At 67.8% G+C, this 57,671-nt stretch carries 53 protein-coding genes, 1 tRNA gene and 1 pseudogene; 28 read left to right on the top strand and 27 right to left on the bottom strand.

Going from position 1 to position 57,671, the window contains the following annotated elements; all coding sequences use genetic code 11:
- The first annotated feature begins 78 nt into the window (after nt 1–78).
- Nucleotides 79–750 (top strand): MspA family porin, encoded by a 672-nt coding sequence (locus T333_RS12980; RefSeq protein ID WP_357250125.1) that lies wholly within the window; start codon nt 79–81, stop codon nt 748–750.
- 895 nt (nt 751–1,645) lie between these two features.
- On the opposite strand, the gene T333_RS12975 is transcribed toward T333_RS12980, so the two are convergent.
- The 3 genes from T333_RS12975 to T333_RS12965 all read right to left on the bottom strand — a co-directional run bounded on the left by T333_RS12975 (nt 1,646) and on the right by T333_RS12965 (nt 3,370).
- Nucleotides 1,646–2,314, bottom strand: coding sequence for an SAF domain-containing protein (locus tag T333_RS12975; protein WP_496424570.1), 669 nt, complete (start codon nt 2,312–2,314; stop codon nt 1,646–1,648).
- An 88-nt stretch (nt 2,315–2,402) separates the two neighbouring features.
- The gene (locus T333_RS12970) at nt 2,403–2,696 is read right to left on the bottom strand and encodes an FmdB family zinc ribbon protein (RefSeq protein WP_355002102.1); all 294 of its coding nucleotides are present in this window, start codon (nt 2,694–2,696) and stop codon (nt 2,403–2,405) included.
- Between the two features lie 68 nt (nt 2,697–2,764).
- Complete coding sequence (locus T333_RS12965; RefSeq protein ID WP_355002101.1) at nt 2,765–3,370, bottom strand: 5-formyltetrahydrofolate cyclo-ligase; 606 nt, start codon at nt 3,368–3,370, stop codon at nt 2,765–2,767.
- Between the two features lie 79 nt (nt 3,371–3,449).
- Here T333_RS12965 and T333_RS12960 point away from each other — a divergent pair, with 79 nt between their 5' ends.
- From T333_RS12960 to T333_RS12940, 5 genes are all read left to right on the top strand, one after another.
- The gene (locus T333_RS12960) at nt 3,450–4,406 is read left to right on the top strand and encodes a UTP--glucose-1-phosphate uridylyltransferase (RefSeq protein ID WP_496424569.1); all 957 of its coding nucleotides are present in this window, start codon (nt 3,450–3,452) and stop codon (nt 4,404–4,406) included.
- Nucleotides 4,407–4,531: 125 nt separating this feature from the next.
- On the top strand, nt 4,532–5,788 hold the full coding sequence (gene glp / locus T333_RS12955; protein ID WP_355002100.1) for a molybdotransferase-like divisome protein Glp: 1,257 nt from the start codon (nt 4,532–4,534) through the stop codon (nt 5,786–5,788).
- Between the two features lie 12 nt (nt 5,789–5,800).
- On the top strand, nt 5,801–6,451 hold the full coding sequence (locus T333_RS12950) for a GNAT family N-acetyltransferase (protein WP_355002099.1): 651 nt from the start codon (nt 5,801–5,803) through the stop codon (nt 6,449–6,451).
- Between the two features lie 366 nt (nt 6,452–6,817).
- Complete coding sequence (sepX, locus tag T333_RS12945) at nt 6,818–7,996, top strand: divisome protein SepX/GlpR (protein ID WP_496424568.1); 1,179 nt, start codon at nt 6,818–6,820, stop codon at nt 7,994–7,996.
- A gap of 80 nt (nt 7,997–8,076) precedes the next feature.
- Nucleotides 8,077–8,149: transfer RNA gene (locus tag T333_RS12940), tRNA-Ala, on the top strand.
- Nucleotides 8,150–8,226: 77 nt separating this feature from the next.
- Here T333_RS12940 and T333_RS12935 read toward each other — a convergent pair.
- From T333_RS12935 to T333_RS12910, 6 genes are all read right to left on the bottom strand, one after another.
- Complete coding sequence (locus T333_RS12935) at nt 8,227–9,507, bottom strand: site-specific integrase (RefSeq protein WP_496424567.1); 1,281 nt, start codon at nt 9,505–9,507, stop codon at nt 8,227–8,229.
- Nucleotides 9,508–9,577: 70 nt separating this feature from the next.
- Entirely contained in the window at nt 9,578–9,793 is a 216-nt protein-coding gene (locus T333_RS12930; RefSeq protein ID WP_357250142.1) for a hypothetical protein, read from the bottom strand.
- Entirely contained in the window at nt 9,783–11,540 is a 1,758-nt protein-coding gene (locus tag T333_RS12925) for a replication initiator (RefSeq protein WP_496424566.1), read from the bottom strand. The genes T333_RS12930 and T333_RS12925 overlap by 11 nt, the downstream gene beginning before the upstream one ends.
- 298 nt (nt 11,541–11,838) lie before the next feature.
- A complete protein-coding gene (locus tag T333_RS12920) occupies nt 11,839–13,194 on the bottom strand; it encodes an FtsK/SpoIIIE domain-containing protein (protein ID WP_496424565.1) in 1,356 nt (451 codons plus the stop codon).
- A 202-nt stretch (nt 13,195–13,396) separates the two neighbouring features.
- Nucleotides 13,397–13,930 (bottom strand): hypothetical protein, encoded by a 534-nt coding sequence (locus tag T333_RS12915; protein WP_496424564.1) that lies wholly within the window; start codon nt 13,928–13,930, stop codon nt 13,397–13,399.
- 831 nt (nt 13,931–14,761) lie between these two features.
- Nucleotides 14,762–15,925, bottom strand: a complete 1,164-nt coding sequence (locus tag T333_RS12910) for a helix-turn-helix domain-containing protein (protein WP_496424563.1) — start codon at nt 15,923–15,925, stop codon at nt 14,762–14,764.
- 260 nt (nt 15,926–16,185) lie between these two features.
- Between T333_RS12910 and T333_RS12905 the strand changes: the two genes are divergently transcribed.
- The 5 genes from T333_RS12905 (at nt 16,186) to T333_RS12885 (ending at nt 20,079) form a co-directional block, all read left to right on the top strand.
- Nucleotides 16,186–16,644 (top strand): DNA-directed RNA polymerase subunit beta, encoded by a 459-nt coding sequence (locus T333_RS12905; protein WP_496424562.1) that lies wholly within the window; start codon nt 16,186–16,188, stop codon nt 16,642–16,644.
- Nucleotides 16,641–16,871 carry a hypothetical protein gene (locus tag T333_RS12900; protein ID WP_496424561.1) on the top strand — a complete coding sequence of 77 codons (231 nt, stop codon included), beginning with the start codon at nt 16,641–16,643 and terminating at the stop codon, nt 16,869–16,871. The genes T333_RS12905 and T333_RS12900 overlap by 4 nt, the downstream gene beginning before the upstream one ends.
- Before the next feature lie 374 nt (nt 16,872–17,245).
- Nucleotides 17,246–17,554, top strand: a complete 309-nt coding sequence (locus T333_RS12895) for a hypothetical protein (RefSeq protein ID WP_496424560.1) — start codon at nt 17,246–17,248, stop codon at nt 17,552–17,554.
- Between the two features lie 143 nt (nt 17,555–17,697).
- On the top strand, nt 17,698–18,813 hold the full coding sequence (locus T333_RS12890; RefSeq protein WP_496424559.1) for a hypothetical protein: 1,116 nt from the start codon (nt 17,698–17,700) through the stop codon (nt 18,811–18,813).
- A gap of 54 nt (nt 18,814–18,867) precedes the next feature.
- The gene (locus T333_RS12885) at nt 18,868–20,079 is read left to right on the top strand and encodes a hypothetical protein (protein ID WP_496424558.1); all 1,212 of its coding nucleotides are present in this window, start codon (nt 18,868–18,870) and stop codon (nt 20,077–20,079) included.
- A gap of 525 nt (nt 20,080–20,604) precedes the next feature.
- On the opposite strand, the gene T333_RS12880 is transcribed toward T333_RS12885, so the two are convergent.
- Both T333_RS12880 and T333_RS12875 read right to left on the bottom strand, forming a co-directional pair.
- Nucleotides 20,605–21,249 carry a hypothetical protein gene (locus T333_RS12880; protein WP_496424557.1) on the bottom strand — a complete coding sequence of 215 codons (645 nt, stop codon included), beginning with the start codon at nt 21,247–21,249 and terminating at the stop codon, nt 20,605–20,607.
- Between the two features lie 672 nt (nt 21,250–21,921).
- Nucleotides 21,922–22,161 (bottom strand): hypothetical protein, encoded by a 240-nt coding sequence (locus tag T333_RS12875; protein ID WP_496424556.1) that lies wholly within the window; start codon nt 22,159–22,161, stop codon nt 21,922–21,924.
- A gap of 346 nt (nt 22,162–22,507) precedes the next feature.
- Here T333_RS12875 and T333_RS12870 point away from each other — a divergent pair, with 346 nt between their 5' ends.
- Together T333_RS12870 and T333_RS12865 are read left to right on the top strand one after the other, a co-directional pair.
- Nucleotides 22,508–23,257: an alpha/beta fold hydrolase gene (locus T333_RS12870; RefSeq protein ID WP_496424555.1), complete on the top strand. Its 750-nt coding sequence runs from the start codon at nt 22,508–22,510 to the stop codon at nt 23,255–23,257.
- 122 nt (nt 23,258–23,379) lie between these two features.
- Entirely contained in the window at nt 23,380–23,814 is a 435-nt protein-coding gene (locus T333_RS12865) for a hypothetical protein (RefSeq protein WP_496424554.1), read from the top strand.
- 201 nt (nt 23,815–24,015) lie between these two features.
- Here T333_RS12865 and T333_RS12860 read toward each other — a convergent pair whose 3' ends face one another.
- The 4 genes from T333_RS12860 to T333_RS12845 form a co-directional block, all read right to left on the bottom strand.
- Nucleotides 24,016–24,729 carry a DUF8020 domain-containing protein gene (locus T333_RS12860; RefSeq protein WP_496424785.1) on the bottom strand — a complete coding sequence of 238 codons (714 nt, stop codon included), beginning with the start codon at nt 24,727–24,729 and terminating at the stop codon, nt 24,016–24,018.
- A gap of 43 nt (nt 24,730–24,772) precedes the next feature.
- A complete protein-coding gene (locus T333_RS12855) occupies nt 24,773–25,189 on the bottom strand; it encodes a hypothetical protein (protein ID WP_496424553.1) in 417 nt (138 codons plus the stop codon).
- Nucleotides 25,190–25,423: 234 nt separating this feature from the next.
- Complete coding sequence (locus T333_RS12850) at nt 25,424–26,068, bottom strand: HAD family hydrolase (protein ID WP_496424552.1); 645 nt, start codon at nt 26,066–26,068, stop codon at nt 25,424–25,426.
- Nucleotides 26,062–27,177, bottom strand: a complete 1,116-nt coding sequence (locus tag T333_RS12845; protein WP_496424551.1) for an MFS transporter — start codon at nt 27,175–27,177, stop codon at nt 26,062–26,064. Before T333_RS12845 ends, T333_RS12850 begins: the two co-directional genes overlap by 7 nt.
- Nucleotides 27,178–27,808: 631 nt before the next feature.
- On the opposite strand from T333_RS12845, the gene T333_RS12840 reads away from it, so the two are divergent.
- The 3 genes and pseudogenes from T333_RS12840 to T333_RS12830 all read left to right on the top strand — a co-directional run bounded on the left by T333_RS12840 (nt 27,809) and on the right by T333_RS12830 (nt 31,720).
- Nucleotides 27,809–28,123: a WXG100 family type VII secretion target gene (locus T333_RS12840; RefSeq protein WP_496424550.1), complete on the top strand. Its 315-nt coding sequence runs from the start codon at nt 27,809–27,811 to the stop codon at nt 28,121–28,123.
- 3 nt (nt 28,124–28,126) lie between these two features.
- Nucleotides 28,127–28,558: pseudogene (locus tag T333_RS12835) on the top strand (WXG100-like domain-containing protein); the annotation flags it as partial.
- 2,031 nt (nt 28,559–30,589) lie between these two features.
- Complete coding sequence (locus tag T333_RS12830; RefSeq protein WP_496424804.1) at nt 30,590–31,720, top strand: hypothetical protein; 1,131 nt, start codon at nt 30,590–30,592, stop codon at nt 31,718–31,720.
- A gap of 250 nt (nt 31,721–31,970) precedes the next feature.
- Here the strand turns inward: T333_RS12830 and T333_RS12825 are convergent, their stop codons facing one another.
- The 5 genes from T333_RS12825 to T333_RS12805 all read right to left on the bottom strand — a co-directional run bounded on the left by T333_RS12825 (nt 31,971) and on the right by T333_RS12805 (nt 35,220).
- Nucleotides 31,971–32,297, bottom strand: coding sequence for a ScnB (locus T333_RS12825; RefSeq protein ID WP_496424549.1), 327 nt, complete (start codon nt 32,295–32,297; stop codon nt 31,971–31,973).
- Nucleotides 32,294–33,004, bottom strand: a complete 711-nt coding sequence (gene scnC, locus T333_RS12820; protein ID WP_355002082.1) for a thiocyanate hydrolase subunit gamma — start codon at nt 33,002–33,004, stop codon at nt 32,294–32,296. Before scnC ends, T333_RS12825 begins: the two co-directional genes overlap by 4 nt.
- Complete coding sequence (locus T333_RS12815; RefSeq protein WP_067784346.1) at nt 33,001–33,303, bottom strand: SH3-like domain-containing protein; 303 nt, start codon at nt 33,301–33,303, stop codon at nt 33,001–33,003. Before T333_RS12815 ends, scnC begins: the two co-directional genes overlap by 4 nt.
- Entirely contained in the window at nt 33,300–33,725 is a 426-nt protein-coding gene (locus T333_RS12810) for a hypothetical protein (protein WP_496424548.1), read from the bottom strand. The genes T333_RS12815 and T333_RS12810 overlap by 4 nt, the downstream gene beginning before the upstream one ends.
- Before the next feature lie 184 nt (nt 33,726–33,909).
- Nucleotides 33,910–35,220, bottom strand: coding sequence for a Dyp-type peroxidase (locus T333_RS12805; protein WP_496424547.1), 1,311 nt, complete (start codon nt 35,218–35,220; stop codon nt 33,910–33,912).
- Between the two features lie 105 nt (nt 35,221–35,325).
- Here T333_RS12805 and T333_RS12800 point away from each other — a divergent pair, with 105 nt between their 5' ends.
- From T333_RS12800 to T333_RS12790, 3 genes are all read left to right on the top strand, one after another.
- Nucleotides 35,326–35,787, top strand: coding sequence for a MarR family winged helix-turn-helix transcriptional regulator (locus T333_RS12800; protein ID WP_355002079.1), 462 nt, complete (start codon nt 35,326–35,328; stop codon nt 35,785–35,787).
- A gap of 76 nt (nt 35,788–35,863) precedes the next feature.
- The gene (locus T333_RS12795; RefSeq protein WP_355002078.1) at nt 35,864–36,310 is read left to right on the top strand and encodes a hypothetical protein; all 447 of its coding nucleotides are present in this window, start codon (nt 35,864–35,866) and stop codon (nt 36,308–36,310) included.
- Nucleotides 36,311–36,466: 156 nt separating this feature from the next.
- Complete coding sequence (locus T333_RS12790; protein ID WP_496424546.1) at nt 36,467–36,769, top strand: hypothetical protein; 303 nt, start codon at nt 36,467–36,469, stop codon at nt 36,767–36,769.
- Nucleotides 36,770–37,069: 300 nt separating this feature from the next.
- Here the strand turns inward: T333_RS12790 and T333_RS12785 are convergent, their stop codons facing one another.
- Nucleotides 37,070–37,834, bottom strand: a complete 765-nt coding sequence (locus tag T333_RS12785; protein WP_496424545.1) for a hypothetical protein — start codon at nt 37,832–37,834, stop codon at nt 37,070–37,072.
- Nucleotides 37,835–37,955: 121 nt separating this feature from the next.
- Nucleotides 37,956–40,193 (bottom strand): hypothetical protein, encoded by a 2,238-nt coding sequence (locus T333_RS12780; protein ID WP_355002075.1) that lies wholly within the window; start codon nt 40,191–40,193, stop codon nt 37,956–37,958.
- Between the two features lie 324 nt (nt 40,194–40,517).
- On the opposite strand from T333_RS12780, the gene T333_RS12775 reads away from it, so the two are divergent.
- Nucleotides 40,518–42,581 carry an acyltransferase family protein gene (locus T333_RS12775; RefSeq protein WP_496424784.1) on the top strand — a complete coding sequence of 688 codons (2,064 nt, stop codon included), beginning with the start codon at nt 40,518–40,520 and terminating at the stop codon, nt 42,579–42,581.
- A 24-nt stretch (nt 42,582–42,605) separates the two neighbouring features.
- Here the strand turns inward: T333_RS12775 and T333_RS12770 are convergent, their stop codons facing one another.
- The 4 genes from T333_RS12770 to T333_RS12755 all read right to left on the bottom strand — a co-directional run bounded on the left by T333_RS12770 (nt 42,606) and on the right by T333_RS12755 (nt 47,194).
- Nucleotides 42,606–43,016 (bottom strand): RNHCP domain-containing protein, encoded by a 411-nt coding sequence (locus T333_RS12770; RefSeq protein WP_357250213.1) that lies wholly within the window; start codon nt 43,014–43,016, stop codon nt 42,606–42,608.
- Between the two features lie 12 nt (nt 43,017–43,028).
- Complete coding sequence (locus tag T333_RS12765; RefSeq protein ID WP_355002073.1) at nt 43,029–43,412, bottom strand: RNHCP domain-containing protein; 384 nt, start codon at nt 43,410–43,412, stop codon at nt 43,029–43,031.
- A gap of 368 nt (nt 43,413–43,780) precedes the next feature.
- Nucleotides 43,781–45,175 carry a serine hydrolase domain-containing protein gene (locus T333_RS12760; protein ID WP_496424544.1) on the bottom strand — a complete coding sequence of 465 codons (1,395 nt, stop codon included), beginning with the start codon at nt 45,173–45,175 and terminating at the stop codon, nt 43,781–43,783.
- Between the two features lie 345 nt (nt 45,176–45,520).
- Nucleotides 45,521–47,194, bottom strand: coding sequence for a BCCT family transporter (locus T333_RS12755; protein WP_496424543.1), 1,674 nt, complete (start codon nt 47,192–47,194; stop codon nt 45,521–45,523).
- 118 nt (nt 47,195–47,312) lie between these two features.
- Here T333_RS12755 and T333_RS12750 point away from each other — a divergent pair, with 118 nt between their 5' ends.
- From T333_RS12750 to T333_RS12715, 8 genes are all read left to right on the top strand, one after another.
- Entirely contained in the window at nt 47,313–47,687 is a 375-nt protein-coding gene (locus T333_RS12750; protein WP_496424542.1) for a DoxX family protein, read from the top strand.
- 156 nt (nt 47,688–47,843) lie between these two features.
- The gene (locus T333_RS12745; protein WP_496424541.1) at nt 47,844–48,857 is read left to right on the top strand and encodes a GAF domain-containing protein; all 1,014 of its coding nucleotides are present in this window, start codon (nt 47,844–47,846) and stop codon (nt 48,855–48,857) included.
- A gap of 339 nt (nt 48,858–49,196) precedes the next feature.
- On the top strand, nt 49,197–49,640 hold the full coding sequence (locus tag T333_RS12740; protein ID WP_355002067.1) for a GyrI-like domain-containing protein: 444 nt from the start codon (nt 49,197–49,199) through the stop codon (nt 49,638–49,640).
- Nucleotides 49,637–50,071, top strand: a complete 435-nt coding sequence (locus T333_RS12735; RefSeq protein WP_355002066.1) for a GyrI-like domain-containing protein — start codon at nt 49,637–49,639, stop codon at nt 50,069–50,071. Before T333_RS12740 ends, T333_RS12735 begins: the two co-directional genes overlap by 4 nt.
- 254 nt (nt 50,072–50,325) lie before the next feature.
- Nucleotides 50,326–51,096, top strand: coding sequence for a hypothetical protein (locus tag T333_RS12730; protein WP_355002065.1), 771 nt, complete (start codon nt 50,326–50,328; stop codon nt 51,094–51,096).
- A complete protein-coding gene (locus T333_RS12725; protein WP_496424540.1) occupies nt 51,093–53,228 on the top strand; it encodes an Rv1355c family protein in 2,136 nt (711 codons plus the stop codon). Before T333_RS12730 ends, T333_RS12725 begins: the two co-directional genes overlap by 4 nt.
- 67 nt (nt 53,229–53,295) lie before the next feature.
- Nucleotides 53,296–55,113: a putative bifunctional diguanylate cyclase/phosphodiesterase gene (locus tag T333_RS12720; protein WP_355002224.1), complete on the top strand. Its 1,818-nt coding sequence runs from the start codon at nt 53,296–53,298 to the stop codon at nt 55,111–55,113.
- A 90-nt stretch (nt 55,114–55,203) separates the two neighbouring features.
- Nucleotides 55,204–56,331 (top strand): glycosyltransferase, encoded by a 1,128-nt coding sequence (locus tag T333_RS12715; protein WP_496424539.1) that lies wholly within the window; start codon nt 55,204–55,206, stop codon nt 56,329–56,331.
- A gap of 264 nt (nt 56,332–56,595) precedes the next feature.
- Here the strand turns inward: T333_RS12715 and rsmI are convergent, their stop codons facing one another.
- Complete coding sequence (gene rsmI, locus T333_RS12710) at nt 56,596–57,453, bottom strand: 16S rRNA (cytidine(1402)-2'-O)-methyltransferase (protein WP_355002062.1); 858 nt, start codon at nt 57,451–57,453, stop codon at nt 56,596–56,598.
- Between the last annotated feature and the right edge of the window lie 218 nt (nt 57,454–57,671).

The raw sequence follows: 57,671 nt of genomic DNA, 5'->3' as shown, positions 1-57,671 counted from the left end.
CGTGCCTGGGGCCGCCGTCGATCGAACACGAAAAATCTTCTCGCTCAAGCGAATTCAACCCTCGAGGGGTACAACGAAATGATCAACCGTAAGAACGTGGCGCGGATGGCCGGTGTCGGTGCCGCCGCCACCATCGCCATGGGCCTGTTCTCCACCGGCGCCGCCAACGCCGATACCTTCGTTCCGCTGCCGGGCGGCGAGATCGTCAAGCACCTGTCCGACGGCACCGTGGTGACCGTCCGCCTGGTCGGCGAATCCGCGCTCATCAGCCCGTCCATGGGTTCCACCCCGGTGCACCGCAACGCGTGGGTCTCCGGCTCCGCTCAGGTCGAGCTGTCCGGCACCGGTTCGGAAGCCGGCGGCAAGATCTTCCCGGGCTACACCGTCGGCTGCCAGGTGAACATCGCGGGCGGCGGCGCCGAGGGCGGCGTCGAGGCCGGTAGCGACTGGCAGGGTGAGAGCCCGAGCATCGGCGCGAGCAGCGGCGGCAACCTGTCGCTCGGCCCCGGCCAGGCGACCTCGTTCTACATCCTCGACATCGAGGAGGCCGACGACTTCGGCAACGAGGCGCACAAGAAGCGCAACAAGTTCAAGGGCAGCAACGGCTCGGTCACCTGGTCCGACTCCACCATCGGCCTCGCGGGCTGCGGTGGCTACGCGCAGGCCCGCGCCTTCGTCAGCGTGGAGGTCGAGACCGACAACGTCGTCACCTGGGTGACGCTGTGGGGTCAGCCCTTCAGCCTCGGCTGATGCACCCTCCGCCGCGGCCACGTGTTGGTCGTCGGCGGAATTCGTCCGGCTGCGCCGATCTCTCGAGTACGCCTGACGTCTCGAATGAACGGGCCCGTCGTTTCGGCGACGGGCCCGTTTTCGTCCCTGTGGGCGGCCTCCGAGGGCCGAACATGATCATCGGTGGAACGCCGAGTGACATGCTGGTTAATGCCGAGTGTTCGCTCGCGTTAGGCTGGATCTGTCGTTCGGAGGGGACAAACCGGACGGCCGGCGGAAGCGGGCTTCCCGGGGCCGCAGCTCCGGAGCCCGCTTCCCGTTCGTTTCGGCGCGCGCCGCCCGCGCTCATGCGGCCCTCGGCTAGCGGGTCGCGGATCTGTGCCAGAATCGCGGCATCGCAGTAGCTCTTCCCTGTGGCCGCCGAAACGCTTTCATCTTCGCGGCGGCCAGTTCCAGCATGGAATTCAGCGCCGTTTCGGTAATAGCGAAACTCCATGGGCGTGGTGGCGACATATCGATCTGAACGCATATGGCTTGTCGGCAATCAAGTAGAAACCGCGCCGGGTTCCTGACTACCGTCGAGAACGGCGAATAGCGAATCGTTGATTCCGTTGGTGGCCTCGGTGGCGAGCGCGACGAAAGCGGTGCCGATTGCTGTCGAAATAGCCAGGTAGACGATGTTTGTGCAGAGAACAAATCCCTCGACCCCTCGAGCATTACCGGTTTCTCCTCTTCGGCGGAGCTGGGGGGCGCCCTCGGAGAAGCTTGCCGTGCCGGGTATCAGGCGATGCTTTTCGACCTAGTTGGTTAATGTTCGGCGAACCAAGGCGATATCGCCGACCTGACCACCGAGCAGTGGTTCCGGCGCTTCGGCAACCCGCCGAAGCCCGTGTCACGAAATACGGGGAGCCGGGCGTCAATGGAAGACGACCGTGAGTGCGGTGTGCAGCGAAGCGGCGGCGACCACCGTGGCGTGTTCCGAATCCATGGCGACCAGCACCACCCGGTCCGCCGCGCCCCGCCGCTCGCCGGGCTGGGAGACCAAGACCACGGCGGCGTTGCTGACCAGCGTGCGAGCCGGTCGGGCGCCGAGTCCTTGTTGCTCGTCGCCGCCGATCACGTCGACGCGGTCACCCGGCCTAAGGATCTCCGCCACCGCCGTGTCCGCCAGCCGGATCGGGACTATTCGCGCGTCACGCGCGCCCGCTGCCACCTCGGCCAAGCGCGGACCGATCACCCGCAGATCGGTGAACACCTCACCGGCTCGCATCGCGCCGGTCGATGTGGCGCCGAGCAGCGTCGCGGGGTCGCGCACCGCACCGACGGGGAGCGTGCCGGATTCGCGCGGCACGGATCTCAGATCCCCCGATTCGAGCACCTTGCCGGGCGGTAGATCACGCCCGGCGACGACGACCTCCGCCCGCTCCGCGCTCGGATTCCCGCGCGCGAAGAGAAACACGGCCAGGAGCGTCAGAGTCGCCGCGAAGACACGGCGGGCGAGCAGTCCATCGAGCCAAGGCGGCCGATTCCACAGCGCGAAGCGCAGCGGGCTGCCGCGACCGAGATCGGCGAGTGCGCGAGTCATGGCCGGATCCTATGGCCAGGATCACACCGCGCCGGTCACCGAAAAGGCGATCTGTGGATGGGCGAGAGGCTGTGGATAAGCCGGGAAATCAGCTGGCGACGGCCGTGCTGGTGGTCGAGCTCGAGCTGCTCGACGAGCTCGAATCGGAACTCGACGAACTGGAGCCGCTGTCGGACTTCGCGGGCTCGCTCGCGGTGGACGCGCCGCCGCGGCTGTCGGTGCGGTAGAAACCACTGCCCTTGAACACGATGCCGACCGAGTTGAACAGCTTGCGCAGCTTCCCGGAGCAGTTCTCGCAGACCGTCAGTGCGTCGTCGGTGAAGGACTGCACGATGTCGAAGCGGTTGTCACACTGGGTGCACGCGTATGAATAAGTTGGCACAGGATCCTCCGCAGGGTTCGTCGACTAGCACTCTACAGTCGACAGTGCCAACGCCGCCAATCGGTCCTTCATTCCGCGACCCGATCGCCGCCGAGTTGCCGCAATCCACCGCGCGGCGTGAGCACCCAGCCCATCCGCAGGTCGTGTGGTTCTTCCGGCAGCCGGTCCACGAATTCGTCGTCGCGCACCACCGCGACCAGCCGGGCGCCCGGCCGCGCGGCGCCCAACGTGCGGTCGTAGTGCCCGGCTCCGCGCCCCAGCCGGACGCCGCGCCGGTCCACCGCGAGCGCGGGAATCAGGATCAGCTCGGCCAGCGCGACGGCCTCGACGCCCAGCGGGGGCCCACTCGGCTCCCGCAGCCCGTACCTGGCCCGGCGCAGGTCGGCGGGGCCCGTGTACTCGGACCAGTTCAACGGTCCCGAATCGCCGGTGAGCGGCAGGAGTATGCGCGCCCCGGACTCTCGCAGCGCTTCCAATTGGGCCATCGACCCGGGCTCGTCGCGTACCGGCACGTAGGCGCACACCCATTCGGACACCAGCGGTGTCTCGAACTTGCCGATCGCTTCGGCCAGCGCCAGCGCCTCCCGCTCACGCTCGTCCGCGGGCACCGCCGCCCGCCGGGCGAGAATTTCGCCACGCCATGCATGTTTGTCCCGCTCGCCGGGCATCTCCATGGGGATCACCATAAGCTCACCGGGTGCCAGGTCGCCGCGACGGCGGTCGGGCGGTGTGATGGATGGATAGGGTATGCGTATGACAGCACAGGCAGGACAGTCCGCGGATGGTGCGCCGACGTCGTGTTTCCGCACGGCAGTCGTGCCCGCGGCCGGGCTCGGGACCCGTTTCCTGCCCGCGACCAAGACGGTGCCCAAGGAGTTGCTGCCGGTGGTCGACACACCGGGCATCGAGCTGGTCGCGAGCGAGGCCGCCGATTCCGGCGCGAACCGGCTCGTGATCGTGACCTCGCCGGGCAAGGACGGTGTCGTCGCCCACTTCGTCGAGGACCTGGTGCTGGAGAGCACCCTCGCCGAGCGCGGCAAATTCCAGTTGCTGGAGAAGGTGCGCAAGGCGCCCGCCCTGCTGGACGTCACCTCGGTGGTGCAGGAGGAGCCCCTCGGCCTCGGTCACGCGGTGGCGCAGGCCGAGCGGGCGCTCGACGACGACGAGGACGCGATCGCGGTCCTGCTCCCGGACGACCTGGTGCTGCCCTGCGGCGTGCTCGACGTGATGAGCCGCGTCCGGCGCAAGCGCGGCGGCAGCGTGCTGTGCGCCATCGATGTGCCGAAGGACCAGGTCAGCGCCTACGGCGTCTTCGACGTCGCGCCGGTGCCCGACGCGACCAATCCGAACGTGTTGCGGGTCAACGGAATGGTGGAGAAGCCCGCGCTCGCGGACGCGCCGTCGACCTTCGCGGCCGCGGGCCGATATCTGTTGGACCGGGCCATCTTCGACGCGCTGCGGCGGATCGAGCCGGGCGCCGGAGGTGAGCTGCAACTCACCGACGCCATCGCGCTGCTGATCGACGAGGGACACCCGGTTCACGTCGTCGTGCACCGTGGGTCGCGCCACGATTTGGGCAACCCGGGCGGTTATCTTCGTGCTGCGGTCGATTTCGCTTTGGAACGAGAGGAATACGGCCCTGCCCTGCGGGAGTGGCTGCAGCACCGGCTCGGTCCGGACTGGGATCCGCAGCTGACGACGGACGACTGAGCGAAAGCTCGGCTTTCGTCGACAGTGGACCGTCGGGTACGAATGATGGTTCACCGAACGCGGTTGCGTCCGAAGCGCGTGCGGCGGAATCGGTTCGATGTGCGGAGTAGATCAGGAAGGGCTGGATGCGCTCGGTTGAGGATCAGCAGATCAAGGTGACCGCGGCGGCGGTCGCGCCCCGGCCGGTCCGGGTCGCGATCTCCGAGGCCCAGGGCCTGCTGTGCGCCGAGGACGTGGTCACCGAGCGGCCGCTGCCCGGTTTCGACCAGGCGGCCATCGACGGTTACGCGGTGCGCAGCGTCGACGTGGCCGCCGCCGGGTCCGATATCCGCGACGAGGACGGCGAACTGGTCGATCTGACGTTGCCGGTGGTCGGCGAGGTGGTCGCGGGTTCCCGGCAGCCGATCCGGTTGCAGCCGCGCCAGACGGTGCGCGTCGACACCGGAGCTCCGCTGCCGACGCTCGCCGACGCCGTGCTGCCGCTGGACTTCACCGACGGCGGCCGGGCCAGGATCAAGGTCTACGAGCCCGTCCGCTCCGGCGATTACGTGCGGCGCATCGGCGACGACGTGCAGCCCGGCGATGTCGCGGTGCGCGCGGGCACCATCATCGGTCCCGCTCAAGTGGGTCTGCTCGCCGCGGTGGGCCAGGACAAGGTGCTCGTGCATCCGCGGCCGCGGCTGTCGGTGATCTCGGTCGGCGGCGAGCTGATCGACATCGATCGCACGCCCGGCCCCGGCCAGGTCTACGACGTCAACTCCTACGCGCTGGCCGCGGCCGCCAGGGACGCGGGCGCGGACGTGAATCGCGTCGGCATCGTCAGCGCGGATCCGCGACGGCTGCGCGATGTCGTCGAGGGTCAGCTGGTGCGTTCGGAGGTCGTCGTCATCGCGGGCGCGGTCGGCGGCTGGGCCTCCGAGCAGGTGCGCGAGGCGCTGGAGGGGCTCGGCGATCTCGAAATCGACCGTGTCGCCATGCATCCCGGTTCGGTGCAGGGTTTCGGCAGGCTCGGGCGCGACGAGGTGCCGACCTTCCTGCTGCCGTCGAATCCCGTTGGCGCGCTGGTGGTCTTCGAGGTGATGGTGCGTCCGCTGATCCGGATCGCGCTGGGCCGCAGACATCCGATGCGCCGCATCATCCGGGCCAGAACCATCACCCCCATCAGTTCGATGGTCGGGCGCAAAGGCTTTCTGCGCGCCCAGCTCATGCGCGACGAAGCCACCGGCGACTACCTGGTGCAGCCCCTCGGCGGCGGCGCCGGTTCCTCGCATCTGCTGGCCACCATGGCCGAGGCGAACAGCCTGATCATCATCGACCCGGAGGACACCGAGGTCAGGACCGGTGACGAGGTGCAGGTCGCCTTTCTCTCCCAGCGCGGCTGAAGCGTGGAGTCGATGAACGTCTTCCGGGTGACCCAGCATCCGGGGTGGCCCGCGCGTCTCGGTCCGGTGCGCGTCGCCGCGGGACAGGTCACGCTGCGGCCCGTGCGGTTGCGCGACGCCACGGCATGGAGCCGCATCCGCCTACGCGACCGCGAGCATCTGGAGCCGTGGGAGCCGACCGGACGGGGCGCGTGGGAGGCACGCAATCACGCGTCGAACTGGCCCTCGCTGTGGTCGAGCCTGAAGGCCGAGGCCAGACGTGGTGCGATGATCCCGCTCGTCATCGAGGTGGACGGCGCTTTCAGCGGCCAGTTGACCGTCGGCAACATCGTGCGCGGGGCGCTGCGCTCGGCGTGGATCGGTTACTGGGTGGCCAAGGACCTGAGCGGGCAGGGCGTGGCCACCGCCGCGCTCGCGCTCGGACTCGACCACTGCTTCGGGCCGGTCGGCCTGCACCGCGTCGAGGCGACGGTGCGTCCGGAAAACCTTGCCAGCCAGGCGGTTCTGCGCAATGTGGGCTTCCGGGAGGAGGGCCTGCTTCGCCGCTACCTCGATGTGGACGGCGCCTGGCGCGACCATCTGCTCGTCGGTCTGACGGTCGAGGAAATCAGCGGAACCGTGATGGATCGGCTGGTGCGAGACGGGCGGGTCATCCTGCCCTGAGATCCTCGATTCGCCTTCGCCGCGGCCATGCACGGGTCTCGGGACGGCCTTCGGCCGGGCAATCGATACGGGATCAGCAGGACGATACCGGCGTGACACGTCAACTCCCGCGAGGCACGCGGACGGAGGGCAGTGTTTGTGACAGATGTGGCGGATGTGCACGGCGCGCCTGCCGTATTCGCGTGGTGCGCCGAATTAACCTACGGACGTCGGTACCGCGTCTTGCGGTACCGGCAGGGAGCCTGAGAGGCGTCTTCGGACCGAGGGCCGCGTCCGAGCGCGTGAGCGGTAGCGAACGCACGACGCGGTACGCCATCCGGGCGCGGGCCGAATGGACGAACAGGTGGGGACGGAGGTGTTGACCTGATGCCGAACTCGATTCTCTGGATCGGGCTCGTCGTGCTCTGGGTCTTCGTCCTGTTCCCGATCTTGGCCGACCGGCACCCCAGGATCCGGCAGACCACCGACGCGGCACTGGCGACCCGCGTGTTGCACCGCGGCGGCTCCAAGCGGCGCATGAAGAAGGGGCCGGCGGCCGGGCACGACAGCGACCCGGACTATCGGCCGACCCGAGTGCAGAGAAAGCGTTTCCACAGCGATGATGCGGAGGACCGGATGAGCGCACCGGCCGACGAGCAAGTCACCGAGGTCGACGAGGACAACGAAGCGCGGGACGACCTCCCGGCGCTCGAGGCGGGCCCCGCGTCCGCCGTCCGCTCCGACAACGCCGAAGACGAACCCGCCGAGGCGGATTCGGGCGACACGGACGAGGGCGCCGTGACGAGCGAGGCCGACCGTGCGGCGGATTCCGAGGCGGATCTCGAGCCGGATTCCGAGTCGGATCTCGACTCGGATCTCGATTCGGACGAGAACGACACCGAGACGGCCCGAACGCCTGCGGACGCGGACGCCGCGTCCGATGATGACGACGTGGCCGATGACGACGAAGAGGCCGCGGCGTATTACGAACCCACCACGGCACGTATCCCGCCCGCCCGTTCCGCCGCACCCGCGCGCGCCTCGGACCCCGAATACCACACCGACTCGGACGAACCGGAATTCGTCCCGACCCGGCGCGGCCGCGGTGGCTTCGACCCGGAAGCCGACGCGATGGCCCGCGCCGCCCGCTACACCTTCCGGCAGCGCGCCGTCCTCGGCCTGCTGCTGACCGGCATCCTCTGCGGCGCGCTGGCGATCGTCGTCAGCCCGCTGCTGTGGTGGGCCTGCGGACTGTCCACCGTCGTCCTCGGCACCTACCTTGCGTACCTGCGCAGGCAGGTCCGCATGGAAGAGGAGATCCGCCGCCGCCGCGCGTCCCGCCTCACCCGGGACCGCGACGACCACGAGGATCAGCACGACGACGACACCGAGACCCGCCGCGGCATGGACCGCGAGACCGCCCGCGCCCTGCGCCGCCGCTCCGCCCTCCTCGACGCCGTCGACGAAGACCCGATGTTCGAACACCTCGACACCTTCGACCCCGCCACCGCCCGCGCCCTCCGCGGCCGCGCCAGCGGCGACATGCGCCGGGCAGTAGGCGAATAACCGCAGCTCAGGCAGGCGATTCGGTATCTCGCCGCATCGCCTGCTACAGTGGCACAGCGCGGTTCCCCCGGGAACCGCACGGGGCTATAGCGCAGTTGGTAGCGCGTCTCGTTCGCATCGAGAAGGTCAGGGGTTCGATTCCCCTTAGCTCCACAGTTTCCGCAGGTAAGGGCGGGTTTTCGAGTCAAGCTCGGGAACCCGCCCTTTCGCATCTTCCAACTAAGTCCCAACTATGTCCCTGCCCCGGTGACCGCGCGTTCGAGTGCTTCGGCGGCGGCGTGGTGGGTTCGCCCGCGTGCCATGTAGTGCCGTTGTGTCATGGCGGGGTCGGCGTGGCCGAGGACATCAGCGGTGACTCGCGCCGACAGCCCGGCGTCATCGAGGATCGTCGCCACCGCATGACGGAAGCTGTGTGCGGTGATGTCGTCGGCCATACCGAGGGCGTCTCGAACGCGCTGCCATTCGTGGCCGACGTTCTGCGGATCGCGCATTGTCCACACCGCCGAGGGGAACACCAGATCGAGCGTTGGTGCGTCCGAGTCGGGAGGTGACGCCAGTTTTCGGGCCGCGAGTGCCGCTCGACGCCGCTTCAACATCTGAACGGCGAAGTCGGGTAGGGCGATGGTGTTGCGCCGGTTCTTCGGGTCGTCCTCCACCTCCAGGCGGACCAAGCCGTCGCCTTTCACTCGGACGACCTTGCCAGTGGTGCGCAGGGTGCGTGCCTCGATGTCGATATCCGACCACAACAGGCCGAGTATCTGACTGCGCCGCAGCCCGGTTGCCGCGAGCAGAGTCACCAGGTCGGCCAGGTCGGCGCTGTCGCAGTAGTCGGCGACCGTTGGCGGGGTGTACGCCTTAACCGGTGTGCCCCGGTTGCGCTCGGCCCTGGACAGCTTGCGCGGGCAAGGCACCTGCGAGGTTCGTACAGCGGTGAGGATGAACCGCAACTCATCGATGGTGAGATCGCGGGCGCCACCGGTGCGGCCCTTGGCCTCGATGTTCTTGGCCATCTGCGATTCCCGGACTGGGTTCACGGTCAGTGCATCTTTGCGCACGGCGTAACGGAACATCCCCGACAGCACGTTTCGGGCCGTGCGCATCGAGGACGGCCCCTTGGCTTCGCCTACCTGTTTGAGGAACGCCTCCACCGCTGAGGTGGTGACCTCGAGAAGCCGCCGCTCACCGAACGCGGTGTTGAACAACTCCGCGACCACGTCGTAGCGATCCAGCGTGTTACCCGCACGGCCCTGTTCGACCAGATGTGCCCGATACAGCGCCCACAGTTGCCGAACGCTCGTGGACTCCGACAGCTCCCCGCCCAGGTCCACACGGATGCTCGTGGCCGCCGCCATGACCGCATCCAGCGCGCGTGAACCATTGCGATCGGGGATCTTTCGGCCGCGTGCGTCGAGCTTGACGGGCGAGACACGTTTAAGGTCTCGCCTCTTGCCGGAGGCATCGCGAACCAAAATCCTTGCCTCCCAACGTCCAGGGGACAATTCGGTCAACATCGGGGCACCGGGGACACCGATGGGACGGGCGGGTCTGCCTCGTTTCACTGCCGTCCCTTTGCTGGGTGCGTCACGGTTCCTCGCGGGCCTCCAGGGCCGCGTCCAGCGCGTTCAGATCCCAACGGAAATCCTTTCCGACCCGCTTGGGTCTCGGTAGCCACGGGTACTTGTCACGATTGCGGTTCCAGCGCCGGAGCACTTCCGGGTTCACGCAGATGTGTGCGGCAGCATCTTTGGTGGTTGCCCACCGGCGAATCGGCACGGTGTGTTCGTGCTCAGCAGACATCGGGGGCTCCTGTCCGGTCAACACCATTGTCGTTGCTGGATATTTGCTGCACTGTGGGTGTGGCACAAGTCGGTGTTGCCGAACACCCGTCCTCGTCCGGTCGTGGTGGATCGGCGGCAGCGAGCAGGGCTCGGTCGTATTCGGCTCGCCAGGTGATGCGTTCGGCGATGGCGGTCATAAGCAGTTTCGCGCGTGATGGTGTTCGGGTGCCGGGGGCGATGGTGGCCCAGGTGTAGCGGCGCGGATCGGTGGCAGGCTTCTCGATGCCGACGGCGGCCAGGCGATTTCGGACGAACTCCATCCGGTCGGCCTTGTGGTCGCCGAGCGTCTTGCCGGTCCACTGCTCCGAGGTCAGCACCCGGTTACCTGGCAGGGCGAGGGTTTCGCGCCGATGTGCGCGTGCCTTGCAGACTCCTGGCACGGTCTTGGCGGTGGCGCCCTTGGGGATGATGCCGTAGAGCAGCCAGATAGCGCACCGCGGACTACAGGGGGTGCGGCACAGTGCGGCGTGTAGTCGGTCGTAGTGGTCGTGCTGGCGTGCGGTGCGTGCGTGTAGAACCTCGGTGACCGATTTGGTGAGGTACTTGCACAGGTACCCGATTGCCTCGCTGGCGGCTTTGGTGCCTGCGGCGATGCCTTGGATATCGATGCGCGGCCCGAACGCTGCTTTGTGCGCGGGTTCGTCGGTGAGGCCGATGGTGTCTAAGGCGTCGTCCCAGTCGGTCAGTCCCGCTTTGCTGCCGGGGTCGATGAAGGTCTCGCGGCGCGGGTCCCACACCGGCACGACGGCACCGGGATAGCGCATCTCGCCCAGTTGCGGCCACCACACTTGGTGGTAGGTGGCTTCGTTGACTTGGCGGATCACCGCGCGGGAGATAGCCCCGCGCAATGCCATGTGGATGTGCGGGGCGCCGCGTTTCTGGGGTTCGACCACGGCGAAGTACTGGACGTTCCAGCCGACCACGCGGCGTAGGTTCTGTATCCAGCGGGAGAACAACCGAGCGCAGGTGATCGCATCCCATGCCGCACGCTGGTAGTCGTAGTGTTCTGGGTTGCGGGCGCTGCCGTCGCTGTGGACCTTGCCGTAGCTGGGCATGGTGAGGGTGACGAACATCGAGGAGTAGTGACCGCCGAACTCGCGGCCGATGGTGCGATCGGAGACCGGATTGCGGGGCAGGTCCGGCGCGTCTTGGCGCCGACGTGTCGAGCGACGCCGTTTCTCGGTTGCCGAACTCTCTTCACTATCCCGGCCGGCGGATTCTTCGCTGGCCGATGCCGGCGGGGTTCCCCGCATCCCGAGCGCGGTCAGTTGCTTGTCGGCCCACATGATTTCGGCCTCCAGCTCGGCGATGTCGGCGGCGTGCTGCTGTTGGCGTGCTTGGCCCAGCAGGGCGAGCAGATCAGCGCGATAGCCGATCAATCCCTCTTGGTCGAAGGTGGGACGTGCCCGCGGCTTGGTCGGTTCTTCGCTCAGGTGCCAGCCTTCCCGGCATTGAGCTTGCCGAAGTGCTTTGGCCTTACGCGCGCATGGGCCGCACTGGGATTCCCGCGTGGCCCCGCAGGGCACCGGAACGTAGGCCACGCGTCCGGTCGCGGTGTCGGTTTGTTCGAGCACGATCGGCCGCACACACACCCCGTGCCGGTCGGCCGCTGCTATCGCGATGTCCAGAAACGACGGACCGCGCCCGGCTGGTTTCCCATCCTCATCGGTCACTCGTGGCGCGTCGTCGAAGACAGTGGTTGTCATGAGATCACCTGTCTCGTAGTCCCACACGCGGCACCAGGCCGACAACGCCGAACGAGCGCGGTCGGTCCGGTGCCGCGTGAAACGTGAAATAGGAACCACCGGAACAGGTTTCAAAGAGGGTGTGCCGCCGCCGGTACGACGGTCACGAGCGCTACCCGCGCAGGAATCAGAAGACTGTGAATGCGCTATCCGCGCTGCATATTCGCCGCTCGCAAACGATGTTGCTGGTCACCTGGCGCGGCTGTACCAGGCTATCGTGCGTTCTTCGAGGTGATCATTTCCCCTGGTTGCACGGCTATCAGGTGTCGGTGTCGAGTCGTGGTGTGCCGTCAGGGTGACGCGGTAACGGCGGGTAGGTGCGCATGATCCAGTCGATGTCTTCATCGGTGACCCAGTAGGCGCGAACCCTGGTGATCTCCACCGAGGTTTCATGTTCGACGTAGGCCACACCGGGTGTCGATTCGGGGATCTCATCGCACAGCGCGCCTCGTTCCCGCCCGCTCGGCCCGAACAGCATGTTCGGCTGTGTCGGCTCACTCATCCGCAAGCCCACCCGATACGGGTAGAGCTGCCGAAGCTCGAGCACGTCCTTCGACGGGTCCTGGAGACTGCCGACCATCGGCACCGCTACCGCCCGCGATTGGGTGAGCACGGTACCCATGTGCCGCAAGATCTCGTCTCTGATCTTGCGATCGGAGTAGTAGGCGGTCAGGCTCGCGGCCTCATCGATGATCACCACAACCAGCGGTTCGGCCACAGTCGGGGTGATCTTGCGTTCGGCCTTGGTCATGTAGATCTGGCCCCGCTGCTGCACCAACGCCGCCGCATCCCGCAACAGCTCGAGCGCCTGCGGGCCGTTGTCGTAGGCGAAGCGCGCGAACCACTCTCGCGCCGCACCGAACTCCATGCCGCCTTTCGGGTCGATCATCCACAGCACCACCCGCCCGTCCCGGATCGCTGGACCCATGGCCGCGATCAGCGACCAGATCACCGACCCCTTGCCCGAGCCCATCTTTCCCGCGACGAGCAGTTGATTGCCGAGCAAACGTATCTTCCAGGGCTCCCCGAGCTCGGTCATGCCGATGGTCAGTGCTTCCAGGTCAACGGTTTTCGCCTCCACTCGAGGCAGCGGAATCGGTTCGTTAAGCCGGTCGGTGTGGATCACCTGTAGCCGCACGAATCCCGATTCCGCGTGGCGGACCCGCACCCCGACCGCGCCGAACGCGTGGCGCAATGCATCGGACTGCTTGGCCCACATCTGCACCGTCTGACCACCCACCAGCTTGACCAACAACTCATCAGCCGTCTCACCGATATCGACCCTGACCAACACCGGGGTCTGTACACCGTTGTCGAGAATCTTGGTCAGCCCGTGGATCGCGGTCAGCGTCTTCCAACGCCGCTTGTAGCGCTTCCACGACAGATATCGCGTGCGCATCCGCCCCCACACCCAGCGCCGCCACGAACCGCGCCACCAGGCCCACCACATCACCCAGGCCGCAACCGAGCACCCCGCCATAGTCGCGCCGATCGGCCAGCCCAGCAACCACCAGCCCGCGCCTGCGGCTGCGATCGGTAGCGAGATCATCGGGAACAGCAACGCCCACCACAACAGGTGGACCAACCCCAACACCACCGCTTCCAACAGAAGCACCAGCCCTTGCCCCAGATCATCGAGGATCGTAGGCGGACAGGTCGGCGGCTTTTCGTACTCCGCAGAACGAACCACGTCTATCAACTCCAACTATCTTGTTGCGAATGTTGTTGCCGCACAGTCCGATATGACGGACGTGCGGGGGCGGGCCGACCCGGTTGTGCCCGAGCGACCCGCCGAATTCTCCGACCGCGAGTCAGAATCAGGCCGGGGTCTTACCCGCACCCGCTCCACTCGCCGACCGGTTACCGCCACCCGGCGCGTAGCCCGTCGCGCGCACCGTGTAGTCCAGGTACTTGTATTCGCCCTGGCCAGCGATGCGCGGTTGGACGGTGACGCCCACCAGTTCGATCGGCCGCAGGTTCGGGCCGATCTCCGCGGTTGTGGGTACCGGTTCGGTCTCCGACAGCAACAGAACCTCATAGCTCGCACGCCGCGCCTTGCGCACGGCCGGATCACTCACGGTGGCCTTCCACACCAGAGCCCCGGTCAGCTCGTCGCGCTTCTGCGGACCGGGCCGGTTCGGGTCACCGGTGTACACCAGATCAGGGCTCACAGGCCCCATCTGGTACAGCCCATCCCGGAAGAAGTCCGCGAACTCCACAGCGAATCGAAGGTTCTTACGAGTGTCGATTAGGTTGTCCTCGGCCATGGCGGCCACCATCCAATCTGTGACGTAACTGGTTGTTGTTAGATGAATCCCGCACAGGGCGGGGGATTTCGGGTACGGCACCACGCGCCGCACCACAGGGCGCTACCAGCGCGAACAGGCGGATCACGCCCCCCCGGCCACACCCCGCCACGCCCGCACCGTGTCCGCCCCTACACCCGCCAGGCGCAACCGGACCGGATAAATTTCTCGCTCCGAGAAGTCACCCCGATTGGGTGAATGGACTACTCTGGACATGGCAGAGACCTCGTTTCTGCACACGAATGAAAAGGGAGACTCCGAACGGCAGGGCTGCAACCCATATGCCCATCGGAGTTGGTTTCGTTCAGGCTGTCCCCTCGTTAGCGCGGGGGGACAGCCGCGAATCAGTGACGGCTAGCAACCGTAGTTATCATGCGATGAATCAATCTCCCTCCAATTTTTTCCATCTTGACACGGAAACCGTTGAGCGTGCCGCCGCCCAACCCACACAATTTGTGGGGGTTCCGCCAGACCGTTCCGCACACCAGGTGTGGAACGATCCGGGGCCGACACGGGGCCGCGCCTGACCACGTGGTACGCGGACACCTGCGATCACGTACCGCGACTCCCTCAGCGATACGGAACCAACTGCACCAGTGCGGGTCGGGAGCGCCATACGGCCGCATCGACCAACCCGCATGCGAGAGACAGACACAGGCGCGCACATCCTTTCTTTCCTACCCGGCCCGTCGAGTCCTTCTCGCTGTCTCCATCATCCCGCCAAGTGTCAGGCCGTCAAGGAAAAGCCACGAAATATCCGCCGGACCTACAACACATTTTTTGATAGCAGATAGCAATAGCGCGTCTAAAAGGGGATCTCACGCTTGACATACGTGAAGAAGAAAGCCCTCAATTTACTAAAAGGAGGGCTTTCTTCTAGGGCTGTGCGGGGTAGGTGTCGCGGAAAGCTTCGCGCACGATGGCCGCGTCCGGTGCGCCTCGGCCCTCTATCTCCGAGACCACTTCGGACACGCGCCAGTAGTTCGACGGCACCAGACGCCCGGACTCCACGGCCGCCAGCGCGACATGTGCCGCTTCGTCCGGCTTGTCTGCCGCGACCAGAGCCAGGCCCAGGTCCAGGTTCGCCGTAGCGATCCGGCGGGGACGCACCGACTCAGCGCCTGCCAGATCAGCGAGGACGTGCCGAGCGTAGGACTCGGCCGCCGGATCACCGAGCCAGGCCAGTGTGGTGGCCACATAGGCGTCCGATTTCGCGGGGTCGTACCGGAAATGGTGTTCCGGCCGGTCGGGCGTGCTCAGTCCGGCCACCAGCCTGGCCACCCGACGCAGCGCCCCGTACGTGCCCTTGCTGTCCCCGAGCCGTGCCAGCGCGCGGCCTTCCTGGGCGGTGGCTTGGATGAATGCCGAACTGCCCTCCGGGGCAAGGGAATACGCGGCACGCGACAGTTCTGCCGCCGCTGCGAACTTGCCGTCGGTCAATTGCTGCCACGCCCGCGTTTCCAGGCACCATGCCGCGATCTCGCGGTGTCCCGCTTCGTCCGCCAGCTTCCACGCCAGGTGTCCTCGCGCCGCTGCGGCGGAGGTTTCGCCTAGGTCGATATGGCACGTGCTGGCGAGTAGCGACAGCCAGCCGACCGAGACCAGCAACCGGCGGTGCTGCGCCAGCGTTTTCCGGCTGTCCATCAGGCGTCCGGCGTAGCCGAGATGCTGACGGATGCGCATGAGTAGTTCGTCCGGCGGAGTTGTCGGGTACCCCGCAGCCAGGTCGTCCACCGCCAGCTCCAGGCGGTCCAAGGTGTCCCCGCCCAGGTCCGACGCCGCGACCCGCTGAATCCACTCCGTTGCTGCCCGCTCACCGTCAGCCGGTTCAACGAACAGCGCCGAGCCGATACCCAGGGCGTCGGCGTAGGCGGTCACGTGCTCCGGCCTAACCTGGCGCTGCCCGGTCTCCAGCATCCCGAGCAGCGCCTTGCTGTAGTGCGTGCGCGCCGCCAGTGCGGACAGGCTGAGCCCCGCCGCCTCTCGGGCAGCGCGAAGCCGGATACCGGTGATGGCGTCCGATTCCCCGCTCTCGTCCACAAGACCAGCCTAACGGGCTTGATCCGCTGTAGACGTTTGTAGACGCCGAACGGCTCCAAACCCAAAACGTGCACATCTAGCGTCTTTTTCAGCCCCGCCGTCGGGTGGATGGGGGTGCCCCTTCATCCCCGGCGGCGGGTGCTACTCAGCACGCGTTGGCCCAGCAGGGAGGGGTTGTATCAATGGGTTTGTCCGAGGAGTTGGGTTGGGATGAGTCGGTAGCCCCACCGACTGCGCCGCGTACCGACTCGCCTGCCCCGGTGGCCGATACGCCGCGTTCGCGGGTTGGCTACTACCGCAGCGTGTGCCATCTGCCCGCTGTGCTCCAACCGGACACCGGCCGTATCAGTTTCACCGCGGGCATGGTGTGGGCGGTAGCGATGCCTGCGGAGTTGGGGCAGATGGTCAAGGTCCACCTCGAGCGCCACAAACAAGGTGGTGGGCCGATCGTGACCCATCCGCGCTCCCACACCTGGACGTTCCTCGTGCGCTCGGACATTCCGGCCACGATGATCGCTGCCGAGGCAGCGTTGTTCCATGCGCGCCGAATCACCGTCTTGGGCAACGGCGATCACGTGGCGTTACCATCCCCGGCTGATCAGGGTTCGGAGCATCGGGTGTGGATCACCGCCGCGCATTCGGTGTTCCGGCCGTCTGGGCGTGCGGTGCTGTATGCGGTGCACGCCTGCCTGGCCCCGACCCGACAGCCCGCGCTGTGAGCACCGCCGCGCCGACCCCGGACGGGTCGCCATCGCCCACCGAACCCGATGTGCACCTGAGTGTGTTCCTGCACGGGCAGCGGATGGACTTCGTTGCCTGCCTGACCGCCGCGTTGATCTTCGTTCAGGAGCACCAGGCCCGCCACTACGTCGATGCCGTGACCGTCGACCTGGACACGCGCGAGTTCCCGCGCCTTCCGAACGAAATCCTGTACCTCGAGAGGTAGCACCTGTGACCAACCGCGTGAGCCAACAGAATCGGCCCGAACACGAAAGGCGCAGTGACGCAGCACATCTGCAAAGAAGTCGAGATGCCTTCAGTCGCGCCCAAGCCGCCGCGCTGACCGCTTTGGCCCAAGCAGGGCGGGCGTGTTCGGCACGGGAGCTGGCAGGCGGGCACCACATCGGCCCGATCACCCTGACTCTGCAATGGCTGGTCACCAAGGGCCAGGTCCACACCGAGATCCGCCAACCAGCAGGTGCAGGACGCGCGGAGCCGGTCTATGAGCTGACCGACGAGGGCCGCGCCACCTGTCAGCATCTCACGATCCACCCACCGCTAGCCCGGCCGCAGGCGCCCCAGTCGAGGAGATGAAATCGCGTGCCCATCAATGCCATCGGCCTGCTCAACCGCAGCGTCAGCGACTCCTGGTTACGAGACGAGCGAGTGATCATCGACCTCAGCCACGCGCGGGGGTATCGGCTGGTGCACATGGTGACCATCGACGCCGACACCTACATGCCAACCACGTTGATCGTGTGGACCGCACACCAGCACACCGCGACCGTCGTCGTCGCTCCCAGCGTCGAGCACTTCCCCAGTACGAGCATCCAAAACGCGGTCGCTCTAGCCTGTGCCCTGGTGACACCCGAACGCACAATTCCCCCGCTGCAAGCCCACACACCATGAGACTCGCCTACGACAGTGCCAAGGGCCGGGGTGGTCGGCTCGTGTTGCGCCCCGTCGCAGGGTTGCCGCCCCTACCCTGTGTACGGCGCTTCGTGGAGCCTGGAGTTTGCGGCGCTGGCATGTTCGGACGGAGAGGGGTGGTCATGGCCGAGGTGTCCGGCGAGTTCGACGAAGAGGACTTCCAGCAGTTCGTCAAGGATCAGCGGGACCCGCGTTGGGTGGCGTGCCTGGACAGCGTCGATGACCAGTTGGATCGCTTCCTGAGCCGGACACTGCCCTTCTTTTCCGGCGCTTTTACTGGCGATCTGCATTCGGCGGCGGCGTTGTATTTCGCCGAAGAGGCTGCGCTAGAGCAGTTTACGAACCGAGAGGCGGTACGCGCGCCGGAGAATCGTGCGGTGGCCGAACGCTTCGAAGTGTTCCTAGGTGAGGTGTTCCGCCGCGGCTTCGACGGGGCGTGGATCAACCTCCCTTATCACGACGAGACGGGTATGGGCTTCTGCCCGGTTGTTCGGTTCCCGTTCACCAACCTCGACATACACGTGCGGGCTTTCCTCGAAGCTGCGGCAGAGGAGCGCACGGGGGCCGAGTGGCTGTCGGTGTGGGCGCGCGCCGACAAAATACGAACCGCATGGAATGAGGCCGGAAGCCCTCAACGTACGCAGTGGGACCAAGCCGGATGGGTTCCACCCGAGAACGGTCACGAACTGAAGGAGAGTATGGGCATGGGTGACGAGCAGTTGAGCATGGATCTCGGTGTGAACATCGAAGAATCTGCGTGGGCGAAATGGGTTGATCCGTCTCGCCGGGAAGCTCAAGCACGAAAGTTCATGTCCTACGCAGGCATTCGGAGTATCCCGGACGAGCTGTGGAGCTATAGCGACTCGCCAGAGATCATCACGGAGCAGCAATCGGCCGACGATGCTGTAGCGGAGTTGTTCCCGGACTGGGACGCGGTGAAGTCGAACCCGGATATGGCCGACGCGTTCGCATGTTTCCTCGGCGAGTGTTTCGCAAAGTATGCCGGAGCCGAATGGTACGACAGCCCCGTCGGCCGGGAGCGCTCTCTGTACGACGACGTGAATCCTGCACTTGTTTACGGTTTCGAAGGGTCGACGGATCACACGGTGTGGCAATTGTTCGACTTGATGTTTGAAAATCGGCTGGAACGGGACGGGCGCATGTTCACTGTGATGGTCGACATGATGGGTGAATACCAGGAGGAATGCCGTTTCCTCCCGAGGAAGCGTGGCAGCTGACCCGCGGCTTGCCGTAACTGATGTGATCGCACATGTTCGGGGGCTGGGTCACTCATGCCAGACGACTACGATAAAGACCGAATCGGATTCGACCCGAACGACCGTGGAAGAATATTCGAGAATGGCGCCGAGGTATTTTTCCGCGATCGCGAAAATGGCTACACGAAGCAGGTTTCGGTACCCGTTCCGGGGCGAGACGAGAAACGTCGTTTCGACAAAGCGCAAGTAAAAGACGGGCGAATCCGAAGCGTCGAAGACAAATCAGGCGGAGTGCGAGGCCCCAACGACCTCAAAGAACTACGCAATGACCGAATACTCCTCGAAAACGGCATCATAGATCACCACACGATACGCACAGTCGAAGGCGAGCCTATAGCGCGAGAGGCGCAGCAGTTGATAAACGAAATGGCTCGGGACTTCCCGAACCGTTTCGAACACCAAGTCATCCCCCGGTCGGTCGCTCGCCAAATCTGGGCCTTGGGACTGCAAAGGGAGCCTGGTAAGCAGCTCGAATTGGACGGGGTCCGTGACAAGGCGCGCGAGCACGCGGCCCGACAGCGGCAAGCACCCGCCGTGTCGCTGGTCAAGCAGCGTGAGTCGCCCACCGTATCCCTGGTTCGCACCGAGGAACAGCAGCGGGACCGTTCCCGGCGCAGCGAGGAGGCGCGGCAGCGGAAAGAGCGGGAGCGCGCAACGCGGCTCCAGGCAGCCAAGGAACGGCTCTCACGTGCCGTTGCCGATCAGAACCGGCGATTGGCCGAAGCGCGGGAGCAGGGGCAGCCCGTTCCCGCGCAGGATCTGAAGAAGTCGCACGAGGGCATTACTCAGCAGCTCGAAGCCGTGCGGGCTATGGAGGCTGCCCAAGCGCGCGAGGCGCTGGAGAAGGCTGGACTTGGCGCGAAGCAGATAGAGGCGATGGAGCCGATTCTGAAGCAGGGGCGTGAGACTCCGCGGCTGGACATGGTGCGCGATATCGACGCGCTTGGCGCTGCTGCGCAAGATGCGGCGAAGGCTCAACAGCGGCGTGAAGAGATCGAGCGTCAGCGTGAGCAGGTCCGCGATCGCGTCGAACGTAGCCCCCTGCCGCGCGAGGTGGCGCAGATCCTGGAGCTGGGGAGGCCGCAGCCGGGGGAGACGCCACGGCCTGCGCCGGGGCACGAGGTGAGTCAGGCGCGGTTGCACTACGACATCGCCAAGGAACGACAGCGCGAACAGGAACGCCAACGCAAACGAGGGCTGGGACGGGAACCAGAGGGAAGCGCATAGCAGGCCCTGTCTAGACAACGGCGCCACCTACCCTTTAGGCCAAGCGACTGAGCGACGGCTCACCGTGCCGGATTCGGCCACCACCTCACTGGTTTCCCGGGGTCCAGGGCTGGGCCGTTCCGGTGCGTCGCGACAGGCATGGCAACCAGTGGTCTGATTCGCGGAATGTGTTGTGCCGCAGTCTTGAAGGCTCTGTTGGGAGCGAGTGAGAGAAGTTGGGAACCCCCGGGAATCAGTAGGAAAAGAAGGAAGAGATAACCGGTAACCCAACAGATTGGAACTTGCCGAATTTCTCTCTACAGAGTCAAGAGCGGCGCGCTACGCGCGCCGCCCAGGGTCGCCCCGCCCTCCGCTCCGCTCCGGTCGGCGCACCCTGGCCCAGACCCAGGAGGGGAACCGAACCATCACACTCACCTCGCAGCGCGACCGCGCGGCAACCGGTACTCTCCGCAGCAATTACGGTCTCAAGGGTCCTGCCGCGCCCCTCCGGGGCTTGCCACCTTCGAATCTGATGGGTCTCAGGCTCTATCCCGCGGATCGGAATCGCGAAGGAAAGCGCTCGTCCGGCAGACCGTGCGGGAGCCCGGCATCTCGCCGTTCCTTCTGCTTTCGCTCCCAGCTGTACAGCGAACTTGTGATTGTCGCGAGCGCATCCCACTCCTTGCAGACGCTGGTTCGCTTGCCGCAGGAGCATTTTGTGAGCTCGCCGTCGACCGCGTGGTGTAGCTCATCGAGGGCGAGTAAGTGCGCCATCGCTCGGTCCCTTGATCGGTAGGCCGCGTCACGCTGGTCATGCGCCTCTGTGACCTCTTGAGCGTCAAGCCACCGGCGGACGGACTCAGCCTCTTGTCCGCGCTCATTTTTGTAAGACCACCGGACATCTTCGAGGAGCTTGTCCTTCTCAGCCACCTGCTTTCGAAGCGACTCCACCTGCTTCCTGAACTGCGCGACCTCGTCGCTGTGGTTGGCGTTCGTCAGATTCAGCTCCGCGGCCCACATTTCGAGGTGGTCGGAGTCACGAAGCTTCGACTTGCTCAGGGTGTCACCGAGATGTCGTTGGCAGCCGGGGCAGATCACCAGATCGCTCGTCGACTTGAAGGTAAATGTTTTCTCGATCTTGCAGCACAGACACACGGCGTTGGTCGGTCGGTGCAGGTTGTAGCGATGCATGAGGTTCCTCCTTGAACGCTCCACACAGCCGGTTCTGAAACCCTACACCTGGGGTCTGACACAGTAGGAAGCCACAACATCTAGTGATGCCTACCTAGTGTCCCTGAGCGCGCTGCGGACGGTCCGGCAATGTTGCCAGACATTTGCTATACGACTTGATCTCCGGCGTGTCCCTTGGGTGACACGCCGAGCTAGCCCTGCGCGACCTTCCAACTAAGTCACAACAAATTGTCTCGCCGCCGTTCGAACTCGAACGCATATGCGATCGTGGTAAGTAGTCAATTGTTGTCGTTTCAGCAGGTCATCACCCACTTCTGTACGTCTGTTGACAGTCCTAAGTAGTTCGTAGTAGCCATGCCGCTCGGTATCGAGAAGGTCAGGGGTTCGATTCCCCTTAGCTCCACCAGCGGAGGCGAGTGCTCGCGGAGAGCGCTCGCCTTTTTGGTTGGTTCCGCGTGTTTTGTGGGGGCGGAGCCCCCACGCCCCACCCGGCGGGGCTTCGCCCCCCGGACCCCCTTTCAGGTGTGCCTGCTCGGGTTGGTTCGCCCTTGCTCGCTGGACGAGAGACACGTTCTTGTTCGCCGCCTCGGGTACGCCTCCCCGCCGCAGGGTGTTCCTCCCCGTGCCATGTAGTGCCGTTGTGTCATCGCCGGGTCGGCGTGGCCGAGGACATCAGCGGATCACCAGGTCGGCGCTGTCACAGTAGTCGGCGACCGTGGGCGGGGTGTACGCCTTGACCGGTGTGCCCCGGTTGTGCTCGGCCTTGGACAGCTTGCGCGGGCACGGCACCTGCGAGGTTCGTACAGCGGTGAGGACGAACCGCAACTCATCGATGGTGAGATCGCGCGCGCCACCGGTGCGGCCCTTGGCCTCGATGTTCTTGGCCATCTGCGATTCCCGGCCGGGCGTCATAGCCCCGAGCATGGAGCACTTCCCCAACGCCAGCATCCAACGCGGTCGCCTTGGCCTGTGCCCTGGTCGGCGCACCCTGTCCCTAGGCTCCAGGGAGGGGCGCCGGACCCGCTACGTCAACCCTCGCAACACGCGATCGCGCGGAAGTCTGTTACCTGTCGCAGCACTTACGTCTCATTACCACAGGTGCTGCCCTTCCTGTACCAATGAACCTCATGCCGGCAAATGCAGGATGAGCTGGAAGGCATATTCATTGAGCTAGTGGAAGGCTGTGTGGCTCAGTAAATCTCAGGGGAAGTAAGTCCAGGGTAGCCCGGTTTCGACCGCATGGCGGACACTCGAAGTCATGCAAGCTCTGACGATCCTCGAGCACGGGACCGGACCGGCGGTGGCACTCGTACACGGTGGCGCGGGGCCGAAGGCAACTTGGACCGGGCTGGACTCGCTGTCCGCGCGGTGGACGCTGCTGCTTGTGCACCGACGCGGCTTCGGTGCGAGTCCGCCGCCACCGGGTGGGCAACAGGACTTCGAGATCGACGCGGCCGATCTCGGACGTATATTCCAGGCTCGGCGCCCGCATGTGGTCGCCCATTCCTACGGGGTACTTGGGGCGCTCCTCGCCGCCGCTCAGGCACCCGAGACCGTGCGCTCGCTCACCCTCATCGAACCGCCCCTGTACTTTCTCGCCCCTGATGATCCGGAAGTGGCTCGGCTGGAGAGTCTGGGAAACGCGGTGCTCACCCACGGTCTCGACGCCGACCCCGCAATACTGCGCGAATTCCTCACTCTCGCAGGGGCACCGGATGGGGGAGGGAGTCGGTTGTCCGATGGAGCCGTGCGCCGCGCGTGGGGCGCTCGTTTACCGGGGCAAGCACGACCGGACCTGACCGCTTTGCGGGCGGCCGATGTCCCTGTTCTAGTCGCATCGGGTGGACACTCTCCCGGCCTGGAACGGATCTGCGACCTGCTCGCCGACGCACTCGGGGCGCAACGGCTCATCGCACCAGGTTCGGGCCATTTCGTCCCGGCGGCACCGGGTTTCGTCGACCGGCTCGAAGCGTTTCTCTCGGCGGGCAGTGGCACGGAATCGAGCTGACCTGCGCTGCTTCGGCCTGGCAACAGCGGTCACCGGATCAGTTCCGGCGAGTCGGCATCGACGTCGATCAACAGCGCATCAGATGCGGCACTCACGCCGGACGTGCTTACGAATGAGCCTGCATGAGTCACAAACGTCCTGTCGTCCTGTGTATCTCCGCATGTGCGATGTCGGTCGTGGTCGGGGGGTGCTCCTCGGACCCAGGGGACGATTTGGGTCACCTGTCGAAGTGTGCGAACGTCGCTTTCCCAGCTGGTGCCGATGTCGTCTGGTACGAGCATGACAGCGGTTTCAGGGAGTCGACCACGGTAGCCGTTGTCGATATTCCGGCCGGCTCCGTCGACGAGTTCAAACGGCAATCCGACTTCGCGAAGTTCGCCCCAGGCGTTCCGTCATCGTGGAGGTCCTACTGGGCCGCGACCAGAATGAACGACCTGCTATCGACAGACACTGGAAACGAGCACTCGGTGGAAGACTATCGCGATCCGCGGCGGTACGTCGTCATCCACAACAGCGGCGGCGAGACGCGAAAGGTCTTCGTGCATACGGACTGCTGACGCCGGAGCCGTGCCCAGGGCCTCTCAGATCCGCCGCCTGATAGCCGGGTCCTGGACTCGGCACGGCCCTACCCGACGGAGCGCGTCCGGCCTACCTCTTGCGTGATCTGCGCTGATTGCATCGGGCCGACGGGACGGCGCGATCATGACCGAAGGCCCCGATCGGTGTTCCTCTCGGGGCCTTGGTGTTACGTCCGGGGGCTACTTCGTGGCGGGGAAAGGCTGGTTGATGGTGGTGAGGTACTGCGCGGCGGCGGCGATGGCTACCGGGGCGGTGATGAGTAGCTGGCCGGCGATCGTGCCGAGGGCGCCGATCGCGGCGACGCCGCCCAGGCAGCCGACGGCCGCGGCCGGGAGGAATGGGCCGAACAATCCGACGAGGGTGGCGGCGGCGACGGTGCCGCCGACGACCGCGCCGAGCACGCAGCCCACCGCCGCGCCGCCGATCCCGCCGACCAGGGCGCCGAGGCTGACGCCGAGGCCGATGGTGCTGGCCATCCGGCTCCAGGCTGCCTGCTCTCGCTCGTACGGACTGCGCCATCCGGCCTGGTCCTCGTAGGGCAGGGCCACCGGCTGGTACGAGGCCTTGGTCGGATCGAGTTGCGGGGTGAGGACGGCGGTGCGCCCGGAGATCTCGGCCGCGATCGGAAAGACGAAATCGTCTATGCGGAAGGACAATTCTGTTCCGGCCAGCACGGCGCCATCGGATGCTCTGATGGTGAACGCACCGTCCGCGACGGCGAGCGTGCCGGAGTCGACGGTGATGGTGGCGGACTCGGCGTCGGTGGTGGCGGTGTATCCGACCGGAGGCGGGGCGGCCGGGGCGGCTTGCGCGGTGGCCGCGCCGAAGCCGATGGTGGCGGTGATCAACGCGGCGGCGAGCGTGGTGGCCGGGGCGAACTTGGACACGGCGATATTTCCTCTGGCTGTGCGTGAGATGTACGTGGTCGGCATTCCATCAAGCGGCGTCGAGGGCTGCGGTGATCTTGCGGGTCATCTCGGCGACGGTGGGGCTGGGCGAGCCCGCACGGGCCTGGGCGGCGTCGATGGCGACGAGGACGGTGCTGCGGAAGTTGTCGGCCTCGGCCGGATCCTGTTCCGCGAGCAGGTTCATCGCTGCGGTCAGGGCGGGCAGCACCTGGTCGGCGAGTTCGGCGACGGACTTGCCCTTCAGTTCGATGTCCTTCGACTTCGCGGCGAGCACGTGCCCGACCAGGCCGGTCGCGGAGTACAGGGCGATGGAGCCGTCGGTGGCGATCTTGTGCGGCTTGCCACTGGCGGCGGCCAGCAGCGATACGGCGCCGTACGCGGCGGTCCGCAGGGTGGCCTTGTCCTGGTCGGTGAGGGTGATGGAGGAAGCGCTGTTCTTTGTCATGGCAACGACTATCGGCGGCTGGCCTGACAACGCGCTGACAGCCGCCTGACACGGCCACCGAGACCGTGTTCTACCCAACCACGCCAGGCGTTTTCAGCGTCTTGACCTGGCACGACGCGGTAGAGCTGTCGATTCGAACGCTCGGCTGTGTCACCCCAGCGGAGCGTTCGGCAGGCCTCGTAGTGCTTTGTCTTACGCTGACCCCGAAGTCCCCTGTGCGACCCGAGCGGGGGTCTACGCGGCGACGGTGGCGAGGCGGAGGTGATCCTCGATGTCGGAGGGGGAGCCGGTGTAGTGGAGGGTGCGCAGGCCCAGGTGGGCGGCGGCTTGGCAGTTGTCGGCGCGGTCGTCGATGAAAAGGACGCGGCCGGGATCGTGAACTCCGGTGGTGGCGAGGGCGTTTCGGTAGGTGTTGGGGTGGGGTTTGTTCTTGCCGAGCCGGGCGGAGTAGAGGGCGTCGGTCATCAGAGGGCGCCAGGCGGAGGCGTCGAGGGCATCGCTCACCGGATGGGGTGCGTTGGAGAGCAGCACCATTGGGAGCTCTGCCTGTCGGGCCTGGTGCAGGAGTGCGACGACGCGGGCGTCGGTCGAGGTCCACATCGCGGTGTCGACGGCACGCAACCGGGTGAGCAATTCCGGGTCCGGGAGGTGGCCGAGTACGGCGGTCCAGAAGTCGGAATCGTCGGACTCGCCGGAGTCGTAGGGTTCTCGGGCGCTCCAGAAAGCATTCTGGAAGTGTCCGAGCTGATCGGCGGGCCACCCGGCGAGTTCGGCGAGGCCGGTCCACATGGGAACGGTGGGCTGTAGGCCGATGACGCCGTTGTAGTCGAAGATGACCGCGTCGAGTTCCGCGGGCTGCTGAGATAGTGCGGTTACCACCGGTTCTCCAGTGCTCGATGAGACAGGACGGCCACGCCCGCGGCGAGCAGGGCGGGCAGCATGAGGGCGAGGGGCAGGGTCGTCGCGGTGGCCAGGGCGCCGATGAGCGCCGGGCCCGCGAGCAGACCGAGGTAGCCGGCCACGGCCACGGTGGCGACCGCGCGCGGACCACCCGTTCCGGCCGCGCTGAACAGCGAAGGAATCGTGACGGACAGGCCGAGACCGAATGCGGCCCAACCGGCCAACGCGAAGGGCACGTCGGTCACCACCAGACCCGCGACGAGTCCGAAGGAGGCCAGAAGTGCGCCCGTGCGAACCACTTTCGGCGCGCCGAAGCGTGCGATGAGTCGATCGCCGACGAGACGCCCGGCCGCCATGGCCGCGCTGTATCCGGCGTACGCCGCGGCACTGATCGCGGGGGACGCGTGCAACCCGCTGAGATGGACTGCCGACCAATCGGCGGCAGCGCCTTCGCCCAGCAGACACGCGGCAGCCAGCAAGCCCAACAGCCAGAGCCGAACTCGGGACAGCTCCGACAAAGGCTCCGCCGCATGGGTTTCCACCGGACCGACGTCAGCGCTTTGCGATCCGATGCAACGGGTCGCGGGTGCCGCCGCGACCGTCGCCGCGATCGCCACGCCCGCGGTGACGCCGAAGACGTAGGTGTGCGAATCGTGCGCGGTGACAGCGGCGAGCAAGGCGCCACCCAGGGCGCCGAGACTGTAGGCCGCGTGCAGGCTCGACATGATCGGGCGACCGTATGCCTGCTGGCAGCGCACCGCCGCGCCGTTCGCCGCGACGTCCAGCACACCGTGCGTGGCGCCGAAGAGCAGCGCCGCGGCGGCGAGCGCGATCGGAGTTCGGCAGGCGCCCAGCAATGCGAGGCTTGCGGCGAGACCTAGTGCGCCGCTGGTCAACAGCTGGGGAAGCCGGGCGGGTTCGGCGAGCCGACCACCTACCTGGAGTCCGGCGACCATGCCGACCGCGGCCGCGAGCAGTACCGCGGCCAGCCCCGCGGTGTCCAGTCCAGCGGACTCCTGGATGGCCGGAATTCTGGTTCCCCAGACGGCCATCACGACGCCGAGTCCGGCGAAGTATCCCGTCAACAAACCACGACTCCGCACTACGGCGTCGGGTATATCTCGCGCACGTGCCGAAGCCGGCGCGATGGTGCGTGTCATGAAAGCTCCATCGATGCCGCCGCCGCTTTCGCTGTCGAGAAATGGCCGCGAAATCGGCTGCGAGAGGGTGAGTTTGACGATGTCCGCCTCTTGTCGACGAGAGAGGCGCGCGAACTGTAGATCGGAGGAACGTTCCGCGGGTCAAAGACTGAAGGTTGCGCGACGCTGCGCGAACAAGCCGAAACCTACCAAGGGGTACGGGAAGCTACCAGCCGGAGCGGGCCTCGGTGATCCGGTCCACAAAATGCCGTCCGGAAGTATCAGTGACCGGAAGATCTGCACGTGACGGCGCCGAGACTGGATCGAGCGCGGTGGCGACGGAGCCGCGCCCAGGACACGATCCGGCTCGTCGCGTTCGTCTGCGTCAAGGATCCGTCAATGCGTCTGGCAGCGGATGCGTGGTCATTCGACCGGGGGACCGGCTCCGATGCGCCGCGGGGCGAGACCCATTGCTGCTCAACGCATGTCAGATTCCCGCAAAATCCCAGGCGGACGTCTTATCGCTGCTGCCCGAAGGGTGCCATTCTCTGAAACCGATTCATCGGTGGAAGGGGCAAGGGTGGCAACGAAACTCGGGATAACGCCGGATCGGTTGCGTCGCGCGGCCGGGGCGATGGGGGACCTTCGGGATCAGGTGAACGGCATTCTCGCCACCCTGGAAACCTCGTTGGACACCCGAGGGGCGGCTTGGGGCGGTGATGGCTACGGCACCACCTTCGCCGACGGTCCGGAGGGATACCTGGCGGCGCGCAAGAATCTCACCGAGGGGATCAGTAACACGGCCAAGACGCTGGATTCGTATTCCGATGGGCAATACAAGGCGGCAGCGCTCCTCGCACGCACGGACAAGCGCTCGGGCGACGGCATTCGGTAGCACGTGTCCATCACTATTCCCGGCGAGCTGGAATGGCTCGGCTGGATCGCCGGCTCGGATTGGCCGGACGGCGACGAAGACAAGATGTGGGAGATCGCTGATGACTGGCGCAAGGCCGCCGCCGACATCCGCGATCTCCTTCCGGAACTGCAAGCGGCTAGGAAAGCGACCATCGCGGCGTACCCGTGGGGCGACGGCGTAGAAGCGATCACCACTGCCCTGGACAAACTGGACCACGGCCCGGAGTCGCTGGAGCACTTGGCCGAAGTTCTCGACCTGGTGGCGGACGCCGCGGACGCGCTCGCCACCGAGATCCAGTACACGAAGATCCTCATCATCAGCTCGCTGGCCATGCTGGCGTTCGAGATCGCTGCGGCGTGGCTCTTTCCGCCTACGGCGCCACTGGTCGAGGCGACGGCCATCGTGGCGACGCGCGCGGCGGTGCGGATCCTCGGACAGCGGGCGGTCAGCGCCATCGCGCAATTCACGGCGAAGACGGGCATTGCCGCCGTCACCAAATTCCTGGCGAAGCATGTCGCGTTCAGCACGGTGCTCGGCGCGGGACAGGACGCGGCGATCCAGGCGTATCAGGTCGGGGCGGGCACTCGCGACAAGATGGACTGGAAGCGCGTCGGCACGACCGCCTATTCCGCTGGCGCCGCGGGTGCGTTCGGCGGGCCTGCGGGTGGATTGCTGGCCAAAGGTGCCGCGAAAGTTCCCTTGCCCGGCGGACGTTGGGGCGACGCGCTCGAGGGCGCGGTCGTCGGTGCGGGCGCCGGCGTGGTCGGTGCCGTTGCCGCGCAGGGATTCGGCAACGCGTTCAACGGTGGGAGCTTGAACCCGCTCGATTGGGGAGATCCGCTCTGGCTCACCAGTGGCGCGGCCTTTGGTGTGGCTACCGGCGGCAGCAAGGGATTTCGCCATTCGATGGCGGGCCGTGGTCCCGGCATAGGTGGGTTCCGCGCCGCGGATCCTGCGCAGTTCGGTCCGGGGGGCGACGGGAGCTCGGGATTTCAGACACCTCGGAACGCGGGCGAAACCGGTTCGGGGAGTGGCTCCGGCGAACCTGCGAGTGCTTCGTCGGCGCGTGAGGGTCAGCCGAACTCTGTTGCGCCTGAGCGGAATACTTCGAGCGGTGGCCTGGCGGAGGCGAACGGGAATCGCGCAGGGTCTTCGGCGGGTGCTGGTCTCCGCGGCGCGGATCCTTCGCACGGTGGTGAGCGCGGTGTTGTCGCCTCGAGTACGGGGACCCGCGGTGTGGATCCGTCGCATGCGGGTGGTGGTGAGCGTGGTGTCGCCGAGTCCGGAAGCCGTGGGGTCGATCCGTCGCATGCGGGTGGTGGTGAACGCGGAGTTGGCGCGCCGGATAACGGAATTCGCGGCGACGATTCGTCCACGGTCGGTGGCGATCGGCCGGTTGGCGTCTCGCCGGAGAACGGTGCTGGGAACGATGGCGAGTCCGCCAATGGCAACCGAACTTCTGGCGGTGAAGCGTCGGGTAAGGACAACACCGGTGCCGAAGAGCGAGGAAGCGGGGGTCGCTCCAACGCGCCGGAAGGGGAGGGAACGTCGGAGAGCGTTCCGCCACGCTCCGGTTCGGACCTATCGCGAGTCGAATCGGAGGTGGGAACCGCCGGCGGTGACCGCATGTTCAGTAGCTCGGCGGACGAGGCCGGTACGCCTTCCTCCGAGCCACGGGGTAACGAAGGCACTGCTGGGGTCGAGCCGAATTCCGTTGCACGCGAGGGGGAAACACGATCGCCTGCGTCGGCGTCGGGACTGTCGTCCGAGTCCACGACGGGACCGCAGCGCGCCGCATCCGGTCCCAGCGCCGGTGATGGCGTCCAGTTGCGCCCGATGTCCGGCTCGGAGGGGCGCGTCCCCACACCGAGCGTCGGTGACGGCGGTCAATCGCACCCTGCGCCTGGTTTGGAGGGGCGTGGCCCTGTTCCGAGTGTCGGTGACGGTAGCCACGCGCGCCCTGTGTCCGGTTCGGAGGGGCGTGGCCCCGTTCCGAGTGCCGGTGACGGCAGCCAACCGCGTCCCGCGTCCGGTTCGGACGGGCGCACGCCCGCATCCGAGACGCGAAACGGGATTCGACCGCAGCCTGCGTCCCCTGCGAATACCCCGGATTCGTCCGCGCAACGCGCAGGAAGCAGCGACAACCGCCCAGCCGTTCCCCAATCACGCGCGAGCACACCCGAAGGCCATCGATCGGCTCTCACCAACGGCTCGCCGGTGGAGGCATCGTCGACCGGGAAGGAAGCCACGTCCGCGCCTGAACCGGTGGCCGCTGTGCGTCCGGCGGAAGCGCCGGGCCCGAAAGTGCCCGCGGCATCGTCCGGTACGCCGCGTCCGACCGTAGAGGGGGTGGCGCAGGGAGGGGATGGGCCGACGCCCGATGCGGGGCAGGCCCAGGAGGAACGGAAATCGCCTGCGGAGGGAAGCGACGGGCTTCGAGACAAGTTGCGACGACTGAACATCGATCCGGAGGGGATGAGCCCGGATCGGATGCGCCAGGCGGCTGACGAGGGGTTGGCGCGGAGAGTCGACGAGCTCGCCGAGAAGACCGCCGCGCTCGAGGCTGCTGGGTTGCGACCCAACGAGTTCGCCGCCGAGCGCGGGAACTTGCAGCGCCAGATCGACGAGTTCATCGCTCTGCGACGGGAACTGCGAGCGGACTTCGAGAGATGGGGACCCACCCCGGAACCGATCACCGCAACCGATCCGAACCAGACGACGGAGAAGGGACCGATAAAGCAGCCGAGCCAGGCGAAATCGGAAGGCGAAGAGACATCCGAGCCTGGATCCACACCGGAACACCCAGCGGCCACCCAGCAGCCCACCACCGAGGCTCCACGGACACCGCACGGTGCGGACCCGGCAGGCGAACAGGCCAGTCAGGGTGGCAACTCGTCGCAGGGCGAGCGGGCACCAGTCCAGGAACCGGAATCCGATGGTCCACTCGACACGACCTCGAAGATCCCGTACACCCCGAGGTATCCCCCCGTGCCATCGATCCCGGGATACGAGGCGGCCGCCCCGCCTGCCGACTCGGTTTGGGAGCCCGAGCCGGAACCCGAGCCCGAGCCGGAACCTGAGCCCGAGCCGGAGCCGGAGCCGGAACCTGAGCCGGAGCCGGAGCCCGAGCCGGAACCTGAGCCCGAGCCGGAGCCGGAGCCGGAGCCCGAGCCCGAGCCTGAGCCGGAGCCCGAGCCGGAACCTGAGCCGGAGCCGGATCCCGAGCCCGAGCCTGAGCCGGATCCCGAGCCGGAGCCGGAACCTGAGCCGGATCCGGAGCCCGAGCCGGAGCCCGAGCCGGAACCTGAGCCGGATCCTGAGCCTGAGCCTGAGCCGGAGCCCGAGCCCGAGCCGGAACCGGAGCCGGATCCCGAGCCCGAGCCGGAGCCGGAGCCCGAGCCGGAGCCCGAGCCTGAGCCGGAGCCCGAGCCGGAGCCCGAGCCGGAGCCGGAGCCGGAGCCGGAGCCCGAGCCGGAGCCGGAGCCGGAGCCAGAACCAGCGGCTGATATGGAGCGAAAGTCGGAGACTGCCGACTGGACGAACCGTCGATCACCGGACTTCCTCGACCTCGCCTGAGGTTGCACATCCTCGCTGAGCGAGATCGCCCAGTGCTGCCATCCGCTGATTTCCGAACGACGTGCGAGCCCGTCCGGACGCTGGTGCTCTGTCGGTGATGCGAGCGGTGTGCTCGTCGCTGGTGCGTGTCCGGACTCCGCCCCCGAGGCGGCGCGGGACTGACCGCTATCGCCGGATAGTGCAGGCCGCACGTGGAATCCGGCTGACCTACCGTCTACGAACCGGCTCGAACGTGCGTCGTTCGCGAGCTCTACTCCCGATGAAACCTTTCCCGCACCAAATCCATTCGGGCGCGAAGTTCCTCGGGACTGATGACCCCGCGATCCATCAACGTATGCGCGGTGATCACCGCCGACCGCGCTCGCACCGGAAAGTCGTGGTAGATGGTCTCGCCGAGTACGTCTTCCGCGTGCCGGCGTTCGAGGTTGTCGAAAGCTCCTCTCCAGGAGAGGCATTCGCACGTCGCCTGCATGCTCGACTCCCACGGGTCGGGTTTGCGGTCGAGTTGGGGGAGGGTGGATTCGCGGGTGGTTCCGGGGGCGAGGGTGTTCAGCAGGACGTCGTAGGGGCCGGTCACCGGCGTCCCTCCCTTCGCATGGCGTCCTCGACCTGGTCGGGTGGTTTCTGGGCGGTCCAGTCGGCTTGGGGGAGGGCGACGCCGATCATGGTGTCGCGGGTGACGATCGCCGCGAGTTGTTCCTCGGTCCAGCCCTCGGTGCCCTCGGGGCGCATCGGCATGACCATGAAGCGGGATTTCTGGTTCGAATCGTGGACTCGGATCTCGACCTCCGGCGGGAAGTGCAGGCCGAATTCGGCGAGCACCTCGCGCGGCCAACGGACAAGGCGGCGACGGTAATTGGGGGTGCGGTACCAGTCGGGTGACATGCCGAGGACGGGTCGCGGGTAGCACGAGCAGAGGGTGCACACGATGACGTTGTGCACCTCGGGGGTGTTCTCCAGGACGTAGAAGTAGGTGTAGTCGCTCGGCGTGCCCGAACCGGTGGGGTCGCGCCAGTCGATGCCGATCTCTTTGCAGGTCTCGGTGCCGTCGGCGAGCAGGCGCGCCTTGAAATCAGGGTCCAGCCACGCCTTCGCGACCAGTTTCGATCCGCCGTGCGGGCCGACCGCCTCGGCCCATTCGGAGAACCGCCGGTGGTCCTCCTGGGAGAACAGGCCCTTCTCGATGGCGAGTTCGCGGATCGCCGTTTCCAGCACCTCGAACTCGCTGATCTCCTCGCTCGCCTGGATCGGCGCGTGCGCCCCGTGGTCGTGGGTGTGACTCACTGCGAATCGTCCTCCTCTGCGGGCTCGAGCCAGCGCTCGGAGACCTCGGTCTCCAGGGTGTCGGCGTCGAAGCCGGTGTAATTCGGCCACAGATCCTTCTGGCGGAACCGCACGACGTAGAACGGCTCGACGCGGCCGTCGTCGCGTCCCCACGCCTCGTCTTCCGGGATGATCCACTCCGGCCGGTATTCGACGACGACGCCGGTGCGGCCGCGGGTGTAGCTCTGGGTCCGGGTGTGGAACATCGACGTCGCGTCGCGCACCGTCACGCGCTCACCGATGCGGTACTTGCGGGTCATGCTCGCTCCTTCAGCCGCGCGCGCACCTCGTCCAATTTCGCCGACAGCTCGTCCGGAGTGATCAGGCCCTTGTTGATCAGGACCTTCGCCGCGACCGTCGCCCAGCGTGCGTAGTAGGGAAGCCCGAAGTAGAGGGTCGCGCCGAGGTCGTTCTCGGCGCGTCGGCGCTCCTCGGAGTTCCACACCCCGCGCCAGCCGAGGCATTCGCAGGTGACGTAGGTGTTCATCTCCCACGGCTCTTCGACTTTTTCCTGGTACGCCACCGGAATGTCCGGTTGCCCGCCGACGTCGTGCAGCACGTGGCGCAGGGCCTCGAAAAGCTCGTTCGAGATGTCGTACGGCGAATCCAGCGGGTTGCGGAACACCGGCGCGATGTCGGCGACCCGGTGCTGAAGCTGGTCGAATCGATTCGGTGAACTCATGATGGCTCCGTTGTCGCGGCTCCGATATCCCCGGCGAGATGCGGCACGCGCCGCCTCGGGGCAAGCACTGGGGAGTGACCCCCATCACAAATACGGTGTCAGGTCGCCCACGATACACGGCACGTTTGCCGGAATGAAGCTGCTGCGCTGCGCCAGAGCCGAGACCGGAGCGGATGCGGGCCGCTCAGCTCCACAAAGCGTCAGCGACAGACCCGCCTGGCTCGATGCCGGGCGGTATCGCGAAGAACGCGCTGCCGGTGTGCTGGATGAGCGGATTCAGGCGGTCGCCGTTCGCGAGTGCGTGCTGGGCCTTGATGAACTGCTCGGGTGGGTTGTTCATGAAGGCGGCGAAGAGCAGGCCCGCGTCGAGCTGGTTGTGTCCGCCGTGGGCGTGCTCCGGCGTGCCCGGCGCGTGGGTGTGCGGTTCCTCGGCGACGCCGCTCGCGTTGGCGATGAGGGTGCCGTAGTCGTAGTTGTAACTGCGACGCAGCATGGGGATGTTGTGCACGAGGCGGACGTGCGCTCCGGCGGGAATGGCGAGTTCGCCGCTGGCCGTGCGGGATTCGAGGTCGAGCGGATCGAACTCGCGTTCGCCGTGCAGCGGTGCGCCGTCGCCGCGACGGCGGCCGATGATGCGGTCTTGCTCGGCGAGTGGAAGCTGGTCCCAGTCGGCCGTTTTCATGCGGATCTTGCGGAAGACCAGGTAGGTGCCGCCGCGCAGCCAATCGGGTTCGTCAGGGGAGTCGATCCACACGGCGCGGTCGAAATCAGCCGTCCCAGCTCGTGGATTCGCCGTGCCGTCTTTGTGGCCGAACATGTTTCGCGGAGTACCGCCGTCCGCCGGTCTGGTGAGGAAGCCGTGCTGGGTCCAGCGCATGCGGCCGAGGCCGGGCATGCGTGCGCGGAGGGCGCGGAACGCGTGGCTCACGATCTGGGCGTCGTCGGCGCAGATCTGAACGAGGACGTCGCCGCCGCTCCACGCGGGATTCAGTGCGTCGCCGCGGAATTCGGGGAGTGGGTGCAGGTGGTTCGGGCGCTGGGACGCGAGGCCGAAGCGCTCGTCGAAGAGCGCGGGTCCGAGCCCGAAGGTGATCGTGAGCCGAGCCGGATCGAGATCGGTGGCGAAATCGGTATGCGCGCTGAAACCGCGTGCGGTGTCCGGAGTTTCCGGGACGGGGTCGCCGTGGGTCAATGCCGCGGCCGTCGCGGTCCATCCGGTCAGGAGTTCGCGGAGCACGGTTCGATCCGGCCGCGCGACGTCGACGGACAGGAACAGCGCGTGCGACTGGGTGAGGGTGGCGATACCGGCTTGCCTGGGGCCGTGGAAAGACTCGGTGCGGGAGGGCGGCGCGGGATCGGGCGCCGTCGCTCGACCGGCGACCGCGCCGACGGCTGCCGCTCCCGCCGTGACGAGGCTCGCGCCGAACAAGGTGCGGCGGGAGACTCGACCGGTTGGCGAATCAGAATTACTACTGCCTGTAGTACTTTCGCTCATGCGCCACAGCGTAGCGGCGCGCGAGCAATCCTTCAATAAGGCTGAAGGTTAGCGACTTGTTCACCCGTGCCGCGCTCGGGGGTCGAGATGCGCGAAACTGAAGGCGTGACCACCGAGAACGCCCGACCTGGACCGCCCGCGATCAGCACATCCATCATCGTGCTGACGCTCGCGCGCAAGGTGGAGACCGAACTCGGCGCCGCCCTCGCCCCGCTGGATCTCACCATCGCCCGGCTGGGACTGCTCGGTCATATCTCCGGCGTGCCCGGCGCGTCGTTCAGTGATCTGGCGCGGATGTCGGGCATCAGCGTCCAGAGCGTGCACACGGCGGTGAAGGCGCTGGTTGCCGCGGGGCTGGTGCGCGACCGCACGGCCCGCGCCGGGTCGGCGTCGACGATCGAGTTGACGCCCAAGGGTTCTCGGCTGCTCCGCAAGGCCGAGGGGGTCGTCGCCGAGGTGGACGAGCGATTGTTCGGCGCGGAAGCCGACCCGATCCGACGGCAGATCGGCGCGGCCATCCTCGCGGCCTTTGCCGGAGGGTTTCCCGAATCGCGCACCGCGCGGTGATTCCGCGCACGTCCTTCAGCTTGGATGAAGCTTTCCGTTAGGCTTCAGCCCAACTGAAGGATGAAGGAGTCGATCGGTGAAGCATGTCTTGCTGTCGGTTCACGTGGTGGCGGCCATCGTGTTCGTGGGTGGCTCGGCGGTGGCGTCGAGCCTGTTCCCCCGGTACGCCCCGGTCGCGGCGGGCGCGCCGACGCGCAACGGGGCCGAACGCAGTGTCCCCGTCGCGCAGGCGATGCACCGGGTGACCGGTGTCTACGCGGCGCTCGGTGTCATCGTGCCGGTGGTCGGCATCGTGCTGGCCGCGGTGCAGGGCCGGATGGGCGAAATCTGGATCACGCTGGCCATGGTGCTCACGGCCGTCGCGGGCGGGCTGCTCGCGGTCCAGATCCATCCGATGCAGCGCGACGCGCTCGCTGCGCCGGACGACGGTCGGCGGCTGCGCGTGCTCGGGATGCTCGCCGGTGTCTACAACCTGTTGTGGGTGGTCGTCGTCGTGCTCATGATCGTCCGGCCCGGCTCCTGAACCAGCGCGGATTCGATGTCCCCGCTACCGAGCCGGAGCCGATCCCGGCCCTCCTGACCTGCGGTGTTCGCCCGTTCCGGGCGCACGTCGGCAGCTTCCGCGCAGCGCGTTGGCACTATGGCTGAGGAAGTGATCGTTACGAGGAGGTAGTTGGACATGGCTCGGATTCCCACGGCGCTGTTGGCGGCCGGTGGACTCGGCGGTGGTTTCGCGCTCGCGCAGGCGACGAAGAAGCGCGAGTTCGGCGGTGTGGTTTTCGCTGCGGCGACGGCGGCCGCGCTGCCGCGGTGGCGGAAGGCGGTCGGCACCGGTGGGGCGGCGGCGCTGACGGGACTGTCGGTGGGCGCGCTCGGCGCCTCGCACCCGTTGGCCAAGAAGATCGGCGCGTGGCCGTCGGTGGCTGTGGTGTCGGGTGTGGTCGCCGTCGCCGCTTGGGCGACGGTGGATCGTCGGGCCTGATTCGGATCACGGCTGTGCGGCCGGGGACGCTTCGGGGTTCTCGACACGATGGACCGATCGGCTCGGCGGACCGAAACCCGCGGCGCAGACTGGAACCCGCGGCGCAGACTGGAACCCGCGGCGCGGACCGAAACCCGCGGGGCCGACTGAAACCCGCGGGGCCAACTGAAACCTGCGGGGCATCTTCGGCCACCGCATCGCCCCGGCTGAGCCGAGTCGATGCGTTCTTCAGCGGGGCGGGCCCGATCCAGTCGAGCCCGCCCCTGACGTATTGGGTTGTGTACTAACGAAAATCGAAACTCAGGCGGCGGGAAGCTCGCCGGCGGGCGCGATGGGCGGGGCCATCGAGCCTTCCACGGCGCCGACGATCGCGCCGATGCCCGCTCCGGCGGCGACGAACGGCAGCGACATCATGCCGACGGCCAGGGTCGCGGCGAGGACGGGCATGAAGAACAGCCCGGCCGGGGCGAAGGGGATGCCGACGACGAGGCCGATGGCCGCGCCCATCACCGCGGAGGCGACCGCGATCGGGCTGGCGACGGCCGCGCCGACGAGCGCGCCCTGGGCCGCGGTGCCGATGACGTCGGCCGAGATCTGGTCGGACCGCGAGCGTTCCATGCCCGAGGACTGGAGTGCGCCGGACAGGCCGTTCTGCGCGACCATCGTGGCGCCGTTGATCTGATCGGCCTGCTCCGGGGTGATCCAGTCGGGCCGTCCGAGTTCGACGTTGCCGACGCGGAGCACGTTCGTCGGCGCCGGGACGGGCGCGGCCTCGACGACCGGTGTGGCCGCCTCGAACTCGTCGTTCACGGCCGTCCGCGGCGCGGGTTCGATCGGGTCGGCGGCGGGCGCCGGCACGATCGGCAGCGGGATCACCGCGCCGAAGATGTTCGCGCCGAACGGGAACTGTTCGGCGACGGCGCCGACCGGAACGGCCTCGCCGGGCGGAGGCGCGTCGGCTATCGCGGGCGCGGCCGTGACGACCGCGGCCGAGATCGCGCCGACGACCAGCGTCGTCGTGCGCAGTGAGAAGGAACGGAACGGGATAACTGCCTTGTTGGCCATGCGGCGTCCTCATTCGCAGAAGCGGAGTTTCCTACGCATCTGATTCGGAGCCGCATCGCATTCGGATGAAACGAATTTCACACACCGCGTCCCGCGCGGTCTGTTTCGCGTCGGACGCGGGTCAGCCCTTCGCCTCGGCCATCTCCTCGGCGACATCCGGTTCCGCGATGTCCGGCGTATCGTCCGTCCGCCGGCGTGCGCGCAGGTAGGCCCACTGCAACACACCGAGCCCGGCCAAACCGGCTATCGCCGTGCCGATTCCGATCTGCCAGCCCGGCGGCCGCCAGTCGACGACCAGTTCGGCGTTCTGTGTGCCGGGCGGGATGTCGACGGCAAGGAAGGTGCGGGCGACGGCGAACGTGGACAGTTCGCGGCCGTTCAGCGTGACGCGGTGGCCCGGCCAAGTGAGGCGGGAGAACACGACCCGGCCTCCGGTCGCGGAACTGACCTTCGCGCGGGTGGTGATGTCGTCGTAGGAGCCGGTGGACGACGCGGTGACGCCGGAGGTGTGCGCGATGGCGCCGTCGCGGGTGGAGGCCGGACCGTCCTGGCGTTCCAGCACCCAGATGAAGCGCTCGTGCCCGCGGTAGTCCACCCACTGCCAGCCCGGCGGGGCGGGGTGATCGCGCGCGTCGGGATACTGCGCGCGGTGCAGGACGACCCGATCGACCTTCATCAGGTCGACGACGGGAACTCCGGTCGACGGTTCGTCGGCGAAGGCGCGGCGGAACGCGTCCGGGCAGGTGCTGCCGTCCCATGCCATGCAGAGCAATCCGGCGATGCCGGTGTGGCCGATGGGCGTGTAGGCGTTGACGTAGTCGAGTTCGAGCGCCTTGGCGTAGTTGCCGATGGCCAGCGATCCGTACGCGCCGTCGAGACCGCGGTCCTCGGGGGCGATGATCGCCCGGTCGGCGAGCTGCAAAGTGAGCCCGTCGAAATCCGGGAAGGCCGCACGCATCTCGGAGCGCTTCTCCGGGAAGTTGTACGACAGCGGGGTCAGCGGCGCGATCGCCACCTGGGTGAAAGCGATCGGGAACATGGCGACCATGGTCAGCGCGCACGCCGCGACGATGCCGCGGTGCCGCGCGAGCCACACGACCGCGAAGCCGAGGGCGGCGACCACGACAGCCGCGATCAGATGCCGCAGCGCCAACAGGGGTGCGGCCGAGAACGATCGGACGAACAGCAGCCCGATCAACACCCCGGCGGCGACCATCCGCCTTCGCGAGGCCGCGAAAGCGCCGTACCGGCTGAGCAATACACAGACCAGCACCAGCAGCGCGATCGCCACCATCGGCAGCACCCGCGCGGGCCAGCGCAGCGGGCCGATCGCGCCGGGGCCCGCGGTCCACATCAGCACCGCCGTCGCGAAGAACGCGATGCCGCTGAACTCCCGTGCGGAGCGGCGCGCCGCCCGCCAGTCGACGAAGGCGAGCGCGGGAATGAGGAACCACGCGATGTAGACCATCGGCAGCGGCTGCACGTGACCCCACCAGGCGGTGAACGCCGGTGTGGTGCTCGGCAGGCTGGCGTTGAGCGACTCCGACCACGGCACCGTCAGGAACGGATCGTTGTGGATCTGCGCGCTACCGCGCCAGGTGACCTGCGAGGAGAGGATTCCGGATAGGTTCGCGATCGCCGCCGTCAGCGCCGCGCAGCCGGAAGCGAGCATCAGCCGCACCGCGGGCGCCCAGCGCTGCTGGTGGACGATCTCGCCCGCCGCGACGGCGACGATCACCAGCGCCGATTCCACCGCGGGAAAGGCGTACTGGACGGTGAGCGTGAGATACAGGAAGACGAACACCGGAATGGGTCCGCTGCGCCCGCGCGCGTAGTTCACGCCCGAGGCCCAGGCGTGCACCATCCACGCGGTCGCGACGTGCGGGGTGAACCAGCTCGCTTCGTCGAAGAACAGGAACCAGCCGCTGAGCGGGAACGCCACGCCCGCGACCGCCGCCCACGGCGCGCGTGCGCCGTACGCGAGGCAGATACGGAAGACGCCGAGGCCCGCGATGATCGAGAAGACCAGCTTCACCAGGGTCGCGTAGAGGGCGAGGTCGTCCATCGAGGGGGCGATGAAGAAGACGAGCAGGTGGGCCGGATTGAGCAGCCCCGCCTCCTCGAGTGTGTAGTTGCCCGCCATCCACTCGTGCGGGACGAGGATCGGCAATCGCCCTTCGCGCAGCTGGTTTCCGAGTGCCACCCACATGGGGGCGTACTGGGCCTCGGTATCGTCGGTGTAGTAGTGCCGCGGATCGGCAAGCAACACCGCCAGATATCCCGCGATCACTCCTAGTGAGGTAATCGCCCCCCACTTCAGCCCTACTCGGCGCGGTTCGATCGCCGCGATTGTGCTCACAAGGGGCGCAGCGTATTAGCACCGCTTGAACGAAGCAAGAACTGATTGGTGACATTTGTCCGATTAGTCGCGCTTATGTCCGGTTGGATTTTGCTTCTCCGCACGTGATAAGAGGGTTGTCATGTCATGTTCACCGTGTGTCCGCCTCGCGGACACCAGAGGCCGCGGCGCGCGGGTCCGGCGCCGGTCGATGCATCGATGAGGCCGGTGGAAGGGGGGTCTCCGGCGGTCGGCTCCGGCGAGGTCGACGATCGGCGTGGGAGTTCGGCGACCACTGCGCCGGGCGTGATCGGACGACGTCCGGCTCCGGCGCCGGGACGGCCCATCGAGCCCGACGAAGCCGGTCGGCGGCTCCGCGCGAAGCGGAAGCACGCCTACCGGCACGACCTCGACGGACTGCGCGGCGTCGCGATCGCCTTGGTGGTGGTGTTCCACATCTGGTTGGGCCGGGTCTCCGGCGGCGTGGACGTGTTCCTCGTCCTGTCCGGCTTCTTCTTCACCGGATCGCTGCTGCGGCGCGCGGAGTCGACCGGCGCTGTCGAACTCGGCGCCACGGCGCGGCGGTTGGGCAGGCGGCTGCTGCCGGGCTTGGTGCTCGTGCTGGCCGTCGTAGCGATCGGCACGGTGCTGATTCGCCCGTACACGCAGTGGACCGAGGCGGCGACGCAGACGCTGGCCTCGCTGCTGTACTACCAGAACTGGTATCTGGCGCTGTCCTGGTCGGACTACCTGGCCGCCGACCCGTCGGTGAGTCCGCTCCAGCACCTGTGGTCGATGTCGGTGCAGGGTCAGTTCTATCTCGTCGCGCTGGCCGGAATCGCGCTGCTGGTGGCCGTCGTTCGCAGGTTCGGCCGGGTGACCGCGCTGCGGCCGACGGCGGCGGTCGTGTTCGGCGGACTGGCGGTGGCCTCGTTCCTCTACGCCGCCCGCGGCGCGGAACTGCACCAGGGCTGGAACTACTACGACAGCCTGGCGCGCGGCTGGGAACTGCTCGCCGGTGCGCTGCTCGCCGTGCTCGCGCCGAAACTGGCACTGCCGCGCGCGTTTCGGGTACTGCTGGCGGTGGCCGGTGCGCTCGTCGTGCTGAGCTGCGGCTGGTTGACCAACGGCGCCAACGAGTTTCCCGGACCCGCCGCCCTGATCCCGGTGGGCGCGGCCGTCGCGCTGATCCTCTCGGGCGCCGGTCTGCCGACCGCCGCCCAGCCGCTGCCGAACCGGTTGCTCGCCGCCGCGCCGATGGTCCGGCTCGGTGAGCTCGCCTACGCGCTGTACCTCTGGCACTGGCCGATCCTGATCTTCGTGCTCGCCGAGCGAGGTACGCCGACGGCGGGCATCGAAGGCGGGCTCGTGGTGCTCGCGGCGTCGTTCACGCTGGCCTATCTGACCCACCGCTTCGTCGAGGAGCCGCTGCGGACCGGCGCGGTCGCCCGCTTCGCCGGATATCGCCGCCACGCGGGCCGGGCGGTGGCGTGCGTCGGCGCGACGCTGCTCGCGGTGGCGGTCGGCGCACAGGTGGTGACCGCGATCCTGCCGCCGCAGCCGGTCGCGCACCTGGATCCGACGCGCTATCCCGGCGCCGAGGCGTTGGCGGCGGGCGCGGCCGTCCCGCGGGCCAAGATGCGCCCGACGGTCTTCGAGGCGCCCGCCGACGCCGCGTACCCGTCGCGGGACAAGTGCATCGCGGACTGGGACACCCGCGACGTGATCACCTGCACCTACGGCGACGCGGACGCGGAACGCACTATCGCCGTGGTCGGCAGCTCGCACGCCGAGCACTGGGTGCCCGCGCTCGACGTGCTCGCCCGCGAACACGGCTTCCGCATCACGGTGTACCTGAAGATGGGCTGCCCGCTGACGGTCGCGGCCGAGCCGATGTACAAGGGCGAGCCGATTCCCGACTGTCGCGACTGGTCGGCGGAGGTGATCGACCGGCTCGGCGTCGACCGGCCGCAGTGGGTGTTCACCACCGGAACCCGCCCGCGCGACCGCATCGGCGACGAGACACCGACCGATTACCTCGAGGTCTGGTCCCGGCTGGCCGAGCACGGACTCAATGTGCTCGCCGTGCGCGACACGCCTTGGCTGCGCCGCGACGGCATCCGCTACCGCGCCATCGACTGCCTGGCCCAGAGCGGCGACGGCGTCAGTTGCGGCATGCGCAGGACCGACGCGCTCGACGAGGTGAATCCCGCCGCCGAGCCCGCCGCGTCCTTTCCCAACGTGTTCCCGATCGACCTGACCGACGCCCTCTGCACGCCGGAGGTCTGCCCGGTGATCGAGGGCAACATCCTCGTCTATCACGACGAGCACCATCTGACCGCCAGCTATTCGCGGTCGCTCGCGCCCGAACTCGGTCGCAGGCTGGCGCCGATCCTCGGCTGGTGGTGAGTCGGGGCCGGGCGGCCCCGACCGTCACAGCGCCAGCAGCGCGCGCCTGCCGAGTCGCGGATCGGCCAACGGCCGCACCGCGATTCGCATCAGCGCCAGCGGATTGTCGTCGCCCGCGATGCGGTTCGCCTTGAGCGCGCCGCAGGCCGCGCACTGGTGTACGAGCAGCCACTCGCCGTCGTCGCGGGCCGAGAGGCTGACCGCGGACATCCGCCCGCCGCACGTCGACGAGCGGTCGCCGGGGATCCGGCCGTCGACGTGGCGGCTGGACAGGCAGTGCGGGCAGTGGTTGCGGTGCGCGGTGCCCGGTGCCACGACCGACACCGCCATCCGGCAGCCGACGCAGCGGAAGGCGTCGCCGGATTCGCCGCCGGGCCCGTGCAGCACGTCCTTACGGCGTTGCGCGCGAGCGGATTTCGTCTTTCTTCGCGGCATCTCACACCCGCCCTACAGATCGCCGAAGACTTCGAGCGGGAAGGGCGGTTCCGCGAGCGGACGCACGGCCAGTCGCATCAGAACGAGCTGATTGTCGTCGCCGCACACCGGCGACAGCGACAGCTCGTGGCAGCGGGTGCAGCGGTGCACCACCGACCAGGAACCGTTGCGCTGCACCGCGATCGACAGCGGAGTCATCCGGCCGTGGCAGTCGGAGGCGCCGCCCTCGACGTGGTCGACGGTGTGCTGCGAGTTGAGACAGCTCGGGCAGTGGTTGCGCCTGCTGTCGTCCGGCGCGAGCGTGGCGACGACGAGGCCGCAGCGCACGCAGGTGAAGGTGCCGGTCCGTAGCGCGGGGCTCGGACCGCGGTGGGTCGAGATGTTGGGGTGGGACACCCGGATTCTCCTTACTCCTTGGCTGTGGGAAGAGCAGCGGGAGCAGGCCGAGTGCGCCTCGAAAAGGTCAGTGGCGGTCGGCGTTACCGGCGTGGTCGAGGTTCCGAGCCACGCGTCGAGGCGCTCTCGGCGCGAGCCGGGGCATACATCATCCTCCTTCTTGGCGACCGGGTGGGTCGCGTCCACCGCGCGGTTGTGCGCGCGAGGAACTGTATAACCGAGTCCGGAGCGCGGCCACTGATTTTTCCGAGGCCCGTACCGTAGGCGAAGGCGTTACGGCGACGGAGGAGCCGGGCGGCCATCGGTGTCATGCGAGCGACGGCAGCGCCGTGTGTGGCAGTGCTGGCACTGGCCGACCCTCGCCGTCCTCAGCGGGGTGTGTTTCCGAGCGCGGCCACCGCTCCGGAGATCTGGCCCGCCACGTCGAGAATCAACCGGAATACATCCTCGTGGACCGGTTTCCCGTTGCACCACAAGACATTGCATTCCGTCGACGCGTACGGCCCGACGCCGAGCAGGACGGCCGCGACGTTCAGCGGGTCGACGAGCTTGCCGAGATCCTCCAGGTTCCGCACCAGCGGCTGATTCGGATCCTGGACGGCGTAGGGATCTTCGTACGGCAGCGCGGGCAGATCGGTGACCGCCGCGGCCACCCTCCGGAAAAGCTCCTTGTTGTCCGGATTGCTGGTGCCGGTGAGCATCCCCGTGAGGTTGCCCGGCTCGAAGCGCGTGGGCACGCCGAGGCGGACGATCACCAGATCGCGGCTCGGGACCACGGTGAGGAACTGGCCGAGCGCTCCGGAGAACGCGTAGGTGTCGCGCGGGGAGCCGACGAAGGCCGGATGCGAATAGAGCTGCGCGACGGGAACATTCACGCCGCGATAGGTGTCGCCCGCGTTGAGCCACCACAGGAACCCGTAGCCGCCGTTGGCTTCGGTCGGAGTCGTGGCCTGCCGGATGTACCCGGGATCGATGAGTATCCGTTCTTCCCACCGGCCTTCCTGCGACAGCAGCCTGCCGATCCGGGCCAGGTCGGCGGGACGCATCGCCAGACCACCGTTGACCGCGGTGTTTCCGCTGCGGTCGCGCAGCCAGACCCAGTTGCCACGGTCGATGCCGATGGGGCCCATGACTTCGCGCTGGACGAAGTCCTGGAAGTCCGCGCCGGTGGTGATCTCGATGATCTCCGGCAACAGCGCGAGGACGTTCTGGGCGTACTGGAACGTGCTGCCCGGTTCGTATTCGACCGGCGCGGCGAGGGTTTGCCGCACCGAATCCGTTTGCAGCCCCGCGAGATCGGCGGGCCAGCTGAAGTGGATGCCGGTGGTCTGGTTGAGTACCTGACGCACAGTGATGGCCGCGTGCGCGGCGTCGGCCTGCGGGAAGAACTTGCCGAGCGGATCGTCGAGGCCGAAATAGCCCATGGTCACCGCGCGCCCGACGGCCACCGCCGCCATACCCTTGCTGCCGCTGGCCAGCGGCATCGGCACATTGCCCGTCGGCGTGTGCTCGCCGACCAGGCAGCCGTGCCGGTAGATCTGCACCGCGTGCGACCCGGTGCGCGCGCCGAACTGCACCGCGTCGGCCACCGCCGCCGAATCCATCCCGACCTCAGCGGCGTCCCTTCGTTCCGGCGCCTGTCCCGCGGCGGGTTCGGCGCAACCGGCTTGGGGCGCGGCCACGGCGGCGGGGGAGAGCAGCGCCGCCGTCACGAGCACGGCGGCGCCTAGCCCGGTCACCCAGGCGTTGCGGCGGAAGAGCATGGTGAATTTCTTTCTGCGAAGCGGTGTTCGGTGTCAGGCGACGGCGTCGCCGTGTGCCAGGTAGTGCAGCCAGGCGATCGCGGCGCGTGCCGAGCGGTAGTGCTCGATGCCGTCTACGGGCGAGAAATGGGTTACGCCACGGGCTTCTCGGCCTGCGCGGCGGTCTGCGCGGTCACCAGCGTCACGAGCGCGATCAGCAGCGCGGCAGCCGCGCGTCGCCGGGCCGTTCGTCCTCGTCATCGAGGTCCCCCTTGGTGCTCGGGCGCCGGCATCTGTGGAACTGTCCGGTCTCAGATTTCGACTGTAGCGCAGGAGTGTTCTACGACACAATCACCGTCGGGCTGATCAGGACGAGTGGCCGGGCTCCCGCTGTATCGGGTGCTCGATCCCGCGGCCCGATGCGCGGCGCGGGCGGTGCCCGCCGCGGTCGGCTTCGCTGATCGCCTCGCCGACCATGGCGCGCACCGCGTCGCGCAGGCCGTAGAGCGGGTGGTGGGCGGCGGGCCCGGCGCCGGGATCCTCGCGCAATTCCGTCAGCAGCGACCAGCACAGCGCGAGCATTACCAGCACGAACGGCAGGGCGACCAGGATCGTCGCGGTCTGTAGCGCACCGAGCCCGCCCGCGACCAGCAGGACGGCGGCGACCGCGGCCATCAGAGTGCCCCAGACGACCACCAGCCAGGAGGGCGGATGCAGCGAACCACGGCTGGTCAGCGAACCCATGACCAGCGACGCGGAATCCGCGCTCGTCACGAAATAGGTCATCACCAAAACCATGGAGACCCACGAGGTGACGGTTTCGGCGGGCAGCGCTTCCAGCATGCCGAACAGCGCGGCCTCGGCGTCGGCGGCGTCGGCGGTCAGATCGATGACGCCCGTGGTGGTCGCCCGGATCGCGGTGCCGCCCATGACGCAGAACCACACCACCGTCACTCCGCTCGGCACCAGCAGCACGCCGACCAGGAACTCCCGAATGGTGCGACCACGCGAGATCCTGGCGACGAAAGTGCCGACGAACGGCGCCCAGGACAGCCACCACGCCCAGTAGAAGATCGTCCAGGTCCCCATCCACGTGGGGTCGGCGTAGGCGCCGGTGCGAGTGGCCATCGGCAGCAGATTCGACAGGTAGTTGCCGACGCTCGCCGGGATCGTGTCCAGGATGTAGACGGTCGGTCCGAGCGTGAAGACGAACAGCGCCAGCAGGGCGGCGAGCGCGATGTTCAGTGTCGAAAGCCATTTCACGCCGCGGTGTAGTCCGGAGAACGCGGAAACGACGAAGGCGGCGCCGAGCGCGCCGATGACGATCAGCTGCACGGTCACCGAATCAGGGGTGCCGACCGTGAGATTCAGCCCTTTTGCCACCTGGAGCGCGCCGAGTCCGAGGCTGGTCGCGGTGCCGAACACGGTGGCGAACACCGCGAGCAGGTCGATCGCCTGTCCCTGCCACCCCGCGGCGCGGCGCGCGCCGAGCAGCGGAACGAAGGCGGCCGACAGCCGATTGCCGCGACCTTTGCGAAAACCCGCGTACGCCAAGGCCAATCCGACGATGCCGTAGATCGCCCACGGCGTGAGCGTCCAGTGGAACAGCGAGAATTGCAGCGCGGTGCTGGCCGCCGCGGTGCTTTGCGGCTCGACGTCGGCGGCGGGCGGCGGCGACACGAAATGCTGGAGCGGTTCGCCGACGCCGTAGAACATCAGGCCGATGCCCATGCCCGCGCTGAACATCATGGCGATCCACGCGAGGTTGCTGAACTCCGGTTCGGCGTCGTCGGCGCCGAGCCGGACACGCCCGAAACGGCTGGCGGCGATCACCACGCAGAGCACGAGGAATAGGTCGGCCGACACCACGAACAGCCAGTCGAAGTTGCCGAGCACCCAGTCGAGCGCGGTGTCCGAAACCGATCCGAAGCTGCTCTTTCCGAGCGCCGCCCAGCCGACGACGCAGGCGACTGCCGCGACGCCGATCCCGATGAGACGCAGGTCCGGCGCGGTGGGATGTTGCTGTGTCTCGCTGTCCATCGCCTCCAACTATCGCCGGTAACGATTGGTTGGCCGGGGCGGCGCGCCGTACCCGGGTACGCTCTGGGGAGCACTTGGCTCCACGTGTAGGAACTTCATTCCGGACGAGGGACGGGCCATGAACATCGCGCTGTGGATTGTCGCCGGGTTGCTCGCTGTGGTGTATCTCGCCGCGGGCCTGGCGAAGCTCGTCCAGCCGTACGAGAAGCTCACCGCGAACCCGAGCATGGGCTGGGCGCAGGAGTTTTCGCCCGGCGCGGTCCGCCTGATCGGCGGCGCCGAACTGCTCGGCGCCGCGGGTCTGATCCTGCCCCGCGCCACCGGTATCGCCGAGGTCCTCACGCCGCTGGCCGCACTCGGCCTTGCCGCACTCCAGGTCGGCGCGATGCTGGTGCACTATCGCCGCGGCGAGACGAAGAACCTGCCGGTGAACCTGGTCTTGGTGCTGCTCGCCCTGTTCGTCGCGATCGGCCGCTTCGCGGGCTGGGGCTGAACCGAAGAACGCCTCGCCGCAGCTTCGCGAGGTACCCGGCCGCTCCCGCGACGGTTAGAGTCGGTATTCGGGGCGTTGGTGGCCGTGGGGATCCGGCCGATGGGGAGCAGAACAGCTAGGAGTACACGCAACCGAAGTACGTGAGGGGGAGGACGTATGTGGTTTCTTGTCGATACGGCGGAGCCGGACAAGGTGATTCGGCATCTGCCGAAGGAGGGGGCGGTGCGCGCGCGTGCGCTGCACCGGGCGATACGACCGGCCGCGCTGGTCGGGGCGGCGGGCGCGGTCATCGAGCAGGCGGTAGGGGGCGCGCGGCGGTGCGAACGAACGGTGCTCGTGCGCGGCGAAACGCATCGGCTGCTGGCGATTCCGGTGCCGGGGCCGGACGACGCGGTGTTGGCCGTGCTGCTGTGGGCCGGTCCGTCGCGTACCGATCCGCCCGATCCGCCCGCCGTCGACGCGTTCGTGTGGGACAGCCGCCAGTGGACGTTGCGCAACCACGGCGGCGGGGGATCGGTACTGCCCGAAGGGCATTCGATGCTGCACGGCGCCTGGTTCCTGTCGCGCGTCATCGAATGCGAGGACCGTGACCGGCTGATGACCGCGGCGCTCGCCCCGCGCCCCGGCGTCGCCTGGCGCGGCCCCATGCAGGTGCGCACGCCCGGCGACCGCATCGCGCGGGTGTTCGGTTTCCTGCGCTATCACGACGAGGGCGCGCTGCGCGGACTCTTGCTGGAGGTGGCGTCGGACCGCGCCCCCGGTCTGGTGCCCGCGACGTATCGGGACGACGCGGCCGTCACGCTGCTCGGCGGCACTACCGCGCTGATCGACGCCGAGACCATGCAGATCATCGAATGGCTGACCCCGCCGCTCGCGGGCATCGCCTGGCGGCACCATCCGGCCTCGCGCGGCCTCGATCCGGACGACGGCCGCGAATTCAATTTGGCCACTACCCATCTCGTGCATCCCGACGACGTGGACGGCTACCTCGGCGCACTGCGCGAACTGGCCGAGCGGCGCAGCGACCGAACCAGAGTGGCGGTGCGGCTGCTGACGTTGCGCCAGGGCTGGCAGTCCGTCGAGCTGTACGGCGCCCGGCTGCCCGGCGGACCGCCCCGGTTTCTGATCTGCCTGATCCGGCCGGTCGGGTCGGATCCGGTGCCCCAGTAGGGAAACGGGACGCGGTCGGGTCGAGCGGCTGCGGCAGGTCGGCGCTCGACCCGACAGGGGCGCGCGAGGGGTGGCTCGATCGTTGCTATCGGTTCGCTGTTCGACGGCCCGAGCCCGGTTCCACCGGGCGATCGGGGGCGGCGTCGGTGCGGACAACGGCGTCGCATTCGGCACCCTGCGGCGCCGTCTTGCAGGACATCTGTCCAGTTCAGCGCGGCCAACCGGTCGGGCGGGCGGTAGGACATGTGATCGGTACCACCCGGATCATGTTGATAGCATGGCGTTTCTAGCCGACCGGATGCGGGCGGACCCCTGGATGCACCTCGAAAGAGTCTTTCCATGCAGTTTGAAATCGTCGAGCGGGACGAGACGTGGGTTGCCGGATTGCCGGTGCGCAGCCCGAAGCGTGCGCTCGGGAAACTGCGTGACCACGATCTGGAGGCGGCATGGGCGGCCGTGCTGCACCAGGAGCTCGGCGGACCGCTCGCCAGCGCCTACACCGACTACACCGGCGAACTCGGCACGTACAACTCCCAGATCGTCGGATACCAGTGCGGCTCCTTCGCCGAGGTGACTCGTGGCCATCTGGTCGCCCGCCTGCCGCGCGGCAGCTACGCGAAGTTCTCGTCGGTGGGTAATTTTCCGCAGGTGATGACCGACCTCTGGACGCAGATCGCCTACGCCGAGGAACACAAGCAGATCAAACGGACCTATACCGGCGATTTCGAGTGCTACCCGCACGCGTACAAGATCGATCTGTACCTGGCGGTCGATCCCCGATGACCTATGCGATCGTCGTCCGCAACGAGGCGCTCTACGGCGGACTGGTGGTGCCGCGGGTGCGGCCGAGCTTCAAGGTCAGCAACAGCGACCTCATCGAGTTCCTGAAGGACCGGTTGCGTGATCGCGGGGCCGCCGCTCAACCCATGTACACCGTCTACGTGCCGGATCCGGCCGGAAACTACAACGCGATGGTCTGTTTCGAATACGCGGAACCGGGCGATGTTCCTGTCGGCGATCTGCTGGTACGGGTACCGAAGGGCGTCTACGCTCGGTTCGAACCGAATGGGGACTATCACGACCCGGTAGAGGACGTGTGGGCGCAGGTCGACGACGCGACGGCGTCCGCCGAAATCACGCGGGCCTATCGGGAGGAGATCGAGGTCTGGCGCGGAGCCGACGCGGTCGAGTTGTTCATCTCCATCCTGGTGTGATAGCTGCGGGTTAACTAAATGTGAACCGACTGGTCTCTCCTTTTTAACTTAGGAATACCTTCTAGCCTTTGACCTGCATGTATTTCGGGGTACACGATTAGTTTTCGGGAGATTAACCAGACGCCTGGTCAATTCATGCCGGATGACGGATACTGCCCTAGGCAAACTCTCCCGGAGCGCTCGGGCAGCGGGTGAGGGGGTCGGCCCGGCTCGAAAACCGCGCGCGGGCGCGGTAGCAACGGAGTAGGAACACCATGACTGTCGAAACAGTCGCAGTCGGCGCCTTCGGCGCGCGCGATGCCGAGGTGTTGCGGTTTCGCGACATGCATTCCGGTTATGTCTTTCATGTGGCTCCTCCGGACGCACATCCGGATCTGTGGCGCCGCTATCTGCGCGGTGCGCTGCGCGTTTACCGGCACTACGAAGTCGATCCGGCATTGGAATACGAGAAAGTCGCCGACGGGCGCTCGACGTCGTTGTTCTTCGCGGCGGTCGACCCGGCGGGCCAGGTGGTAGCCGGGCTGCGGGCGCAGGGTCCCTACCTCGTCGAGGACGAGGTGCACGGGCTCGGCGCGTGGGCCGGACGCCCCGGCGAGGCCGACCTGCGCGCGATGATCTCCGAGCGGATTCGCGAGGGCATCGTGGAGGTCAAGGCGGTGTGGGTGGCGCGCGACGGCATCGCGCACCGTGCCCAACTCGGCGCCGCGATCTCGCGCTGTGTGGTGCACGCGGCCTGGTTGCTCGGCGCGCGGTTCGGTTTCGTCACCGCCGCGGCGCACACCGCCCGCCTCTACGAATCCAGCGGTGGACGGATCGCCGAGGGCGTGCCGCCGGTGCCGTATCCGGACGATCGGTATCGCACCGTCCCGCTCTGGTGGGACACCCGCGCGTACCGCGCCAACGCCAGCAAGCTGCAAGGGTCGCTGCTCGCCCTCGAACGCGCGGCGCTCGGCGCCTGGTTCGCCCAGGCGCGCCGCCTGTCCACCGCGGTCGACGCTCGGACGGGGGGACTGGCGCAGGCATGAACGGTGACCCTGGTCCCGGTGCGGACTATCGGCCGCTGATCCTCGACGAGACGGTGCCGGACGAAGCGTCCGTCCTCACGCAACTGCGTAAGTCACCGATGATCCGCATTCTCGACTTGCGTGACGTGCTGCACGCCGAACTCCGCAAGGTGCACAATCCGCCTCAGGGCGGCCCGGAAAACGACCGATGGGTCTATTACCCGTGGCGGCGCACGCTGGTCGGATTGCCCGGCGAACAAACCTTCCGCGCGATCCGGCTGGACCGCAACCGCAACAAGGTGACTCGCGCCGAACAGCGGCGGCTCGCGGGCCTGGCTGTCGGGGTGATCGGGCAGAGCGTCGGACACGCCATCGCGCACACCCTCGCGATGGAGGGCTCGTGCGGGCTACTACGCCTGGCGGATTTCGACGACATCGAGCTGTCGAACCTGAATCGCGTGCCGGGCAACATCTTCGACATCGGGGTGAACAAGTCGATCGTGACCGCGCGGCGGATCGCCGAGCTCGATCCGTACCTGCCGGTGGAGGTGTACACCGCGGGGGTCGACGAGCACTCGGTGGACGAGTTCTTGTACGGGCTATCGATCGTCGTCGAGGAATGCGACTCGCTCGACGTCAAGTTCGCGGTCCGCGAGGGCGCGCGTCGGCACCGGCTGCCGCTGCTGATGGACACCAGCGACCGCGGCCTGTTCGACGTCGAGCGCTACGACCTGGAACCGGAGCGACCGCCCTTTCACGGCCTGCTCGGCGCGACTACCGCGGCCGATCTGCGCGGGTTGTCCACCAAGGAGAAAGCTCCGCACGTGATGCGGATCCTGGATCCGAAGGAACTGTCGGCGCGGATGGCGGCGAGCCTGGTGGAGATCGACGAGACCGTCACGACCTGGCCGCAGCTCGGCGGTGACGTGCAGCTCGGCGCGGCAATCGTCGCCACGGCCGTGCGCCGGATCGGCCTCGGCTACAAGCTCTCTTCCGGCCGGACGAGGATCGACCTGGAGCGCGGACTCGACGGACTCGCCGAGCCGGAACCCGAAGACTCGGTCTGGGACAACGAATCCGAACCCGCCGCCGCGCCGTCCGGACCCGCGCGGGTGAACGTGCTGCACTGCGCGCAGCGTGCGCCGTCGGGCGGCAACACCCAGCCGTGGCGGCTGCTGATCGAGGACGACGCGCTGCGCATCGAACTCGCCAGGAATAAGTCCTCGTCGCTGGATATCGGCTACCGCGGCAGCGCGGTCGCGATCGGCGCCGCGCTGCACAACGCCCGCGCGGCCGCCGCGGCGCACGGCATCCTCGGCGGTCATCGTTTCGTCGAGGACGACGGCTTCGCCGCGGTGCTGGGGTTCGGCGCGGGCTCGGATCCCCTGCTGGCACGCGACTATCCTGCGGCGCTCGCCCGCGACACCAACCGCAGGCTCGGCACCGGCGCGCCGCTCGCCGACGGCGTGCTGGCCGGTCTCGCCGCAGCCGCCGCCGCAGCGGGCGGCGTGGTGCACGCGATCACGGGCCGCACCGAGCTGGCCCACGCGGCGGCGCTGCTCGGCGAGTCCGACCGGATCCGTCACCTCACCCCGCGACTGCACCAGGAGATGTACGGCGAACTGCGCTGGCCGGGCGAGGACCTGCGCACCGGTATCGACGTGCGCGGCATGGAGCTGGCGCCGGACGAACAGGCCAAGATGCGGATCGCAGGACGCGCCGATGTGATGGCGAGATTGCACGAGTGGTCCGGCGGCGCCGCGCTCGGCGAGTACAGCCGGGATCGGGTGCTGTCCAGCTCGGCTCTCGTCGCGGTGACTCTGCCGTGCCGACCGGGGCCGGAAGGCGCGAGTCTGGCCGAATACGCCACCGCGGGCGCGGCGTTGCAGCGCGTCTGGCTGGAGGCCGAACGGCGCGGTTTGGCCGTGCAACCAGTGTCCCCGGTCTTCGTCTACGCGCGGCACCCCGACGAGCTGATCGCGATTTCCCCGGATTTCGCGGATACACTAACGTCACTTCAGGGCCGTTTCCTGGACCTGCTGGGAGTGCCTGGACATGAGATCATGGCATTGGTGCTTCGCCTGAGCTACGCGGCAGCAGCCACGGTCCGCAGCAGGCGGCTTCCAGTGCCGGGTGCGGGCGACCGCAGCTAGCACGATCGGAGACAAGGTGCCTCGGCGAACGCTCGACTCACTGGTGACGCAAGTCGCCGCCGAGTTGATGGGCGTCGACGCCACGACCATGGTGGCGGCGAGCGAACGCGTGCTCGCCAAGCTGGTCGAGCATTTCGACGTCGACTTCAGCTACCTGCGCCACACCGACCGGGAACGGCGCGCCACCGTGCTCGTCGCGGAATGGCCGCACCGCGGCGAGATCCCGGATCCCGATCCGCTGAAGGTCGTGCAGTTCGAGAACGCCGACTCGGTGTTCCGCGAACTCGAGTTCGCCACCGAACCGATCGTGGTGCGCCCCGACCACCGCTCCGCCGATTACCAGGAGACGATCCGGCGCTCCTCCGGAATTCCCCAGGTGGCGATGGCGTGCGTGCCGCTCATCTCGCGCGGCGAGTCCACCGGCGTGCTCGGTTTCATCAAACAGGGCGACCGGGACTGGAGCACCAGGGAACTCAACGTGCTCAAGGCGATCGCCGCACTGTTCGCCCAGGTGCAGGCGCGGGTGGTGGCCGAGGAGCGGCTGCGCTACATCGCGCTGCACGACGATCTGACGGGTCTGGCCAACCGCCGCGCGCTGCTCGAGCACATGGAGGACCGACTACGGCCCGGCAATCCCGGCCCGGTGGCGGCGTTCTTCCTCGATCTCGACCGTTTGAAGGCGCTCAACGACTTCCTCGGGCACACCGCGGGCGACAACTTCATCCGCACGCTCTCCTCGCGCCTCAGAGAGAACCTTGACGCCAACGACATGATCGCCCGCCTCGGCGGCGACGAGTTCGTCATCGTGCCCGCCAAGCCGATGGACGCGGTCACCGCCGAGCTGGAGGCCACCAGGATCCAGCAGCTCATCGGCCGCCGGGTGACCGTCGGCGGGGAATCGGTGAGCCGGGGCGCGAGTGTCGGTGTGGCGGTCGGCATCCCCGGCGAGACCACGGTGGCCGACGTGCTGCGTCGCGCCGACCACGCCCTGCTGTCGGCCAAATCGGGCGGCGGCAACGGCGTCGCGGTGTTCACCGACGCCATGCGGGCCCAGTTCGAACTCCAGGACGACGTGGAGCTGAACCTGCGCGGCGCGGTCTCCGACGGCTCGCTGCTGCTGCACTACCAGCCCGAGGTGGACCTGCGCACCGGCCGGATCGTCGCGCTGGAGGCGCTGGTGCGGTGGATGCATCCGACCAGGGGACTGCTGCCGCCCGGCGCGTTCGTCACCGTCGCGGAGGCGACGAATCTGGCGGGCGAGCTCGGTCGGTGGGTCATCCGCTCGGCCTGCGCCCAGTTCGCCGAATGGCGCCGCCGCGGTCTGGCCGCCAACGTGGTGATGCGCATCAACGTCTCGCCGGTGCAGCTCGTCAGCTTGGACTTCGTGGAGCGGATCGAGGACATCCTGCGGCTGTTCGGCATCGACGGCAGCTCGGTCTGCCTGGAGATCACCGAACATGTCGTCGTCCAGGATCTGGCCCGCACCCAGGTGACGTTGCGCGGGCTCAAGCGGATGGGCGTGCAGATCGCCATCGACGATTTCGGCACCGGCTACAGCTCGCTGTCGCATCTGAAGGCGCTGCCGGTGGACGCGGTCAAGATCGACCGCGGTTTCGTGCAGCGGCTCGGCGCGAGCACCGACGACCTGGCCATCGTGAAGTCCATCATCGGCCTGGCCGGATCGTTCGGGCTCGGCGTGGTCGGCGAGGGCGTGGAGACCGCGGTGGCCGCCCGAACGTTGGTCGGCCTCGGTTGCTATCGGGCACAGGGCTTTCTGATCGCCCGGCCGATGCCCTCCGACCAGGTCGAGTCGCATCTCGCGCTCGGCCGGATTCCGCTGGATCTGGACCTGCCGCGTGCCGCGCGCGGCGTCGCGAAGCACTGACCGCCGATTCCCCGGTTCTTTCACTGCTGTTCACCGCCCGTTGAGCGCTAGGGTGCCGCAGGTATCCGGTTGCGCTGCGACGATCGGCGGGTGCGCATCGTGCAGCTGGCGAACTTCTACGGTCCGCGGTCCGGCGGGCTGCGCACCGCACTGCATCATCTGGGCGCGGGCTACGTGGCGGCCGGGCACGAGGTGGTGCTGATCGTGCCGGGACCGCGCCGCAGCGAGGAGGTGCTGCCCGGCGGCGCGCTGCGGATCACCTTGCCCGCCTTGGCCATTCCGTGGACCGGCGGCTATCGCGCTGCCGACCCGCGCCGGGTCGCCGACGTGCTGACCGGGTTGCGGCCCGACGTGCTCGAGGTGTCCGACCGGCTCACGCTGCGCGGTTTCGGCCGCTGGGCGAGTCGCCGCGACGTGGCCAGCGTGATGATCTCGCACGAACGGCTGGACCGGCTGCTCGGCCAGATCCTGCCGGGTGCGCTGGCCCGCAGGTGCGCCGACATCGCCAACCGGCACACCGCGGCCGAGTACGACATCGTGGTCTGCACAACGGAATTCGCGCGCGCGGAGTTCCTGCGGATCGGCGCGCCGAATGTCGAGCTGGTTCCGCTCGGCGTCGATCTGGACCTGTTCAGCCCGCGTCGCCGCGATCGCCGCCTGCGCGCCGACCTCGCGGCGGCCGGGCATCCGCTGCTCGTGCACTGCGGGCGGCTCTCGGTCGAGAAGCGCGTCGACCGCAGCATCGAGGCGGTGGCGGAGCTGCGCAAGGCGGGCACCGAGGCGCGCCTCGTCGTCGCGGGCGACGGACCGCGCCGCGATGCGTTGGAACGGCGCGCGCGTGCGTTGCCTCCGCTGCCGAGCGGGCAGCCCGCCGTGCACTTCACCGGCTTCATCACCGATCGGGCGATGGTCGCGAAATTGCTTGCCACCGCGGATGTCTCGCTCGCGCCTGGGCCGCACGAGACCTTCGGTCTCGCCGCGCTGGAAGCGCTCGCCGCTGGCACGCCGGTTGTCGCGAGCCGCTCCTCGGCGCTCGCCGACATCGTCACCGCCGACTGCGGCGCGGTCGCCGACGACCACCCGACCGCCTTCGCCGAAGCCGTCAGCGACGTGCTCGCGATGCCCGCCGTCGGCCGCCGCCGCGCCGCCCGCACCCGCGCCGAACAATTCACCTGGCCCCGCGCCGTCGCGGGCATGCTCGACGTCCTCAACCGCTGACCGCTGCCATCCGGCCGTCCCACACAGGTTCCGTACGCCTCACACAGGCACCGCCTGTGTGAGGCGTACGAACGCTGTGCGGCAGCAAGATCCGGGTCCCAGGTTCGGCACCGGCACACAGGCCGTGCTCCTGTGGCGCGGTGTGGGGGGGCCTGCCAGCTGAGTATGCGGGTCCCACACGGGACTTGTACGCCTCACATAGGCGGTGGCTATGTGAGGCGTACGAACGCTCTGTGGCAGCAGGAGTGCTCGCAGGGGTGCGGGCTAGTCGCGGGCGGCGAGGACGGCGTCGTAGAGCTCGCGACGGGAGACGTTGTTGGCGCCGGCGATATGCGCGCAGGCGTCCTTCAGGCGCAGGCCCTGGGCCGTCAGTGCTTCGACTTCGGCGACCAGGTCGGCCGGGTCGGCGGCTTTCGGCTGGGCGCCCTCCAGGACGACGGTGATCTCGCCGCGGGCGCTGTCGACGGCCCATTCCGCGAGTTCGGCCAGCGTGCCGCGGACGACCTGTTCGTAGGTCTTGGTGAGTTCGCGGCAGACGGCGGCGCGGCGGTCGGGGCCGAGCACCTCGACGGCGTCGGCGAGGCAGTCGGCCAGCCGGTGCGGCGCCTCGAAGAAGACGCAAGCGCGCGGCTCCTCGCGCAGGGTGCGCAGCCATTCCTTGCGCTGCCCCGACTTTCGCGGCGGGAAGCCGTCGAAACAGAAGCGCTCCACCGGCAGCGCGGAGAGGGCGAGCGCGGTGGTGACGGCCGACGGACCAGGCAGGCAGGTGACCGGAAGATCGCGTTCCACGCAGGCCGCGACCATCCGGTAGCCGGGGTCGCTCACCGAGGGCATGCCCGCGTCGGTGACGAGCAGGACGGTGCGCCCGGCCTCGATCTCGCTCAGCAGCGCCGGGATGCGGGCGGTCTCGACGTGGTCGTAGAAGCTCACCACCCGCCCGGTGATCTCGACGCCGAGCGCCTTGGCGAGGGCGCGGGTGCGGCGGGTGTCTTCGGCGGCGACCACGTCGGCGGACCCCAGCGCGTCGCGCAGGCGCTGGGACGCGTCCCCGATATCGCCCATCGGCGTCGCCCCGAGCACCAGCCGCCCGCCCGAGCCGCCCACCGTCGCCTGGTCTCCCACCGCACTCCCGTCTCGTACTGAACCCGGCAAGTTCCGGACACGAGCAGCCTAGTGGGCGCTGCCGCACGGAGTCCGTCCTCAGCCCGCGATGGCCGCAGTGCAGGCGGCGACACGCCTGTCGGCACTAGCCGGACACATTCTGCCGCCCGCGCTGCCGTGGCGGAGTGGGCGGACGTCCAGTGCGCGCAGCCGGACACAGTCCGCCGCCTGCCCGCGCA

Source organism: Nocardia sp. CNS-044 (assembly GCF_059570515.1).
Note: the sequence above shows the minus strand (reverse complement) of the source record. Positions and strands in the feature narration are given on the sequence as shown.

Coding starts and splice junctions, on each gene's coding strand:
- T333_RS12980 (WP_357250125.1), top strand. CDS start 79: ATGATCAACCGTAAGAACGTGGCGCGGATGGCCGGTGTCGGTGCCGCC.
- T333_RS12975 (WP_496424570.1), bottom strand. CDS start 2,314: ATGACTCGCGCACTCGCCGATCTCGGTCGCGGCAGCCCGCTGCGCTTC.
- T333_RS12965 (WP_355002101.1), bottom strand. CDS start 3,370: ATGGAGATGCCCGGCGAGCGGGACAAACATGCATGGCGTGGCGAAATT.
- T333_RS12960 (WP_496424569.1), top strand. CDS start 3,450: ATGACAGCACAGGCAGGACAGTCCGCGGATGGTGCGCCGACGTCGTGT.
- glp (WP_355002100.1), top strand. CDS start 4,532: ATGCGCTCGGTTGAGGATCAGCAGATCAAGGTGACCGCGGCGGCGGTC.
- T333_RS12950 (WP_355002099.1), top strand. CDS start 5,801: ATGAACGTCTTCCGGGTGACCCAGCATCCGGGGTGGCCCGCGCGTCTC.
- sepX (WP_496424568.1), top strand. CDS start 6,818: ATGCCGAACTCGATTCTCTGGATCGGGCTCGTCGTGCTCTGGGTCTTC.
- T333_RS12935 (WP_496424567.1), bottom strand. CDS start 9,507: ATGTTGACCGAATTGTCCCCTGGACGTTGGGAGGCAAGGATTTTGGTT.
- T333_RS12930 (WP_357250142.1), bottom strand. CDS start 9,793: ATGTCTGCTGAGCACGAACACACCGTGCCGATTCGCCGGTGGGCAACC.
- T333_RS12925 (WP_496424566.1), bottom strand. CDS start 11,540: ATGACAACCACTGTCTTCGACGACGCGCCACGAGTGACCGATGAGGAT.
- T333_RS12890 (WP_496424559.1), top strand. CDS start 17,698: ATGGCCGAGGTGTCCGGCGAGTTCGACGAAGAGGACTTCCAGCAGTTC.
- T333_RS12885 (WP_496424558.1), top strand. CDS start 18,868: ATGCCAGACGACTACGATAAAGACCGAATCGGATTCGACCCGAACGAC.
- T333_RS12880 (WP_496424557.1), bottom strand. CDS start 21,249: ATGCATCGCTACAACCTGCACCGACCGACCAACGCCGTGTGTCTGTGC.
- T333_RS12875 (WP_496424556.1), bottom strand. CDS start 22,161: ATGACGCCCGGCCGGGAATCGCAGATGGCCAAGAACATCGAGGCCAAG.
- T333_RS12870 (WP_496424555.1), top strand. CDS start 22,508: ATGCAAGCTCTGACGATCCTCGAGCACGGGACCGGACCGGCGGTGGCA.
- T333_RS12865 (WP_496424554.1), top strand. CDS start 23,380: ATGAGTCACAAACGTCCTGTCGTCCTGTGTATCTCCGCATGTGCGATG.
- T333_RS12855 (WP_496424553.1), bottom strand. CDS start 25,189: ATGACAAAGAACAGCGCTTCCTCCATCACCCTCACCGACCAGGACAAG.
- T333_RS12815 (WP_067784346.1), bottom strand. CDS start 33,303: ATGACCCGCAAGTACCGCATCGGTGAGCGCGTGACGGTGCGCGACGCG.
- T333_RS12810 (WP_496424548.1), bottom strand. CDS start 33,725: ATGAGTTCACCGAATCGATTCGACCAGCTTCAGCACCGGGTCGCCGAC.
- T333_RS12805 (WP_496424547.1), bottom strand. CDS start 35,220: ATGAGCGAAAGTACTACAGGCAGTAGTAATTCTGATTCGCCAACCGGT.
- T333_RS12790 (WP_496424546.1), top strand. CDS start 36,467: ATGGCTCGGATTCCCACGGCGCTGTTGGCGGCCGGTGGACTCGGCGGT.
- T333_RS12785 (WP_496424545.1), bottom strand. CDS start 37,834: ATGGCCAACAAGGCAGTTATCCCGTTCCGTTCCTTCTCACTGCGCACG.
- T333_RS12770 (WP_357250213.1), bottom strand. CDS start 43,016: ATGCCGCGAAGAAAGACGAAATCCGCTCGCGCGCAACGCCGTAAGGAC.
- T333_RS12760 (WP_496424544.1), bottom strand. CDS start 45,175: ATGCTCTTCCGCCGCAACGCCTGGGTGACCGGGCTAGGCGCCGCCGTG.
- T333_RS12755 (WP_496424543.1), bottom strand. CDS start 47,194: ATGGACAGCGAGACACAGCAACATCCCACCGCGCCGGACCTGCGTCTC.
- T333_RS12750 (WP_496424542.1), top strand. CDS start 47,313: ATGAACATCGCGCTGTGGATTGTCGCCGGGTTGCTCGCTGTGGTGTAT.
- T333_RS12745 (WP_496424541.1), top strand. CDS start 47,844: ATGTGGTTTCTTGTCGATACGGCGGAGCCGGACAAGGTGATTCGGCAT.
- T333_RS12740 (WP_355002067.1), top strand. CDS start 49,197: ATGCAGTTTGAAATCGTCGAGCGGGACGAGACGTGGGTTGCCGGATTG.
- T333_RS12735 (WP_355002066.1), top strand. CDS start 49,637: ATGACCTATGCGATCGTCGTCCGCAACGAGGCGCTCTACGGCGGACTG.
- T333_RS12730 (WP_355002065.1), top strand. CDS start 50,326: ATGACTGTCGAAACAGTCGCAGTCGGCGCCTTCGGCGCGCGCGATGCC.
- T333_RS12725 (WP_496424540.1), top strand. CDS start 51,093: ATGAACGGTGACCCTGGTCCCGGTGCGGACTATCGGCCGCTGATCCTC.
- T333_RS12720 (WP_355002224.1), top strand. CDS start 53,296: ATGGGCGTCGACGCCACGACCATGGTGGCGGCGAGCGAACGCGTGCTC.